Here is a 57,671-nt window from a genome sequence, read left to right as displayed (position 1 = left end):
ACACCTCGACCTACGCGCACCTGGCCTCGGCGGGTGCGAATCGGCAACGGCCGCTGTGGGCTTCGACGGGTGTGAAGAATCCGGACTACTCCGACACGCTGTATGTCACCGAGCTGGTGGCGGCGAATACCGTGAACACCCTGCCGGAGAAGACCCTCGAGGCCGTCGCCGATCACGGCGAGGTCCGCGGTGACACCGTCAGCGGTACCGCCGCGGCGGCGCAGGCGGTCTTCGACCAGCTCACTGCGGTCGGGATCGACCTGGACGACGTGTTCGACGTGCTCGAGCGCGAGGGCGTGGAGAAGTTCGAGAAGTCGTGGGAGGAGCTGCTCACCGCCACGGCAGGCGAACTCGCCAAGTCCGGGGAAAACTGACCCGATGGCTGGCACACAGACGAATACCTGGAAGAACCCGCTCCGCGACGAGCGGGATAAGCGAGTGCCCCGCATCGCGGGCCCGTGCAGCATGGTGATCTTCGGCGTCACCGGCGATCTGTCCCGGAAGAAGCTGATGCCGGCCATCTACGATCTGGCGAACCGGGGGCTGCTGCCCCCGGGCTTCGCATTGGTCGGCTTCGCCCGCCGAGACTACGCGGATGAGGATTTCGCGAAGGTCGTGCTCGAGGCGGTAAAGGCCCATGCGCGCACGCCCTTCCGTCAGGAGGTCTGGGATCACCTGGCCGAGGGCATCCGGTTCGTGCAGGGCTCCTTCGACGACGATGCCGCCTTCGCCAAACTCGCCGACACCCTGGCGAAGCTGGACAAGGACCGCGGCACCGGCGGCAATCACGCCTTCTACCTGTCGATTCCGCCGAATATGTTCCCGGTGGTGCTCGATCAGCTCTCCGAACACAAACTGGCGCAACCGTCGACGACCGATGCCGAGGGCCGCAAGCTGTGGCGCCGGGTGGTGATCGAGAAGCCGTTCGGACATGATCTGGACAGCGCGGTCGAACTCAATGCGCTGGTCAACCGGGTTTTCCCGGAAGAGACGGTGTTCCGCATCGATCACTATCTCGGCAAGGAGACGGTGCAGAACATCTTGGCGCTGCGCTTCGCCAACCAGCTCTACGATCCGATCTGGAACGCCAACTACGTCGACCACGTCCAGATCACCATGGCCGAGGACATCGGATTGGGCGGGCGCGCAGGCTATTACGACGGCATCGGCGCCGCCCGCGACGTCATCCAGAACCATCTGCTGCAGCTGCTCGCGCTGACCGCGATGGAGGAGCCGATCAGCTTCGAGCCCAAACAGCTGCAGGCCGAGAAGATCAAGGTGCTCTCGGCGACCAAACTCGTTGAACCCCTTGATGAAACCACCGCACGCGGCCAGTACGCGCAGGGCTGGCAGGGTGGCGAGCATGTGGTCGGGCTGCTCGACGAGGAGGGCTTCGACCCGCAGTCGCGCACCGAGACCTACGCGGCGATCACTCTCGAGGTCGACACCCGTCGCTGGGCGGGCGTCCCGTTCTACCTGCGCACCGGAAAACGCCTGGGCCGCAGGGTGACCGAGATCGCGGTGGTTTTCAAGCGGGCACCGCATCTGCCGTTCGACAATACGATGACCGAAGATCTCGGGCAGAACGCCCTGGTGATCCGGGTACAGCCCGATGAGGGCATTACCACGCGGTTCGGTTCGAAGGTGCCCGGGTCGAGCATGGAAGTGCGCGACGTCAATATGGATTTCAGCTACGGCGAGTCGTTCACCGAATCCTCTCCCGAGGCCTATGAACGGCTGATCCTCGACGTACTGCTCGGGGTGCCGTCGCTGTTCCCGGTGAACGCGGAGGTCGAATTGTCCTGGCGCATCCTGGATCCGGTGCTCGAACACTGGTCCACCGAAGGCAAACCCGAACAGTACGAGGCGGGTACCTGGGGTCCGGCCTCGGCCGACGAAATGCTCGCCCGCACGGGGCGCGAATGGCGGCGGCCATGATCGTGGATATGCCGCAGACCACGACCGGCGAGGTCACCAAGCGGCTGGTGCGGCTGCGCGAGAGCAATGGCGTGATCACCATGGGCCGGGTGCTGACCCTGGTCGTATGCACCCTGGACAGTTCCGAGGCCGAGGACGCCATCGATGCGGCCAATGACGCCAGTCGCGAACATCCCTGTCGGGTGGTCGTGCTGGCCCGTGGCGATCGGGAGGCCGAGACCAGGCTCGACGCCCAGATCCGCGTCGGCGGCGATGCGGGCGCGGCCGAGGTGATAGTGCTGCGGCTACAGGGCGATCTGATCAATCACGAGAGCAGCGTCGTCATCCCGTTCCTGCTGCCGGACACCCCGGTGGTCGCGTGGTGGCCGCGTGGAGCCCCGGAGTTCCCGTCCAAGGATTCGGTGGGGCGCTTGGCGACTCGCCGCATCACCGATGCCACCTTCGCCGCCGATCCGCAGGCGACGATCAAGAAGCGGCTCGGTAGCTACGCCTCCGGGGATACCGATCTGGCGTGGAGTCGCATCACCTACTGGCGGGCGCTGCTCGCGGCCGCCATGGACGAGCCGCCGTTCGAGCCGGTGGATTCGGTGACCATCTCCGGACTGCGTGACGAACCGGCGCTGGATATGCTCGCCGGATGGCTGGCCGCCCGGCTCGAATGCCCGGTGCGTCGGCGTTCCGGCGCGTTGCGGGTGGAGGTGCATCGCCCGACGGTGTCGATCGCGATCGAGCGGCCGCAGACCGGCCGGACCGCGACGCTCACCCGCACGGGCGATCCGGATCAGCGAATCGCCTTGGCGCGCCGGGAAACTCGTGATTGCCTCGCCGAAGAACTGCGACGGCTCGACGCCGACGAAATCTACGCCGAGGCGCTCGCCGGAATCGAGAGGGTGACCTATGAGTGAGGACTCGGCAGCCCCCACGGTCGCAGTGCACGCCGGTACCGATGCGCTCGTGGCAGCGGCGGCGGCGCGATTCGTCGAGGTCGTGGTGGCCGCGCAGACCGCCCGCGGCTCCGCGTCGGTCGTATTGACCGGCGGCGGGACCGGGATCGGACTGTTGGAGCTGGTTCGCAAGTCGCCAGGGGATATCGACTGGTCGCGGCTCGATGTGTTCTGGGGTGACGAGCGATTCGTGCCCGCGGGCGATTCGGAGCGCAACGATCTGCAGGCGCGGCAGGCGCTGCTCGATCACGTGCCGGTCGATCCGTCCCGGGTGCATCCGGTTGCCACGTCCGACGGCGAGTATCCGGATCCGGTCGAGGCCGCCGCGGAGTACTCGACGGCGGTGCACGCACACCTCGCCGAGCATGGGGCATTCGATCTGCATCTGCTCGGTATGGGCGGTGAGGGACATGTGAATTCGCTGTTCCCGCACACCGATGCGGTTCGGGAACAGCACGAACTCGTTGTCGCGGTACCGAATTCGCCGAAGCCGCCGCCGGTGCGGGTCACGCTGACGCTGCCCGCGGTGCGGCATTCGCGACATGTCGTATTGGTTGTCGGCGGTGCGGCCAAAGCCGACGCCGTGGCCGCGGCGCTCGCGGGCGCCGACCCGGTCGATATCCCCGCGGCGGGCGCTACCGGGTCGGAATCCACGACGTGGCTGCTGGATCGAGAGGCTGCTGCCGCACTGCCCTAGCGCCCAGCTGGTTCAGCAACTGCTGCACTGTTCCGCCGAGGACGAGTTCACGCACCTGCGGGGAGCGCGTGGATCGTTCGACGGTGGTGCGCGCGAGGAGCGGGTCGCCGTAGGGAGCGTCCGAGCCGAAGAGGGTGCGCTCGGGAATTTCGGCGATGGCCAGGCGGACCGCGAAAACGATACTGGCAGTGGACAGTTCGAGGTACATATTCGGGGTGTCGCGGACCAGTTCGATCGCGTCCATCCAGTGCGTGCCGCCGAGTTGGGATACCACGAGGGGCACGCGCGGGTAGCGTCGTGCCAGCTCGTTCAGGGTGCGCAGGTCGGCAGCGGTGGTGGGCGAGGCGCCGTGGACGACGACGGGGAGCCCACGGTGATCGTTGGCGGCACGGAGTACCGGCTCGATCAGGACGGCCTGGTCGGGCGGCAGGGTCAACTCACCGATGCCGCGCAGTCCGTGGCCGACCACATCGCGGTCGACAATGACATCGATATCGGGTGCGTCGAGCGGTACCGAGGCGAAGCCGATGAAGCGGTCCGGGTAGGCGGACAGTGCCGCGTCGAGTTCGCGCCGAGCCGTTTCGCGGCCGAGGCCGCCGCCGCCAGCCAGCGCTTGGTGCAGGCGGTCCATCTCCTGGCGCAGTTCGGTGAGGTCTCGGGCGCGTTCGGGATGCGGTCTGGTCATGAAGAGCACGGTTTTGTCCACGCCCGCCTCATCGAGTAGCGCGATGTGGTCGGCAAGCGGGTCGTGTACATGGCTGTGCGCGTCGATGATCAATGGTTCTCCTCAGGAATCGAGCTGCGGCGCTCAGTGTTGATCCCTGACACCATGAGAAGGTCAAGTCATGCTGATCGGTGAGCTGGCCAGCCGCACGGGTACCAGCGAACGGCTGTTGCGGTATTACGAGCGCGTCGGACTGCTCTCGGCCGAGCGCCGCCATAACGGGTATCGCGAGTACGACGCTGGGGCCGAGGAGCGTGTCGCGCGGATTCGCGCATTGCTCGCCGCGGGACTCTCGACCCGGGTGATCGGGCAGGTGCTGCCGTGCACCGGGGACGGGGGTGCGTTGCGCGCCTGTCCCGGGGTGCTGCCCGCGCTACAGGAGCGACTGGCGGAGTTGGATCGGCGTGCGACCGAACTGGATGCCGCTCGCGATCTGCTGCGACGCACGATCTCGGAGACCGAACAGTCGCGTTGACGGCCGCGCGTCGCCCTCCGCGCACTCATCTCGGTTGACCGGCGAACTGTTTATCGCCGATAAATCCTGGATCCAAGGCAAGGATTTCACGGAGAAGTTCCTCATGGCTGCCGCAGTTGTCAAAATATTTTCAGAAATTCGATTGAAATGCGGTACCTGAGGCGGCGTTCGTCGGAGATGATCACACGGTGAGCGAACAGCGAGTCGACCTTGATGAGCGGTTTCGTGCCGAGGTATCGGCGCTGACACCGCAGCCGCGCCGTCCCGTCGAACAGCCGCTCGAGACGGGTGCTGGGCTGACCGGAACCCAGTGCCTGGAGCTGTTCGAATCGCAGGCGACGAGCAGGCATCTCGACCTGGCGGCGCGCCGTTTGGGCAATGCGAAACGCGGCTACTACAGCATCGGATCCTCCGGACACGAGGGCAATGCGGCGGTGGCGGCGGCCCTGCGCCCCACCGATCCGGCATTGCTGCACTACCGCTCCGGGGCGTTCTTCGTGCACCGGGCCATGCAGGTACCAGGCCTCGACCCCATCCGAGATGTGCTGCTCGGTGTGGTCGCCGCGGCCGCCGAACCGATATCCGGTGGCAGGCATAAGGTCTTCGGCAGCAAACCGGCGTCGGTGATACCGCAGACCTCCACCATCGCCTCACATCTGCCGCGCGCCGTCGGACTCGCCTTCGCGATCGAACGCGCGGCCCGACTCGGCGTCGCCTGCGAATGGCCGTCGGATTCGGTGGTGCTCTGCAGTTTCGGTGATGCCTCGGCCAATCACTCCACGGCCACCGGTGCCATCAATGCCGCGATTCATACTGCGCACCAAGGGGTTCCGCTGCCACTGCTGTTCGTCTGCGAGGACAACGGCATCGGCATCAGCGTCCCGACGCCGCCGGATTGGATCGAACAGGCCTATGGCATCCGCGTCGGCCTGCGGTACTTCGATGCCGACGGCTGCGATCTCCTCGACGCCGCGCTGACCGCCGTGGAGGCGGCCGATTGGGTTCGCGAAAGCCGTAAACCCGCCTTCCTCCACCTGCGTACCGTTCGCTTGCTCGGTCATGCCGGATCCGATGTCGAATCCGCCTACCGCCGCCCGGCCGATATCACCGCCGACCTCGTGCGCGATCCGGTCACCGCGACCGCGCGCCTCCTGGTCTCCTCGGGAGTTGCCACCCCAGCCGAAATCCTGGAACGCTACGACGATATCGGCGCGCGGGTCACCGCCACGGCCGAATCGGTCTGGCGCGAACCGAAACTGACATCCGCGGCCGACATCATGGCACCGTTGGCGCAGCTACACCCGGACATGGTGCGCGCCGACGTCTTCCGTCAAGGTTCGCTCCGGTCCGATATTCCCAACGGTGCGCGGCTCAGCCAGCGCGACGAAAGACCATGCGGCAACGGGCAATCGGGCACCGCCACGCCGGTCGCCGAGGTCACCGCCGGCGAGACGCCGCCGGACCGCACGAATACTCGCGACACGGCAAGCGCCACCACGGTCACTCACGACACCACAGCCGCATACGACACCGGAAGCGACAACACGTCCGCCAACGGCACGATGGAACATACGACGGCCAAGGGTGATCCGGTGACCTTTGCGCAGGCGGTCAACCAGACGCTCGCGGATCTGTTGGCGCGAGACGCCGATGTGCTCGTGTTCGGCGAGGATGTCGGGCAGAAGGGCGGCGTGTACGGCGTCACCAAAGGGCTGCGGAAGCAGTTCGGAGCGCGGCGGGTATTCGATACGCTGCTCGATGAGCAGAGTGTGCTCGGAACGGCTTTGGGTGCAGGACTCGCCGGATTCGTACCGATTCCGGAGATTCAATACCTCGCCTATGTGCACAATGCCGCCGACCAGTTGCGCGGCGAAGCCGCGACCCTGTCGTACTTTTCGCAAGGGCGATACCGGAATCCGATGGTCGTCCGGATCGCCGGATATGCCTATCAGAAGGGGTTCGGCGGTCACTTCCACAATGACAATTCCATTGCGGCACTGCGCGATATCCCGGGCCTGATCATCGCCTCCCCCGCCCGCGCCGATGATGCCGCCGCCATGCTCCGCACCTGTGTCTCCGCCGCCCGTGTCGACGGCCGGGTCTGCGTCTACCTCGAACCCATCGCCCTCTACCACACCCGCGACCTGTACCGTCCAGGCGACAACGCCTGGCTCGCAACGACCTCCGAGACCGATCACATCGCCATCGGCAGCGCCCGCGTCTACGGCGACGGCCGCGACCTCACCATTGTCACCTTCGCCAACGGCGTCCCCATGAGTCTGCGCGCGGCGCAACGCCTCTCAACGCAAGGCATCGATGTCCGAGTTCTCGACCTGCGCTGGCTCAATCCCCTCCCCATCGACGACCTCCTCCAGCACGCCCGCGCCACCGGGCGCGTGCTCATCGCCGATGAAACCCGCCGCACCGGCGGCATCTCCGAATCCATCTGCGCTGCCCTGATCGACGCGGGCTTCGACGGCCCGATCACCCGCGTCACCAGCCAAGACAGCTTCATCCCGCTAGGCCCCGCCGCCACCACCGTCCTCTTGGACGAACCCCGAATCGAGTCGGCCGCCACCAAACTGCTGACCGCCCGCTGAACCGCCCTTGCCCGTCTTTGCGGGACGGCATGGGCCGTCCATATCGCGGACCCGACGAATCGGACACCGGCGGATCCGACACGCGGAAGCCCCACTTCCGGTGAATCGGATTCGGCGGCACCCAAGGGGAAATACAGTGGAGCCTACGGTGACCAGCAGCGGAAGGGCACGGCTATGACGATGATGTCCATGCTCGGCGAGGTACGACCTGAACATGATCGGGCGATCGACGGAGAGCTCGTGCTCCTGCACTTTCTCCGATCCTTCCGGATGCCCGTACTCGACGTATGGTCCGCCTGCACCGAACGCCGCCAACTCGACCGCTGGTTCGGTGCGGTATCCGGCGGCAATGGCAATCTGACCATCGAACCGACCGACGGCCCGGTCCCCGGCCCGATCGCGATCCGCGTCGACGACTGCCGCGCACCGCACGATCTGGTCATCCACATCGACGGCGGCATTCTCGAACTGCATATGACCCAGGTCGGCGTCATAACCAATGTCGAACTGATCCGCCGCCACGTCTGCCCGACCGACGCGTGTTCGGTCGGACCCCGCTGGCAATACCTGCTGGACCGCGTCACCGCCTACCTCGAGCGCCGCCCCCTGCCGTCCTGGGCCGACTACCCCGAACTGACCAACGAATACCGCTGACCCGACGGCTGCGCGCGTTCGGACGGGGCCGCCGTCGATGCCGGTGGCGGCTAGGCGACGACGTCCGCGGAATTCGGGACCAGATCGCGCAGGTGGCCGAGGATCAGCGTATCGACCTCGTCGGTGCGTTCCAGCTGGACCAGATGTCCCGCGTCCGCGACCTTGGTGACGGCGCGCAGATCGGTGACGTTGGCGCGCAGGTTGGCCAGCGGATCCCGGCCGCTGAAGCCCTCCATATCCGGATCTCGGTCGCCGTAGAGGAAATAGGTGGGGACGGTGATCTGGGCTTCGGCGAATTCGGCGGTCAGTTCCCAGTTCCGGTCGAGGGCGCGGTACCAGTTGAGGCCGCCGGTAAAGCCGGTGTGCTCGAAATCCTGTGCCAGAGTGTCGAATTCGGCGATCGAGAGCCAACGCCACGGCAGCGGTGGCGCTTCGGGGAGGACGTCGAGGTAGCCGGTCCCTTCGGCGGGGAAGCGCCAGGTGTCGAGGTAGTGATAGTCGGCGCTCAGGGAAAAGTAGACGCGCGCCAGGAATTCCCTTGTGCGGCCGCCGAGTTCGGCATCGGCGATACCGGGCCGCTGAAAATAGTCGAGGTGCAGGAAGTGGCGTTCGGCGGCCTTGGCCCACAGCTGCGATGGCGCACGCGGCGGGCGCGGGGCATACGGATTATTGAGCACGATGACGCCGCTGACCCGTTCTGGTGCGCGCAGCGCCAGCTCCCACACCAGGGCCGCCCCGAAGTCCAGGCCGACGAAAACCGCCTGTTCCGCTCCGATGTCATCGAGCAGGCCGAGCAGATCGCCGATTACGGCCCGGTTGGTGTAGTCGTCGATACCGGCGGGCACCTCCGTGCGCCCATACCCACGCAAATCGGGCGCGATGGCCCGGTAGCCCGCTGCTGAGACGGCCTCGAGCTGGCGATGCCACATGAACCAGGTATGCGGGAAGCCGTGGCAGAAGATCACCGGATGCCCCTCGCCCTGTTCGGCGACGTGCATGCGGATGCCGCCACCCGTCACGAACCGATGAATCAAGTCCACAACGACCTCCAAAACCTAGAACGCGTTCTTGTTTCACGGTAGTGTCCCAGGATCGTGGACGGAATACCTCAGGTTCTCCGCGACAAGGTCGCGGTGGTGACCGGCGCGAGCCGCGGCATCGGCAAAGGCATCGCGCTGGAATTGGGCGCGGCGGGTGCGACGGTATACGTCACCGGGCGCTCGGCCACCCCCGGACGTCTGCCGGGGACCGTGCACGCGACCACCGCGGAGATCGACACGCTCGGCGGCACGGGCATTCCGGTCGTCTGCGATCACCGCGATGACGATGCGGTCGAGCGCCTCTTCGAGCGGATCCGCACCGAGCACGGCCGACTGGACGTGCTGGTGAACAATGTCTACAACTCCCCCGCCGCCGCACGCTGGCTCGGCAAACCGTTCTGGGAGGTGCCGCCGAAGGCGTGGGACGAAACCTTCGACGTCGGCGTCCGATCGCATTACACGGCAAGCTTTTTCGCGGCTCCCCTGCTGATCGAATCGGCGGGACTGATCGCCAATATCTCGTCCCCGGGCGCGGAGCGGTACATGCACAATGCGGTGTACGGCGTCGCCAAAGCCGCGTTGGACCGCCTCACCTCGGATATGGCCGACGATCTCGCCGACACCGGCGTCACCGTGGTATCGCTGTGGCCCGGCATCGTCGATACCGAACTGCTGCAACTGGTTCCACCCAATGCGAACGGCCGTCGCATCGTCACCCTCCCCGGCGAGGGCACCTACGACCTGGACGCCGCCGAATCCCCGCGCTTTCCCGGCCGCGCCGTCGTCGCACTGGCCGCCGATCCGAATCGCTGCGATCGCTCCGGATCATCTTGGCGCATAGCGGATCTCGCCGACGAATACGGTTTCACCGACGTCGATGGGCGTATCCCGCGCAGCGACTGACACCGTTCACGCGACGCCGAGGAAGCGCTGTACCGAGCGCAATGGTGTCGGCTTCACCCGCCAGGTCAAATAGATATGCGACTGTGGGGCGTCCACAATGTCGACATAGACCACGCCCGGATGCGGCGCCCGGGTGCGCGCCAGCACGGGCACGATCCCGATTCCGCGTTCGGCCGCCACGAGTTCGATCCACTCGTCGAAATTCGTGCAGGTAATGACGGTCCGGTTCGGATCGGGCGGATCCCACGATTCGGCGTTGGTGGTGCCGGAGACGGTATTGGCCACCAACGGACAGTGCGCGAGCTCGGCCCAGCGGACCTCGCCCGCACGCGCCAGCGGCGAGTGCACCGAGACCGCCAATACCCGCTGCTCGGAACCGATTTCGCGGGATTCGAGGTGGTGCGGCAGCCAGATATCGTTGCGGTGGATGGCGATATCGATCGACCGGTCGTCCAGTGCTGCCATCGGATCCTCCACCCGACGCAGCGAAATCCGGCCCCCGAGGGCCTCGTATTTGGTGCGGGTCGCGGCGAACCAGGCATCGGGCAGCAGCCAGGAGAACCCGACCTCGATCGTGGCGCGCCTGCGCAGATCCGCCTGGACGGTGTCGATATCGCCGATGATCCGCCTGCTGTGCTCCAGCAGTTCCTCTCCCTCTTCGGTCAGCTGGAAGCGCCGGGAGGTCCGTTCGATCAACCGACATTCGACGAGACGCTCCAATTGCTGGATGGTTCGGGTCAGCGCGGGCTGGCTGAGGTGCAGCCGGGCGGCGGCGCGGGTGTAGTTCGTCTCCTCACAAAGTGCGAGGTACGCCCGTAGGTGCCGCAGCTCGATATCCATGCGTCGAGCGTATACATCGTGCACAGAAAGCATTTCACAGCCATGCCAACGGACCATACCGTCGGTGGTTGTGACCGGATCAGTTCTGCTCGACACCCCGCGCCGCACCCTCGGACCAGCGTTCGCCGCCGGTACGGGTCTCGCCGCAGCCGTCGGTGTCGGCCGCTTCGCCTACACACCCCTACTGCCCGCGATGGTGGATGCGCACCGCATCGATGCCCATGACGGCGCGCTCATCGCCGCCGCCAACTACGCGGGCTATCTCGCAGGCGCGGTACTGCTCGCGCGGCTACCGAACCTCAACAGTCGCACGTCTTTTCGCGTTGCGGCCGGAGCACTGGTGGTCAGTGAGGCGCTGGTCGTGCTGCCGGGTCCCACCCTGATTCCGGCGCTGCTGCGACTGATCGCGGGCGTGGCCAGCGCGGTGATATTCGTGGGCTGTGCGGGTGCGATCGCGCGGCTCGGCGGGCACGGGGCGGGTATCGCCTTCGGTGGGGTCGGTTTCGGTATCGCTCTCACCGGGTTGCTGGCGCTGCTCGCGCGGCCGGTGCTGTCCTGGCAGGGGCTGTGGCTCGGCGCCGCCGGACTGACCGCCGTACTGCTGCTCCCGACATTCCGACTGGATATCCATGGCATTCGGACTGCCGAGGTGGTCGGCACCGATCGCCCGAGCACGGCCTGGCGGGCGCTGCTCATCGCATATTCGCTCGAGGGCGTCGGCTATATCGTGATCGGCACATTCCTGGTCGCCGCCGTGGGCGCGCACAATGCGGCGCTCGGCTCGGCGATATGGGTGATCGTCGGGGTGGCCGCCGCACCGGCGGTGCTCTGGGGCTTGGTCGCACGCCGCTGGTCGCCGGCGACCGCCCTCGTTCTCGCACTGCTCGCGCAGTGCCCGGCGGCGGCGCTGCTCGCCGGGTCCACGACCACCTGGCCCGCGATCGTCGCGGCGGCGCTGTTCGGTGGCACGTTCATGGGCATCACCATGGTGGCGATCCGGCTCGGCACCGAACTGACCGGCCACCGGGCCGCGGCCACGCTCACCGCGGGCTACGGCGCGGGGCAGATGCTGGGTCCCCTGGTGGTCGCGCCGGTCATCGGCGACGGTTATGCGCTGGCGTTCGGGATCGCGACCGCCGTGCTGGTGGCAGCGACGGTCGCGGCCGTCATCGTGTGCTCGCGATTCGCGCGAAACGATATCGCGCGGCAACTCAGGCGAACTTGATCTCCAGGCCGATGCCGAGGATGGCGATGAGCCAGATCAGGCCGGTGAAGATGGTGATGCGGTCGAGGTTCTTCTCGACGACGGTGGAACCGGACAGGCTGGACTGCACACCGCCACCAAACAAGCTGGACAGACCTCCACCCTTGGCGCGGTGCAGCAGCACCAGCAGCACCAGCAGCACGCTGGTGATGATCAGGAGGATATCCAGGAACATCCGCATGCCGGACAGTCTATGGGTGTGCATCCGTACCTGCATAATCACCCCGGGTGGAGACGACCTACGGCGTCTGTACCGCGACGAGGTGGGTGGTGGTGTCCCGGCCGATCATGAACTCCGCGACGGCGCGTTCTCGCAGCTGATCTTGGGCGGTGAGCCGCACCTGATGCTGGTGCATATGCTCCGACCAGGAGCGCACCACGAAGGCCTCCACGTAGCGGTCGACCACGCCGACATCGCGATACAACCGCCATTCCATCGCACCGGTGCGCTGCATGGACCGTCCGACGAACACCATGGCGGCGAGGTATTCCTCGACCTTCTCCGGCGGAACGTCATAGGTGCGCAGCACCAGCACCGGACCGTCCTCGGGATCCGGTTCGACGACCAGTTGCGGTTCGGGCCAAAAGGCGCTGGGGCTCAGATCCAGTTCCTCCGCATTATGGCGGATCGGCAGCCAGACCGAACTCACCGCGGATCCGGCCAACAGCACGGCGGCGGCGAGCAACGCCGCTACCGGCCCCACCGCGCCCGCGACCAGACCCCACACCAGCGACCCGAGCGCTTGGCCACCCATGAACACCAGCATGTACACCGACAACCCGCGCGCCCGTACCCATGCGGGCAGCAGTAGCTGCATGGTCGAATTCATCGTCGACATCGCCAGCAGCCACGCGAATCCGGCTCCGACCAGCAGCACCATGACGACCGGCACACTGTGCAGCACCGCGGCACCCACCGAGGCCGTGCCGAACAGGAGCGCGGCCGCGGTCAACCGCTGGGTGGGTGTCAACAGTGCGCGGACGCGCGACAAACCGACCGCACCCGTCACCGCGCCGAGTCCGAGCGCACCGAGCAGCAGACCGTAGCCCGATGAGGACAGCCCGAGTTCGTCGCGGGCGATGACCGGCAGCAGCGCCCACACCGCGCTCGCCGGAGCGATGAACAGGATCGAACGCAGCAGCACCCGGCGGATCGCGGGCGCGGCCCGAATGAATCGGGTACCCGCCTGCAATGCCGCCAGCGGCCGCTCACTGGGCAGCTTCCGTTCCTTCGTCGGCCTGCGCCAGCTGAGCAGCACCGTGACGATGCCGACGAACGACACCGCGTTCAGCGCGAACACCAGGGTCGGCCCCGACAGCGAGACCAGCACACCCGCGATCGCTGGTCCGACGGCCCGCCCGATATTGATATTCATGCTGCCCAGCGCCGCTGCGGACGGAATTTGCTCGCGCGCAACGAGTTCCGGTTGAATCGCCTGCCACGCCGGCCCGGTCAGCGCCTGCCCGCAGCCGAGCAGGAACAGCAAAGTCAACAACACACCGGGGGTGGTATGCCCGGTCGCCGTCGATACCGCGAGCACCGCCGCCAGCACCGCCATGGCCGACTGCGCCCCGAGCAACAACCTGCGTCGATCCAACAGATCCGCGAGCACACCCGATGGAATCGACAACAGCATCACCGGCAAGGTGGTCGCCGTCTGCACAAAAGCCACCAGTGTCGCGGCATTCGGCGCATCGACCAGAATCCACTGCGCCCCAACCGTCTGCATCCAGGTCCCGAGATTCGACACCAACTGCGCGGTCCACAGCGCCCGATAGATCCGCGACCGCAACGGCGCCCAGGTAGATAGCGGAGCAGCGGCATCAACAGTGGTCACGCGGCCGAGCATAATAGCGGCGACACACCGCACTTCACCATCGCTGAACGCATCCATCCCGCCCACGCACTGCTGAGCAGGCCCGCGACCAATTCGATCATCAAGATCGAAAAGCACATAGCCCAGGACGAATTGAGCATCGCGACCATCTGTCGCCGGAGACGGACGGCTGCTGACAATGCGCCGCATGCCACGTGATGTGATTCGCGTCATCGACGCGTTGGTACCAGCGATGCAGTTGCGGATCGCCCCAGGCACGGCCCACCACTGTCCGAGGTAGGTCGCTGGTTGGCGAAGACCTCCCCGGGGGCGCGGACGATCAGATCCAGTTCGAACAGGTCCGGCGGGTCCCTGATTACCCCGCTTCCACAGACAGCCGCCGTACCATCGGCTACATGTCCGCTACAACGGTGCGCGTCGGAATCATCCTGGCCATCGCGGCGGGGCTGCTGGCCGGTTGCTCGAACGAGGACAAGACGGAACGCAATCCGGCGACCACGCCGATGGGCCACACCTTCGTCTCGATCGGAGTCGAAGGTCACCAGATACCGGGCGGTGGACCGATGACGCTCACTTTCGCCGAAGGCAAGATCACGGCCAGTTCGGGCTGCAATACCGCCACCGGGACGGTCGACCTGGCCGAGGGCATTCTGCATGTCGACACCCTCGCCAGCACCCTGATGGCCTGTCCGGATGAGCGCAGCCAGGCCGACAGCTGGCAGGAAAACGTGCTCACCTCGCTGCCGAAATGGCGACTCGACGATGCGACACTGACGCTGACCGGGAAGGATACAACCGTCACCTTGCTGGACAAGAAGGTCGTGCAGCCCGATCAGCCGCTCATCGGCACCACCTGGATCGTCAGCGCCCTGCTGACGCCCGGAGCGCAGATCCGGTCACAGACCCTGGACGAGGTGAAACCGACACTCACCATCGCACCCGACGGCGCGGTGTCCGGCAGCGCCGGCTGCAACCGCATGACCGGACACGCCACAGCCACGCCCGCCGGCAATGGGTCCGATGTCACCTTCCAGATCGGCACCACCAAGACGATGTGCGCCCCGGAGATCATGGAGGTCGAGCAGGCCGTACTGAAGGCCCTCGACGGCAGGACAACGGCCACCATCGACGCGGACATCCTGACCCTGCGCAATACCAACGGCTTCGGCCTGACACTGCGCGCGGCATAACCGTGGCCGAGCACCGAAACAATTCCCGCACACCGGGTTTCCGCCGTCCGGTCGGCCGCACCTGGCAGGTCGAAGTCGGCCCGTGGCCGGATCTCCCGTCGGCCCATATCGAGAAGCTGCCCGCGCCGCCGTCATCGGTGACGCTCATCCGCTACGTCGAGCTCTATACCGCTGCCGGACTCATGCGCCGCGACGAATCCGGCCACTGGGATGCGGATACCATCGTGGCGCTACTCGCCGAGCGAGACGAATTCCTGCACACCACCTTCTCTTTGGGCTATATCGACCCCGATGGCGCACTCCTGGCCGAATGCTCGGTCGGCATCTCCGATACCGTGGCCATGCTGTACGTCGTGCACGCCACCGAGCAGCCCGCCGAACTGGCCCACCTGCTCCGCGGCACCCTGTACCGACTGCACGTGCACTACCCGGACGTGCGGACCGCCGAAGTCACGATGGACCCGCGCGACGAACCGTTCGAGCTGGCACTCACCGCCACCGGTTTCACGGTGCGCAACCACACCGCCTGATCCCGATGCCGATGCCCGGCACGCGATGACGTCGACTACTTGCGCGTCAGGATCACCCGGTCCGCGATCCGCTCGGCCTCCCCGGGCGGCGCGAAGTAGATCTCCATGGTCGCCCGATCGGCCGACTCCAGCCTGATCGTCGTCCGCATCGGAATCGTCTTGCCGACGAACTGCGGACCCAGCACACCCGGATCGGTAAACTCCCCCGCCATCACGATATCGGCATCGCCACCGCTGGCCTTGGCGCCCTTGTAGGTCATCATCATCGGCGTCACGCTATCCACCGTCGACCATTCGTAGCGGTCGTCGGTCGGCGAATAACCGAGTGTGCCGAGCCGGTAGTACGGCTTGCCGCCGAAGCTCCCCTCGGCCTCCTCCTGCATGAAGTTATTGCCCGTCTTGCCGATCCAGTGCCAGCGCGAGGTGATATCGCTCTTGATCGGATTGTCCGCGGTGCCGCCCGCGATGAATGTCGACTTCGCGCCGTTCCACTCACCCACCAGCTGATTCAGCTTCCGATGCCCGCCGTCCTGCTGAGTGGGGGTCGCCTCGGCACTCGAGGAGACCTGCGCGGAGGAGGAATCGCCGGAGCACCCGGCTCCGAACGCGGTGAACGCCAGTAGCGCAACCGTGACCAGTGCGCGCGCCTTAGTTGATCTCACGGGAAAATCCTTGTCGGCCTTGCTGATCAGAGACCCGACCAGCATCGCATCCCGGCGCCGACACGGCTCACCCCGAGCGGGAAGTCCCGACCGACGACAAAATGCAGATCAGCCCGGCATCACGCGATCGGGCGCGATACCGGGCTGATTCGAGCGTTCGCCCGTCAGGGCAGCGGACCACCCGCGGCAATAGCGGACAGCGTGGCGAATTCGTCGCCCTTGAGCGACGCACCGCCGACCAGCGCGCCGTCGATATCGGTCTGTGCGACCAACTCGCCGACGTTCTTGGCATTCACCGATCCGCCGTAGAGCACCCGCACACCCGCGGCAACCTCGGGCGAAGCCAATTCGACCAGCTCCGCGCGAATCGCGCCGCAGACCTCCTGCGCATCGGCAGGGGTGGCGACCTTACCGGTGCCGATGGCCCAGACCGGCTCGTAGGCGATGACGATCTTCGAAATCTCTTCGGCCGTCAGACCTTTGAGCGAGCCGCGCAGCTGCTCGAGGTTGTATTCCACGTGCGTCTTCGCCTCGCGGACATTGAGCCCCTCGCCGATGCACACGATGGGGGTGATGCCGTACTTCAGCGCCTGCTTGGCCTTGGCCAGCACGGTGGCATCGTCCTCGGAGTGGTACTGCCGTCGTTCTGAATGGCCGACCACCGCGAAGGTGCAACCCAGTTTGGCCAGCATGGCACCGCTGATCTCACCGGTGTAGGCGCCCTCGTCGTGGGTCGACACATCCTGCGCACCATAGGTGATCAGCAGCTTGTCACCCTCGACGAGGGTCTGCACGCTGCGGATATCGGTGAACGGCGGGATGACCGCGACATCGACCTTCGCGAAGTACTTCTCCGGCAGCGCGAATGCGATCTTCTGCACCAGGGCGATGGCCTCGAGGTGATTGAGGTTCATCTTCCAGTTGCCCGCGATGAGCGGTTTGCGTGCCATGGTTCAGTCCTCCAATACCGCGATACCGGGCAGTTCCTTGCCCTCGAGGTATTCCAGCGACGCACCGCCACCGGTCGAGATGTGCGAGAAGCCGTCCTCGGGCAGGCCGAGCGCGCGCACGGCCGCGGCCGAATCGCCACCGCCGACAACGGTGAACGCACCCTTACCGGTCGCGATCACGATCGCCTCGGCGACACCACGGGTGCCCGCGGCGAAGTTCTCGAACTCGAACACACCCATCGGGCCGTTCCAGAACACCGTCTTGGCCTCGGTGAGCAGTGCCGCGAATCGGTTCACCGATTCGGGACCGATGTCCAGCCCCAGCCAGCCGTCCGGAATCTCATTGGCGGGCACCACCTTCGAGTCCGCGTCGGCCGCGAACTTGTTCGCGACGACGATATCGCGCGGCAGGTGAATGACGTCCCCGTAGCGCTCCAGCAGCCCCTTGCAGGTCTCGATCATCTCCTCCTGAAGCAGCGAGCCGCCCACCGAGAGGCCCTGCGCGGCAAGGAAGGTGAAGCACATGCCGCCGCCGATCACCAGGGTGTCGACCTTGGGGGCCAGTGCCTCGATGACGGCCAGCTTGTCGGAGACCTTGGAACCACCGAGCACGACCGCGTACGGGCGTTCCGAGTTCTCGGTCAGCTTCGCCAGCACGTCGACCTCGGCCGCGACCAGCGTGCCCGCGTAATGCGGCAGCAGCTTGGCCACGTCATAGACCGAGGCCTGCTTGCGGTGCACAACACCGAAGCCATCGGAGACGAACGCACCGTCCTCGCCGACCAGCTCGACCAGCGCCGCGGCCAGCTTGGCCCGCTCCGCATCGTCCTTGCTGGTCTCGCGCGCGTCGAAACGCACATTCTCGAGCAGCAGCACGTCGCCGTCGGTGAGGCCCTCCGAGCGCGAGAGCGCGTCGTAGCCGACGACGTCACCGGCCAGCTGGACATTGCGGTCCAGCAGCTCGGCCAGCTTCGCGGCGACCGGGGCGAGGGAGAACTTCGGATCCGGCTCACCCTTCGGGCGGCCCAGATGCGCCGTGACGACCACCTTGGCACCGGCCTCGACCAACGCCCGCAGCGTGGGCACCGAGGCGATGATGCGACCGGGGTCGGTGATCTGGCCGTTGTCGTCGAGGGGGACGTTCAGGTCGGAGCGCACCAGCACGCCCCGACCCTCGACACCCTCGTTCAGCAGATCCTGGAGTGTCTTGACTGCCATGTGCGTCAGAGCGACTTGCCGACGAGGCCGATGAGGTCGGCGAGGCGGTTGGAGTAGCCCCACTCGTTGTCGTACCAGCCGACGACCTTCACCTGGTCATCGATGGTCTTGATCAGCGGTGCGTCGTAGATGCACGAGTGCGGGTCGGTGACGATGTCGCTGGAGACGATCGGGTCCACGTTGTACTTCAGAATGCCCTTCAGCGCACCTTCGGCGGCAGCCTTGTAGGCGGCGTTGATGTCGTCGATCGAGGCCGACTTGCTCAGGGTCACGGTGAGGTCGGTGACCGAGCCCGTCGGAACCGGGACGCGCAGCGCGTAGCCGTCGAGCTTGCCGTTGAGCTCCGGGAGCACCAGGCCGATGGCCTTCGCGGCGCCGGTGCCGGTGGGCACGATGTTCAGCGCGGCGGCGCGGGCCCGGCGCAGGTCGCTGTGCGGACCGTCCTGCAGGTTCTGGTCCTGGGTGTAGGCATGGATGGTGGTCATCAGACCACGCTCGATGCCGAAGCTGTCGTTGAGCACCTTCGCCAGCGGGCCGAGGCAGTTGGTGGTGCAGGAGGCGTTGGAGATGATGTTCTGGCTGCCGTCGTACTTGTCGTCGTTGACGCCCATGACGACGGTCAGGTCCTCGCCCTTGGCGGGCGCGGAGATGATGACCTTCTTGGCGCCCGCGGCGATGTGCCCCTTCGCCTTGGTCGCGTCGGTGAAGATGCCGGTGGATTCGACGACCACGTCGACGCCGAGGTCACCCCACGGCAGGGCAGAAGGGCCCTCCTTGATGGCCAGCGCCTTGATCCGCTGGTCGCCGACCACGATGGTGTCGTCGCCGTCCAGTGATACGTCCTGCGGCAAGCGGCCCAGGATCGAGTCGTACTTGAGCAGAGTGGCCAGCGTCGCGTTGTCGGTGAGGTCGTTGACCGCGACGATCTCGATGTCGGTGGTGCCGAGCGCCTTCTGCGCCTCCACCGCCCGGAAGAAGTTACGTCCGATACGACCGAAGCCGTTGATGCCTACCCGGACAGTCACGTTATCGCTCCTCAGCTTTCAAGCGGATTCATTCCGATGCCACAACCACAGTAGTGCCCGACCGTAACCTCTCCGACACGCACCTGGCATTCCTGAGTACGCGGGACCTGCGCAGACGTCGGCGCGCGTGGTTTCGGGGCACAAATCCGCGGTCCGTGCTCTTGTTTCGGCTCACCATGGAATCCGGCGCTCACCCCGGCCACGCGCGCCCTAGCGGGTCCGACACGCGCCACCGCGCCGGACTTCGGAAACGTTCAGCCGGGTGGACAGCCCAGCCTGGAAAAAAGCCGAATCGCCGCCCCGTGGGGCGGCGATTCGGCTCACGCTTCGTCGAGCAGTTCGGCGGTGACGGCCGATTCGGTATCCGGTACCCCCAGTTCCTTGGCTCGGCGGTCGGCCATCGACAGCAATCGCCGAATCCGGCCTGCCACAGCGTCTTTCGTCATCGGCGGATCGGCGAGCTGGCCCAGCTCCTCCAGCGACGCCTGGCGGTGCTGCACTCGCAGCTTGCCCGCCGCGGCCAAATGGTCGGGCACCTCATCGCCCAGGATCTCCAGTGCGCGTTCGACTCTCGCCGCCGCGGCGACCGCGGCGCGGGCCGAGCGGCGCAGATTCGCATCGTCGAAATTGGCGAGGCGGTTCGCGGTGGCCCGCACCTCGCGGCGCAGCCTGCGCTCCTCCCAGACGATCCGGGTGTCCTGCGCACCCATGCGGGTCAGCAGCGCGCCGATCGCCTCGCCGTCGCGCACTACGACCCGATCGGTGCCGCGCACCTCACGCGCCTTGGCGGTGATGCCGAGCCGCCGCGCCGCACCGACCAGCGCGAGCGCCGCCTCCGGACCGGGGCAGCTGACCTCGAGTGCCGATGAGCGACCCGGTTCGGTGAGCGAGCCGTGTGCGAGAAACGCTCCGCGCCAAGCCGCTTCGGCATCGCCGATACTGCCGCCGACGACCTGCGCCGGCAGCCCGCGCACCGGACGGCCGCGCACATCGAGCAGACCGGTCTGTCTCGCCAGCGCCTCACCCTCCTTGGACACCCGCACCACATACCGCGAGGTCTTGCGCAGGCCGCCCGCGCCGAGCACGTGCACATCGGAGCCGTAGCCGTATAACTCGAAGATCTCCCGGCGCAGTCTGCGCGCGATGGAGCCCATATCCACCTCGGCCTCGACGATCACCCGCCCGCCGACGATGTGCAGGCCGCCCGCAAACCGCAGCAGCGCAGACAGTTCCGCCTTGCGAGAACTCACCTGCGAGACCGTGAGCCTGCTCAGCTCGTCCTTCACTTCGGCTGTCATCGCCACGAGACGCGCTCCTTTCCACCCAACCCGGAACGCACATCCTGACCCATGTGCCGTCCCTCGACTCGAAGCCCTGCCATATGTGGCCGAGGTTGCCGGATCAGCTGATCCAGTGCGGCGGCAAGCTTTCCGGGGTGATGCCGGTCGGTGCCCGCTTCGGCGACATCGGAAAAGGTTACTCGTGCCCGCAATTGTTCGGCAGCCCTGGCCACATGTTCTCTTTCGCGACCCTCCGGCACCGACCCGGAATCGACCAGTACCTCGTCGACCACGAATTCCGGTGCGTGCTGGGACAATACATGCAGATGGCGCTCCGCGGAGAAACCCGCCGTTTCTCCGGGCTCAGCGGCGAGATTCAACACCAGCACCTTGCGCGCCCTGGTATAGACCAGCGCGTCACGCAATTCGGGCACGAGCACATGCGGAATCACACTGGTGAACCAGGAACCCGGGCCGAGCACAACGACATCGGCGTGTTCGATGGCCGAGGTCGCCTCCGGGCTGGCGGGCGGATCGGACGGAATCAGCCGCACGCGCCGCACCTTACCCGGTGTGGTCGCGATGGCAACCTGGCCGCGAATGCAGCGGCTCACGCGCGGATCCGCTTCCAGCCCAGAGACATCCGCCTCGATATCCAATGCGATGGGCGACATGGGCAGCACGCGACCGGTGATTCGCAACAGCTTGGCGACCTCGTCGAGCGCGGCGACCGGATCGCCGAGCACCTCGGTCAGACCCGCGAGGATCAGATTGCCGACCGAATGTCCGGCCAGCGCACCGGTGCCGCCGAAGCGATGCTGCACGGTGCGGGTCCAGACGTCGTCGCCGTCCGCGGCCAGCGCCGCCAGGGCCATGCGCAGATCGCCGGGCGGTGGCACACCGAGTTCGGACCGTAGCCTGCCCGAGGAACCCCCGTCGTCGGCGACGGTGACCACGGCACAGATCTTCCTGCTGAGCCGTCGCACCGCGGTGAGCGTCGCGTACAGACCGTGCCCGCCACCGAGCGCAACAATGGCGGGATCCGATTCCCACCCCGTCATTCGCGCCCCAGATCCCGATGCACGACCCGCACGACGTCGGCGGGACCGGATTCGGCGGTCTGTGACCCGATGAGTTCGCCGAGCGCCTCGGCTATCGCCACGCTGCGGTGTTTGCCTCCGGTGCAGCCCACTGCCACCGTCATGTATCGCTTCCCCTCTTGGCGGTAACCATTCGTCGTCAGGTCGACCAGGTGGTGGCAAGTGCTCAGGTAATCGGCCGCGCCGGGACGCGACAATACATACTCGCTGACCACGGTCTCCTGTCCCGAATGTTCGCGAAGTTCCGGTATCCAATGCGGATTGGGTAGAAAACGCACATCCAACACCATGTCCGCATCAAGTGGAACCCCGTACTTGAATCCGAACGACTGCACCGTCAACTGCAGCGCGGTGGGCGCGCCGCCGCCATAGGCCTCCTCCAACTTGCGGTGCAACTGGTGGATCGACAGCTCGGTGGTGTCGATGACCAGGTCGGCCGCCGTTTTCACGGCGGAGAGGCGAATCCGTTCGGCTGCGATGCCCGCCGAGAGCGTACCGTCGGCGCTCTCGCTCTGCAGCGGATGACGGCGGCGAGCGAAGCCGAAACGCCGGATCAGCACGTCATCGGAGGCTTCCAGGAACAGGATCCTGGTGCGCACCCCCGAGGATCGCAGCTGCTCGGTGACGGCCGAGAGATCGCCGGTGAAGAATCGGCTCCGCACATCCATGACCAGGGCGAGCCTACGGATCGGCGGATCGGCGGAGGCGCCCAGCTCGACCATCCGCCCGATCAGCTCCGGCGGCAGGTTATCGGCGACATACCAGCCGAGATCCTCGAGCACGCGGGCCGCGGTGCCGCGGCCCGCGCCGGATAGGCCGGTCACGATCACCACTTCGACCTGCGGCTGGGGCGGATTGCCGTCGCCACGTTCGACAGGTGCGCCGAGAGAGCCCGCGGGGCCGGTCCGCCCAGCGGTCGACCGCGGGCTGCCCGCACTGTTGTTCGATTCGACGCGTGTCATGTCCTACCGGATCTGTGTCAGGGTGCCTGTCGATCATCCCGCACCGGTTCCGGTATCGGGCGCAGACACACAACGTAGGTGTCTTTATTCCTCCCGCAACGCGGCCAAAACGGCCTTCGCGGTGGCCACACCGATGCCGGGCACCTCGGTGATCTGCTCGACCGTGGCCTCCTTCAGTTTGGCCACCGACCCGAAGTGGGTGACAAGCGCGGTCCGGCGGGACTCGCCGAGACCGCGCACCGAGTCCAGTGCGGACGCGGTCATCCTTCGGGAGCGTTTGCTGCGATGGAAGGTGATGGCGAAGCGGTGCGCCTCGTCGCGCACCCGCTGCAATAGATATAGCGACTCGCTATTGCGCGGCATGATCACCGGATCGCTCTCTCCCGGCACCCACACCTCCTCGAGTCGTTTGGCCAGGCCGATCACCGCGACATCGGTGATGCCGAGTTCGTCGAGGACCTCCGCGGCGGCCGCGACCTGGGGTGCACCGCCGTCCACAACATAGAGGTTCGGCGGGTAGGCGAACTTTCGTGGGCGGCCGGTGCGCGGGTCGATGCCCGGGCGGGAGGTGAGTTCGAGGTCCTCGGCGCCGGAGGCGATCTCTTCGGCCGCGACGTCCTCGGCCGCGAGCTCGTCGCGTTCGCGGCGCAATCGGTAGAACCGCCGCCTGGTCACCTCCGCGATGCTGCCGACATCGTCGGAGCGACCTTCGCCCGCGGCCTCCTTGATCGCGTAGTGGCGATACTCGGACTTGCGCGGCAGGCCGTCCTCGAACACCACCAGCGAGGCCACTACATCGGTGCCCTGCACGTGGCTGATATCCACACATTCGATTCGTAGCGGTGCGCTGTCCAGATCGAGGGCATCTTGAATGTCTTGCAGCGCAGCGGATCTCGATGTCAGATCGCCCGCGCGCTTGAGCTTGTGCTGGGCCAGCGCCTCCATCGCGTTGCGCTGCACGGTTTCGGCGAGTGCCTTCTTGTCACCGCGCTGCGGTACCCGCAGCCGCACCGCCGACCCGCGCAGTGTGCTCAGCCACTCCTGAACCTGTTCGGCGTCGGCGGGCAGTTCCGGCACCAACACCTCGCGTGGCACCACCGTGGCCGGCTGTTCGTCGCCGCCCTGTTCGGCCTGCGCCACCTGCTCGCCGTAGAACTGGGTCAGGAACTGCTCGACCAGCGCGGCGACCTCGCCACCGGCCGCGTGGCCGTCGATCGCGTCGCCGGATTTGTCCACCACCCAGCCGCGCTGGCCGCGTACCCGACCGTCGCGGACGTGGAAGACCTGCACCGCCACCTCCAACTCGTCGGTGGCGAAGGCGATCACATCGGCGTCGGTGCCGGTCCCGAGCACAACGGCCTGCTTCTCCAGTGCCCGCCGCAGCGCCTGGACATCGTCGCGCAACCGGGCGGCGGTCTCGAAATCCAGCTCCTCGGCGGCGTCGTGCATCCGGCGCTCGAGGTCGCGCACCATGCGATCGGTGCGGCCGGCCAGGAAGTCGCAGAAGTCCTCGACGATCCGCCGATGCTCATCGGCATCGACCCGCCCGATACACGGGGCCGAGCATTTGTCGATATAGCCGAGCAGACACGGCCGTCCGATCTGGTTGTGCCGCTTGAAGACTCCATTGGAGCAGGTGCGGGCGGGGAATACCCGCAGCAGCAGATCCAGGGTCTCCCGAATGGCCCAGGCGTGCGCGTAGGGCCCGAAGTAGCGCACCCCCTTCTTGCGGGCACCGCGATAGACGAACAGCCGCGGGTACTCCTCGTTCAAGGTGACCGCGAGCACCGGGTACGACTTGTCGTCGCGATAGCGCACATTGAATCGCGGATCGAACTCCTTGATCCAGTTGTATTCCAGCTGAAGGGCTTCCACCTCGGTGGAGACCACGGTCCACTCGACACTCGCCGCCGTCGTGACCATCTGCCGGGTACGCGGATGCAGCGACGCCACATCGGCGAAGTACGAATTCAGCCTGCTCCGCAGGCTCTTCGCCTTGCCGACATAGATCACACGCCCGTGTGCGTCCCGGAATTTGTAGACACCGGGTTCAACGGGAATCGTGCCCGGCTTCGGCCGGTAGGTCGCGGGATCTGCCACGAATCCAAGCCTATCGACCGCCCCCGACACATCCACACCGCCGGTCGTCGTGGCTCGGCTCAGGCGAAGCGGCGCGCACTGGCGATAATGGCGTCGCACAGCGCCTGCTGCGGCGGTGACGCATGGGCGTGACGGCGCATCAGGACGAATTCGAGTTCGCCGAGATCCGGCAGACGGTGCGCGGGCAGCACGACGAGGCCGTCCGGGAGCAGCGTTTCGGCGTGCACGATGACGCCGAGACCGGCGAGGACGGCGGCGCGCAGGCCGAGTTGGCTGTCGCTGGTGCAGGTCACCCGCCAGGTGCGGGCGTCGCGTTCGAGGACCTGCAGCGCGACGCGGCGGGTCAGGCTGGGCGGCGGATAGGTGACCAGCGGCACCGGATCGTCGAATTCCATTGCGGCCGAACGGCCCGCCCACACCAGACGGTCGCGCCAGAGCAGTTCGCCGTGGCGTTCACCCGGCAGGCGCTTACCGACGACGAGGTCGAGTTCGCCGGTCGCCATCCGGGTTTTGAGGTTTTCGCTCAGGCCGACGGTGAGCTCCAGATCGATGCCGGGATGGGTGCGCTGGAATTCGAACAGAACGTCGGGCAGCTCGCGGGCCATCACGTCATCGGAGGCGCCGAGGCGGATCAGGCCGGTGAGGGTCGAGTCGGAGAAGTAGCGCTCGGCCTGGCCCTGGGCGTCGAGGATGTGGCGGGCGAAGCCGACCATGGCCGCGCCGTCGGCGGTCAGCGCGAGGTTGCGGGTATCGCGGCGGAGTAGTTCGCGCCCAGCCGCCTTCTCCAAGCGGGCGATATGACCGCTGACGGTGGACTGACGCAGGCCCAGGATGCGACCGGCCGCGGTGAAACCACCCGCGCGTTCGACGGCGAGGAAGGTCCGCAGCAGTTCGGGTTCGAACACACCGCCAATTATCGCCGATCACGTTTACAGATATCGAACCCAACGCCTATCGCGATCAGTCGCCGGCGTCATACCGTCGACAGGTGAGGTTCTTCGCCAAACTACGGATCGACGCGTTCATGCTCGGCATTCTGGTCAGCGTGGCGGTGGCGGTACTGCTGCCCGCGCGCGGTGCCGCGGCCGATGCGCTGGACTGGATCACCAAGATGGCGATCGGGCTGCTCTTCTTCCTCTACGGCGCTCGGCTCGCACCCCGCGAGGCGTTGGCCGGGTTGCGGCATTGGCGGCTGCATTCGTCGGTTTTGGCCGTGACCTATCTGATCTTTCCGCTGATCGGTCTGGCACTGCGCTTCCTGCCGCCGTCGGTACTGACCGATGACCTCTACACCGGCGTGCTGTTCCTCTGCCTGGTGCCCTCGACCGTGCAGTCATCGATCGCCTTCACCTCTATTGCCCGCGGCAATGTCGCCGGTGCGGTGGTCAGTGCGTCGCTGTCGAATCTGATCGGCGTCTTCGCGACGCCGCTGCTGGTGCTGCTGCTGATGGACACCACCGGCAATGCCACCGTCTCCCCCGCCGCGATTCTCGCAATCGTGGTTCAGCTGCTGCTGCCGTTTCTGGTGGGTCAGCTGCTGCGGTCCAGGATGGCCCGGCTGCTGCGGCATACCGCGCTGACCAGGGCGGTCGATCGCGGTTCGGTGTATCTCGTCGTCTATGCCGCCTTCAGCGCGGGGATGGTCGAACACGTCTGGAGCGGTATTTCGCCGCGGGCGCTGCTGGCGACGGTCGCGGTGTGTGCCGGCATCCTCACCGCGGTGCTGACGATGACCACTTTCGGCAGCCGCTTCCTCGGCTTCTCCCGTCCGGACCAGATCGTCGTCGTGTTCTGCGGCTCGAAGAAGAGCCTGGCCACTGGTCTGCCCATGGCCTCGGTCCTGTTCGCGGGACATCCGGTCGGCCTGATCGTATTGCCGCTCATGGTCTTCCACCAGATCCAGCTATTGACCTGCACGGTTCTCGCGCAGCGCTATGCGCGATCCGCGGCCGAGAACGCATCGTCCGATATTGCGACAGCCGAGGTGTCCGCACAACCGGTCTAATTCGATGTCTTCAGCACTCGGCGGCGGTGACCCGAATATCGAACCAGGCCTTGGCTTCCGGCTGCCACAGCTGATGGACGATCGCCACCGACGCGCCCAGCGTGAAGACAACGACGACCAGCCCCGCCAACTCCGGGACGGCCTCTACATGCACCCGCAGCACCGCGACGGCCTGCAGAACCGCCAGCCCGATCGCGACCCGACGCACCAGCGGCCCACGACCGAAACAACACACGGTGATGGCGAGCAGCCAGCTGCAACCGAATTGCAGTGCCGCGGATCCGGCCGCCGCATCCGTGGCGATCAGGCCCATGACGATCGGATAGGCGAGGCCGAAGCCCGCGAGTCCCGACGCCGCCTCTCTGGCCTCCCGAACCGCTTCGGGCAGGCCCATCGGTCGCGTGGTTCGCACGGCCGATGATTCGAAATACGCCTCAGCATCCATGGCCACTCCCGTCGAGCCCGCACACCCGCGGTGTGTTCGGCCTCACAGCAAGCTAATTCAGCGTGGGCGCATCGACATTCAGGACCCGGAGAGTGTGTCGTAGGTCACAGAGCAACTGCTAGGTCAGTTCGTACCGCCGCAAGACGTCGAGCAGCCCTTCGGCACGATCCGCCGTCGGCACGGGATCGACCAGCGCGAAAGCGCAGCCCGCGGCCACGGCACCACCATCGGCCTCCGCGCTGTCGCCGACCATCAGCGCCGACTCAGGGCGCACGCCGAGCTGATCCAACGCGGCCAGGAAGATTCGCGGATCCGGCTTCACCGCGCCGACCTCGAACGACAGCGTATGCGCCGCGATGAGCCGATCCCAGCCGTTGGCGGCGAACGCCGGGCGGATATCGAAGGCGATATTGCTCACCACGGCGATCGGGATATCTTGTGCCGCCAGGGTTTCGAGAACGGCACCGGTGTCTGGATACGGTGTCCAGGACACCGGGTCGAGCACCCAATCGTAGAAGCGCTCGATCAGCGTCGGCGTCGGTATCCCGGCTTGCCGCAGCACCTCGAAGTAGGCCGTGCGATGCATCGCCGGATCCAGATCCCGCCGCTCCCACGCGATCCGGCCCGCGGCGTCGAACCGTGCGCAAGCACCGACCGGCCTGGTCATCCGTTCCAGGATCGTGACTTGGTCTAGTGGCTCGCCATCGAGTCCGACCATGCCGTCCCAGGTCTCGTCGGGCTCCAGCCGGAACAGTGTGCCGGAGAAGTCGAACAGCACCGCCTCGATCGCCACTCGATCCAGCGTACCGAGCGTGCTCATCGCGGGACTTCGCTCGAGCGACAAGCTGCGGAGAATGCTTGTCCGCGAGGCATTTTCGACACCTGCGCAGCGGACTTACCACGGCTGGGAGCCGACAGCGCCGGAATTCCCGCGAGGGTCGGCGATCGGCGATACAGTGCCGTCCATGAGTCGCACGCGAGGAACCTGGGTCAGCGCCGCGGCGGCGCTCACGCTCATCGTCGGCGTTGTCAGCGGATGTTCGTCCGAGGACAAACCGGCGAATGCGGCGTGTACGGCAACGCCGAACGGCACCCCGGTGGTCGCGACCTCGGCGGGTGCGGCGCCCGGCGCGACCAAGGATCTGAGCACCAATCCCGAGATCGCGACCGGCTACCGGTCCGGGATGACGGCGGTGCGCACCAAGACCTATGCGGTCTCGACGGCCAATCCGCTGGCCACCAAGGCCGCCTGCGAGGTGCTGGGCAATGGCGGTACGGCCGCGGATGCGCTCATCTCGGCGCAGACCGTGCTCGGGTTGGTGGAACCGCAGGCCTCCGGCCTCGGCGGCGGCGCGTTCCTGCTCTATTACGATGCGGCGAGCAAGAGCGTGGAGGCTTACGACGGCCGCGAGGTCGCACCCGCCGCCGCGACCGAGAACTACCTGCGCTGGGTCAGCGATACCGATCGCACCGAGCCCAAGCCGAATGCGCGGGCGAGCGGGCGGTCGATCGGCGTGCCCGGCGTCCTGCGCATGCTGGAAATGGCGCATCACGACCACGGCAAGACCACATGGCGAGACCTGTTCACCCCGGCCATCGGCCTCGCCGATCAGGGCTTCCCGATCAGTCCGCGCCTGGCGGGCCAGATCGCCGAATCGGCCAAGGATCTGGCCGTTGACGAGGCCGCGAAGGCGTACTTCCTCAATCCGGACAGCACACCCAAGCGGGCCGACACAGTCCTGGCCAATCCGGCGATGTCCAAGACCCTCAATGCCATCGCCAGCGACGGTGCGAACGCCTTCTACACCGGCGCGATCGCCCATGACATCGTCGACGCGGCCGACTCCGCCGCGGGCGGGCGCACTCCCAGCCTGATGACCGTCGACGACCTCGCCGGATATCAGGCCAAGAAGCGGACCGCCCTGTGCACCAGCTATCGCACGCACGAGATCTGCGGTATGCCGAGTCCGTCCTCGGGCGGCATTACCGTCGCCGCCACCCTCGGCATCCTGGAGAACTACGACCTCGACGCACTGCGCCCGGACAATATCGACCGCAACGGCGGCAAGCCGAAGGCCGATGCGGTGCACCTCATCTCCGAGGCCGAGCGGCTGGCCTACGCCGACCGCAACAAGTACGTCGCTGATACGGATTTCATTCCGCTGCCGGGCAATTCGCCGCAGACCCTGCTCAATAAGGACTACCTGAAGCAGCGTGCCGGACGCATCGACCCCAACCACAGCATGGGCACCGCCCAACCCGGCGATTTCGGCCCGGTTCCGCTCGGTGTCGGCCCACAGCCGCCCGAGCACGGCACCAGCCATATTTCGATCGTCGACAAGTACGGCAATGCCGCCTCGATGACCACCACGGTCGAATCGGCCTTCGGATCATTCCATCTCGTCGATGGATTCGTGCTGAACAACCAGCTCACCGACTTCTCCGCCGACCCGCTCGGCACCGATGGCGCGCCCGTCGCCAACCGTGTGCAGCCGGGTAAGCGGCCGCGCAGCTCGATGAGCCCGACCCTGGTCTTCGACCACAATGCCGACGGCTCCCGTGGCGATCTGACCCAGGTCGTCGGATCCCCCGGCGGCTCGGTGATCATCCAGTTCGTCGTGAAAGCCCTGATCGGCGTGCTGGATTGGGGCCTGGACCCGCAGCAGGCCGTCTCCGGAGTCGCCTTCGGCGCTGGCAACAGTCCGGCGACCGGCGTCGGCGGCGAACATCCCGCCATCAACGCCACGGATAACGGCGATCACGATCCGCTGGTGCTACGCCTGCGCGAACTGGGCCATCAGGTCTCGGTCGCCCCCCAATCCAGCGGCCTCAGCGCACTGCAGCGCGACGGGTCCGACGGCTGGATCGGCGGCGCCGATCCGAGGCGCGAAGGCGCGGTCCTCGGCGACACCCGCTGACGTGCGGCTGCGCTATCCGGTACCGCACCATCGGATAGAGCAGCGCTCACTCCTGTGCGGCAGTGTATTTCGCGCCCAGTTCCCGCAGTTTGTCGAGGGCTTGCGCCGCGCGTTCCTTATCGTTGGAGCGGATCGCCATCAGTGGGACGTAGTCGTCGTCGACGAGTTCGAGACGGGCCCAGGACTTTCGGTCCGGGAACGAGACGCCGCGGATGTACTCCCAGGGGAATTCGGTGTCGCCCAGGATATTGCGCACCGAGACTCCGCGTTTGCCGACGCGCACTCGCGGCCGGGTCAACAGCAGTACCGCCGCGGCGCCGAGTACGCCGATGCCGATCATTGCGAGCTGGTCCGCGAACCGGAAGTTCACGCCCGTCGAACCGTGGCGCAGCCAGATGCCACCTGCCGTGAAACCGGCCACGAGCAGCACTGCCACGATCCACGCGGTCCGTACCGCGCGATGGGGCCGCACCTCGAGTTCCCAATCGCCTTGCCCCGATGCGGCAGCCGAACCCGCCCCGTCGCCGGGGCGCCTACGCCAAATGCGCACGACCGGCATGGTCTACGGCCGCAGCGCGCGCAGCGTCAACGCGGCGTCGAGCGCTGCCGCGGCGGCCTGTTCGCCCTTGTTCTCGGCGGAACCGGGCAATCCGGCCCGGTCCAGCGCTTCCTGCTCGTTATTGGTGGTGAGCACACCATTCGCGACCGGCGTGCCCGCATCCAGCGACACCCGGGTCAGACCGGCGGTCACCGCGTCACAGACGTATTCGAAATGCGGTGTGCCACCGCGGATCACCACGCCGAGCGCGACCACCGCATCATGTGAGCGAGCCAATTCCTGGGCCACCACCGGCAATTCCATCGCGCCCGCGCACCGCACCACGGTGATGTGCTCGACGCCCGCGTCCTTGGCCACCTTCTCCGCGTTCGCGACCAGGGTGTCGCAGATCTGGGTGTGCCAGCGCGAGGCGACGATGCCGAGCTTGAGGTCCTTGGCATCCGACAGCTCGAAGCTGGGTACGCCGGTGCCGCTCATCGAATACCGCCTTTCCAGGCTGTGTCGGGGTGCGAATACTCGGAATAGGTGATCACTGCGCCGTCTCGCCCAGGTCGAGCTCGTCCAGCCCGATCAGGTCGTGGCCCATCCGGTCCCGCTTGGTGCGCAGGTACCGCAGGTTCTCGGCATTGGCGCGCAACGGCATCGGCACCCGCTCGGTGATCTTGAGCCCGTAGCCGTCGAGTCCGACCCGCTTGGCCGGATTATTGGTGAGCAGGCGCATGGACCGGATGCCCAGATCCACCAGAATCTGCGCGCCGGTGCCGTAGTCGCGAGCGTCGGCGGGCAGGCCGAGTTCCAGATTCGCGTCGACGGTGTCGTGGCCGGAATCCTGCAGCTGATAGGCCTGCAACTTGTGCATCAGCCCGATGCCGCGACCCTCGTGCCCACGCATGTAGAGCACCACGCCGCGATCCTCCTGGGCCACCATCTCCAGCGCGGCGTCCAGCTGCGGACCGCAGTCGCAGCGCAGCGAGCCGAAGACATCGCCGGTGAGGCATTCCGAGTGCACCCGGACCAGCACATCGTCGCCGTCTTCGATATCACCGCGTACCAGGGCGACATGTTCGACATCGTCGTAGATGCTCTGATAGCCGACGGCCTTGAATTCGCCGTGCGCCGTGGGGATCCTGGCCTCGGCGACCCGGATGACCTGCTTCTCGTGCTTGCGCCGCCAGGCGATCATCTCGGCGATGGAGATCAGGGCCAGGTTGTGCTCGTCGGCGAAGACGCGCAGCTCCTCGGTGCGGGCCATATGGCCCTCATCCTTCTGGCTGACGATCTCGCAGATGACACCCGCGGGCTGCAGTCCGGCCATCCGAGCCAGATCGACCGCGGCCTCGGTATGGCCGGGACGGCGCAGCACGCCACCGTCCTTGGCGCGCAATGGCACAACGTGACCGGGACGGGTCAGATCGTCGGCCTTGGCATTCGGGTCGGCGAGCAGTCGCATGGTGGTAGCGCGGTCGGCACCGGAAATACCGGTGGTGACGCCCTCCCTGGCATCGACCGAGACGGTGTAGGCGGTACCGTGCTTGTCCTGGTTCTGCGCGTACATCGGCGGCAGGCCGAGACGATCGCAGTCATCACCCGTGAGCGGCACGCAGATATAACCGGAGGTGTAGCGAATCATGAAGGCGACCAGTTCGGGGGTCGCCTTTTCCGCCGCGAAGATGAGGTCGCCCTCGTTCTCGCGGTCCTCGTCGTCGACGACGACAACCGCCTTACCGGCGGCGATATCGGCGACTGCGCGCTCGATGCTGTCGAACCTGGTCACGTCTGCTGTGCTCCATCTCGAAATAGGTGCCTCACTACACTACTGTGCTCGACCTGCCGCGCCTGCGGCGCGGCGTGTTCGCGCGTAAGACTCGCTCCGCGGTAGCCGCCAAGGCGGAGCGGCAAGTCCAGCACAGCGTCTACCCGACGTCAGGCGCGCTGCTGCAGGCGCTCTACGTACTTGGCGATGACGTCGACTTCCAGGTTCACCTTGGTACCGACGGCGGCGGTGCCGAGGTTCGTCATGGACAGGGTGGTCGGGATCAGGGAGACCTCGAACCAGTCGCGATTGCCGTCGGCGGCGGGCGCATCGGCGATGCCGAGACCCGACACGGTCAGCGAGATGCCGTCGACGGTGATCGAGCCCTTCTCCACTACATATCGGGCGATCGCGTCCGGCAGCGAGATCCGCACGACCTCCCAGTTCTCCGAGGGCGTGCGTGCCAGCACGGTGCCGGTGCCGTCGACATGGCCCTGCACCAGGTGGCCGCCGAGCCTGCTGTTCAACGCGGCCGCGCGTTCGAGATTGACCCGCGAACCCGCACCGAGTCCGCCGATGCTGGAGCGGTTCAACGTCTCCTGCATGACGTCGACGGTGAACGAATCGCCGTCGACCACGTCGACCACGGTCAGGCAGACGCCGTTGACGGCGATCGAATCACCGTGGCCGGCATCGGAGGTCACCAGCTTGCCCCGGATCGTCAAACGAGCGGCGTCGGCCAGCTCGGCGGTGGCGACGATCTCGCCGAGTTCCTCGACGATGCCTGTGAACATGCCTTGACTCCCTGTCGCGTCGTTTCTACGGTTGCCGAACAGCCGGGGTCCGGCGACTATTCCCGTCGTACCGGTCCCTGCCCAGGGTAACGACGCTGGGTCGTAGAAGACAGCGCGGTTCCGTCCAGCGGCCGGTCGAAACCGCGGCTCGGCAACTCGGGCCGGAAGCAGACCGCAGGGCACCCCGAGACGCATCGAACCAGCATCAGTTATTTTTCGAAGCGAAATAATATACGGCCGTGCGGGAATATTTTCGTTTACCCGCCGACGATAATTGTTCATTCCTATTTCTGGAACTACGCAGCGCGATTTCATCCGTCGCGCATAGTGTCGAACCAGACGTTGTACCCACTGGCGACACAGTTACACCGAAACCTTGCGCGGGCGAGAAAACGGTCGCAATATTGTTACGCAGCTGATTCCTTTCGTTCAACTTCGACCCGAGCAGTTCAGTGCGGAACGGTTCGCCCCGGGCCCGCCATGTGGTCCGGCGAGTTCGACCAGGAAATCCACCACTCGAGGAAGCCAGGAAACAGCACCGTGGGTCAAAACAAGTTCGATACCAATGGGGGTGCTGCGTGACCACGCTTGTCGATTCGACGCTGGAAGTTCGCTGTGTGCAGTACCGGCGAGAATTTCATATGCCCGCATCGATCGACCCGACGTCGCGGCGCATCTTACTTCATATCGGCACCCATTACGGTGCCATCACGATGCCCGCCGATCTCGGTGAACGGGTGCAACGGCAGCTGGCACAGGCGCAGATCGCCGCACCGGTGGTGCACCACCCGAGGGCGCGACGCTGGACCTTCATTACCGGCCCGGCCCGGCCCGAAACCCTCAGTGCGGCCGTCTCCGCGGAGTTGTTCCGGCTCTACGCGACCGTCGCCTGCACCGGCAGCCAGGTTGTGCTTCCCTCACCGGATGATGAGCGCACCGGCTATCGCACCTGGATCCAGCCGCCGGAGGACGCGACGACCCTGCCACCGCTCAGCGCGGTGATCGAGGCGACGCGAGCGCTCGGCAGCCGGAAAGCGCCCGCCCGCTAGGAGATTCGGCCCGCCGGGGTTTTCAGACCGCGCGCAGTGCCGCGGCCCGCTGCCGCAGCTTCTCGACGGTCGCCGCCGGGTCGTCGGTGTTGTAGACCGCCGATCCCGCGACGAAGCAATCGATACCGGCCTCCGCGGCCGCCTCGATCGTATCGGCATTGATACCGCCATCGATCTCCACGATCAAACGCAGTTCACCGGCGTCCACCAACCGACGCACGATCCGCGCCTTCTCCAGCACGTGCGGAATGAACGATTGTCCGCCGAAGCCGGGTTCCACGCTCATTACCAGCAGCGTGTCGAAATCGCGCAGGATTTCCAGATACGGCTCGATCGGCGTATTCGGCTTGACCGAAAGTCCCGCCTTGGCACCGGCCGCGCGAATATCGCGCGCCACCGCAATCGGATCGTCAGTCGCCTCGGCGTGGAAAGTGACATTATGCGCACCCGCCTCCGCATACGGCGGCGCCCAGCGGCCCGGATCTTCGATCATCAGGTGGCAGTCGATCGGAATATCGGTGGCCTTCAACAGACTTTCGACCACCGGAAGTCCGAGGGTGAGATTCGGCACGAAGTGTGCGTCCATCACATCGACGTGCAACCAGTCGGCGCCGTGCACGGCTTTCGCCTCGTCGGCGAGGTGCGCGAAGTCGGCGGACAGGATAGATGGGGCGATCATCGGCGTGGTCGGGCGCTTAAACGTCGAAGTGGACACATCGCGGAGCTTACCGGTACCTAGGGTTGCTCCGGCCGAGAGTGGGTAGCCTGCATAGGGTGATCAACATTTCGGCGGAACAGGGGCTCTACAGCACCCCGGTGGAGATTCGGGTGGCGGCGTCGGTGACGCAGCTGCCGATCGTGCGTGGGCTCGCCGAAACGCTGGTGCTGCTCAGCGATTTCACCCTGGACGAGGTGGCCGACATCCGGCTGGCCGTCGACGAGGTGTGCTCGACGCTGATCGCGGTCGCGGCGGCGGAGACGAGCCTGCACTGCAGGTTCACCGTCGGTGACACCGAACTGCTGGTTCGGGTCAACGGGGTCGCCGCCACCGAGGGACTACCGGATCAGCGCAGCTTCGGCTGGCATGTGCTGCGTACCCTCACCGATGACGTACAGGCAACACAGGATCCGTACGACGTGGCCGTTTCCGGATATCCGACGACGGTGGAGTTCCGTCGGGTCCGGGGGAAAGCGTAGTGGCGGACGAGAACACCGTGTCCGATGCCGAGCAGGACGATGATGTCGAACCCGTGCTGACCGAAGAAGCCGCAGAGGAAGTCGAAACCCTGCAGGCATCGGGCGCGGGCTACGACGATGTCGGTGCGCTGTTCGAGCAGCTCGCCGCCGCCAAACCGGGCACGGCACGGCACGGCGCGCTGCGCGCCGAGCTGATCAGCCGCTGCATTCCGCTCGCCGATCACATCGCCCGCAAATTCAGCGGTCGCGGTGAGCCGTTCGATGACCTCACCCAGGTGGCGCGGGTCGGGTTGGTGCACGCGGTCGACCGGTTCGATATTTCCCGCGGCTCGAACTTCCTATCCTTCGCGGTGCCGACCATCATGGGCGAGGTGCGTCGCTACTTCCGCGACAACACCTGGGCCATGCGGGTGCCGAGACGGGTGAAGGAGACGCATCTACGTATCGGCGCCGCCATCGACTCGCTTTCGCAAACCCTGGGCCGCTCCCCGACCGCGAAGGAGATCGCCGCCGAACTCGATGTGGATCCCGACGAGGTGACCCAGGCCGTCATCGCGGGCAATGCCTATCAGCCGAGTTCGATCGACGCCGCCTCACTCGGCCGCGATACCGAGGCATCACTGCTCGACACCCTCGGCGAGGAAGAATCCCAATTCGACCGGGTGGAGGAATATGTCGCGATCCGTCCGCTGCTCGACGGACTTCCGGAGCGCGAACGCCGCATCCTCACCATGCGCTTCTTCGAATCGATGACCCAGACCCAGATCGCCCAGCGCATGGGCATCTCGCAGATGCACGTCTCGCGCATTCTGGCGAAAACCCTTGCCCGCCTGCGCGAGCAGTCGGCCCGCGACTGAAACGCTGGAGTCGCGGCTTCGGCACCGTCGGAACGGGTGACCAGCGAACTAGCGTGCCCGCTGTTTTCGTAGTTTCGCCGGTGCCGACAGCCACCATGCGGCGTCGAGCATCTCGCGCAGTTGATCGGGCTCGATCCGGTCGAGATCAATGAGGATGTAGGGATATCCGTCGTAGTGCGGGGTGGTGTAGAAGGTGGGATCGCCCGAGGCGAGCAGCGCCTCCTTCTCCGCCATCTCGCACACCAGCGCAAGCCCGCCCTCGGACTCCGAGCGCAGCCGCGCGAACCCCTTGCCACCCACCTTCAATGCGGGGCTGCGCCACCATGTCGATTCCGCCACCTCGGGAAGTTCGGTCGCCAGGGCCACCACCTGCTGCCACGTCATCGCCATGGGGTCAGTCTGCGGCGTCGCCCCGCCGAAGTCTTGGACAAATGTCGCTTCGGACGCGGCGGCACCGCCCCGCCTTCAGCGGTGCCGGAAACGGTGCTATTCGACCGGTTTGCGCAATGCCGCCAGGAACATGGCGTCGGTGCCGTGGCGGTGCGGCCACAATTGCGCGCTCGGGCCGTCGCCGATATCGGTGACGCCGGGGAGCAGGTCGCGGGTGTCGAGTTGGATGGCGCCGGTGCGACGGGCGGCATCGGCGACGACCGCGACGGTCTCCGGGAGGTGGGGCGAGCAGGTCGAGTAGAGGACTACGCCGCCGGGGCGCAGCAGATCCCATGCGGCGGCGAGGAGTTCGCGCTGCAGCACGACCAGTTCGGCGACATCCGCGGGGGTGCGTCGCCAGCGGGCTTCCGGGCGGCGACGCAGCGCGCCGAGACCGGTGCAGGGGGCGTCGACCAGGATGCGGTCGTAGCCGGGCGTGAGTCCGCTGGCGCGGCCGTCGGCGACGTGCACGTCGACGGGTAAGTCGTGGACCGCCTTGCGGACGAGTTCGGCGCGATGTTCGGCCGGCTCCACCGCGTCGACCCGATGTCCATCGATCGCGGCGATGGCCCCGAGCAGGGCCGCTTTACCACCGGGTCCGGCGCAGAGGTCGAGCCAGCGACCATTGTCCGGACCGTCCAGTTCCGCGCGGGTCAGGGCGAGCGCGACCAGCTGACTGCCCTCGTCCTGCACGGCCGCCATGCCTTCGCGGACGGGTTCCAGCTTGCCGGGATCACCGCCGCCATCGAGGTAGACCGCGTACGGCGACCATTTGCCCTCTTCGCCACCGGTCACCAGGGCCAATTCCTCGGCGGTGATATCGCCGGGCCGGGCGACCAGATGCACAATGGGACGCGCGTCATCGGCTGCGAGCACGTCCCGCAGTTCCCCGGCCCGGGCGCCGAGCGCGTCCGCGAACGCCTGCGCGATCCATACCGGATGGGCGAACTCGAAAGCCAACCGCCCCACCGGATCTGGCGGCGCGAGTTCGTCCACCCACGCGTCGACGGACTTCTCCCCCGCCCGCCGCAGCACGGCATTCACGAAACCCGCCTTACCTGCCCCGAATTCCGTGCGCGCCAATGCCACCGAGGTGTCCACCGCCGCATGCGCCCCGATCCGCGTGCGCAGCAACTGGTACACGCCCAGTCGCAGCACATCCAGCAGCGGCCCATCGATCTCCTCGACCGACCGCCCCGCCCCCGCCGCGATCACGGCATCGAGCAATCCGAGCGAGCGGCAGGCACCGTAGGCCAATTCGGTCGCCAATGCCGCATCCCGCCCCGAGATCCGCCGCTCCCGAAGCAGCCCCGGCAGTACCAGATTCGCGTACGCCTCCCGCTCCCGGACCGCCCGCAGCACATCCCGGGCGACCAGCCGCACCGGATCCGCGACAACAGCGGAATCCTTGTGCCGTCCATGGTCTTTCGACGAGTCCCGCCGAGCCGAGCCACCCGCAGCGGCCCCGCCGCGCCCGCCCGAAGTGGGACTCCCCGCACGATTCGACCGGCGGTCATCGCCGGCGGCACGCTTGCCCGAACGACTCTCATGCCGTCCCGCCGTATCGGAATTCGCCGCATCAGGGCGGTTTCCCCGCCGCTGTTCGCCGGACGTCGCACCGCCCTTCCCCTGCGAACGGACGCTCCGGCTTGCCGAACTTCCGCCGCCCCCGGCCGCCCCCTTGTCCTCGCGGCCTTTGTGCCAGCCCGACGGTGCGGCTGAACGACTCTCACTCCGCGCCCCGCTCGCGGCCCCGGTGTCCTTCGCACCGCGATCCCGCCAGCCCGATGCCTCCTCGGAACGTCCGGTCCCCGAGCGGTTTTCGCGTCGGTCGCCCTCGGAATGCCGCGTCCGTGGAGTGTCGTCCCGGTCCGAGAACCGCATCGCCGCATCGCCGCCGCGCCCGGCCGGATTCCCTTGCCCGGCATTCGCGCGACTACCGCCACGATCGGCGCGCGCGGCATCGCCCTGCCACCCGCCGCGGACCGCCCCCTTGCCCTGCGCCGACCCCTTGCGCTGTGAAGAGCTGCCCCCCGAGGACTTACGTTGTTCGGTCATGTTCGGCCGCTCTGCTCGGGTCCGCGGCGCATTGCCGCGGAACTGGTCGGATTCGGAGTGCGAATTCTTCTGCTGTGCACCACTTTTCGCTGATGTCGCGCGGGCGAGCCAGCCCGAGTCGACGGATTTCCCACCGGATTTGCGACTGCGCGAATCGGCGGCCGCGCTGCGACCGTGGCGGCGGCGCTCGGGCGTCGTCACTCGACCACCGCGCCGGGCTGCAGGCGGGCGCCGCGGGCCCAGTCGAGGGCGGCCATCATGCGCTTACCTTGCGGCTGTACCTGATCGAGGCGAACCGCGGTGGTGGCGGTGCCGACGAACACCCCGGACTTGCGGACCTCGATGGCCCGTTCCGGCAATACTTCCTCGACCATCGCGACGGGACCGAGTTTGAGGCGGGTGCCGTTGACCTCGGTCCAGGCACCGGGTGCCGGGGTGACCGCGCGGATGCGGCGGTTGATCGCCAGCGCGGGCTGGTCCCAGCGGATGTGCCCGGCCTCGACCGGCACCTTGGGCGCGTAGGAAACGCCGTCGTGGGACTGCTCGACCGCGTGCAGTGTCCCGTCTTCCACGCCGTCGAGCGTCTTCTCCAGCAGCACTGCCCCGGTGTCGGCGAGCCGGTCGAGCAATGCGCCCGCGGTATCGGTCACCGCGATCTTCTCGGTGACCACCCCGAACACCGGCCCGGTGTCCAGGCCCGCCTCGATCTGGAAGGTGGACGCGCCGGTGATCTCGTCACCCGCGTCGATCGCCGCCTGTACCGGCGCGGCGCCGCGCCAGGCCGGCAGCAGCGAGAAGTGCAGGTTGATCCAGCCGAACCGGGGGATGTCGAGCACCGGCTGCGGCAGCAGCGCACCGTAGGCGACCACCGGACAGCAGTCGGGCGCCAATGCGGTGAACTGCTCGATGAATTCGGGTTCGGCGGGACGCCGTGGCGTCAGAACCGGAATGCCGTGCTCATCGGCGAGCCGCCCGACCGGCGAGCGCTGCACCTTGCGCCCACGTCCGGCGACCGCGTCGGGCCGGGTCAGCACGGCGACCACCTCGTGCCGCGCCGAATCGATGAAGCGTTGCAGCGATGGCACCGCAGGTTCTGGTGTGCCCGCGAAGACGATGCGCATCAGCGACCCCGTCCGAACGGTCCGGCCTGGCTCGACCCCAACGCACGCGAACTGCGCACAGTGATACCCGCACTGAACCAATCGGATTCGCGAATGGTGCGCATCGCCTCCTTGCGCTGTGCGGGATCGAGCCGATCGATGAACAGCGCACCGTCCAAATGATCGGTTTCGTGTTGAACGCAGCGGGCAAGCAGCCCCTCGGCCGCGAATTCGACCGGTTTACCGTCCACATCGACACCCGCGGCCCGCACCCGCAGCGCGCGCCGGGTGTCGTAACGCACACCGGGAATCGACAGGCAGCCCTCGGGCCCGACCTGCTCCTCCGCGCCGATCACCTCGTAGGTCGGATTGATCAGATGCCCCATGGCGTCCTCGGTGTCGTAGACGAAAACCCGTAAGCCGACGCCGATCTGCGGCGCCGCCATCCCGACTCCGCCGTCATCGTGCATGGTGTCGGTCAGATCGGTGACCAACTGCCGCAGCTCACGATCGAATTCGGTGACCTCCGCCGCACGCGAACGCAGAATGGGATCGCCGAACAGGCGAACGGGCTGAATGGTCACGGTGGCGACTCCCGAAAACGAGGAACACGGTCGATTCATTCTAGAGAGCGACGCCGTTCACACGGATCTCCCCGACCGCAGGCGGAAAAGCTGGTAGAAACTCCAGTGCGGTCCGGGCGGGGTGTCGATCCCCCCGCCCGGCCGCCCGGGAAAAGACCTGGTCGACGACCTCTCGTCACCCCGTCTCTGCAGCTCACCTGCCGATTCACGACAGCAACACCCCGATCAGCGTCATGGCCCCTCTTCCGAGGTATCTCGTTGCGTCATAGACGGACTCGTGTCCGTACCAGGCCGACGATCGAGGTACGAGTCCCTTGTCATCGTCGAGACGAACCGGGAGCTCAGACCCCTCAGAGAAGGGTGGTCTCGTCTTTCGCGCAGGGATGGCCGTTGTTCGGGGGGACAATGGGAAGATGCACCCGCACGGGACGGTGCCCGGCTCGGGAAAGGGTCTGAGCAGAGCCGAACTGCTCGCCGCGATATCGCTGGCGATCGACCTCGGTCTGGGTCAGCCGATGGAGCACATGCTTCGGTCGTCCTTGATCGCGACACGGATCGCCGAGCGAATGAGGCTCGACCTGCAACAGCGCGCGACCGTGTACTACGCCAATCTGGTCGGGTGGATCGGTTGTCACGCCGACTCCCACGAACTCTCCGCGCTGTTCGGCGACGACATCGCCTTCCGGGCCGACACCTACACGGTGGACACGACCGGCCTGCCGTTTCTGCGGCTGATGATGAGTCATGTCGGACGCGGATTGCCGGGCTGGGAGCGCGGCATCCGTGCCACTGCCTTTCTGGTCACGGCTCGCAGCCAGGTCGCCACACTGATCCAGTCGCATTGCAGTTCTGCCGGGGTTCTCTCCGATCGGATGGGCTTGGACGAGCAGGTCGGAAAGGCGCTGGCCTATGCCTTCGAACGCTGGGACGGCCGGGGGTTGCCCAACGGTTCTCGCGGAGACGATATCCCGGTCGAGATCCACATCGCGCACGTCGCAGACGTGGTCGAGGTGCACCTGCGGACGGGTGGGCTCGAGCACGCGAAGGAGGTTCTCCGTTCTCGGCGCGGCAGTCAGTTCAGCCCAGCCGTGGCGGCGGTGTTCGATCGCGACGCGGCGGCGATCGTAGACGGGTTGCTCGACATCGACGTCTGGACCACAGCGTTGGCCCATGCACCGGATCGTGACCGAACCCTGACAGCCGAGGAGAGCGACGAGTTACTCGAGGCCATGGCAGATTTCGCCGATCTCAAATCTCCGTTCACTCTGGGGCATTCGCGTGGCGTCGCGAATCTGGTGGCCGGGGCAGCCCGACACCTGGGCATGCCGTCGTCGGACATCACGCATCTCTACCGTGCCGGCCTAGTGCACAGCCTTGGCAAAATGGGAGTGTCCAACCGGATCTTGGAGAAGAAGGGGCCGCTCACGACGGCCGAATGGGAACGGGTACGGATGTATCCGGATCTGACCGGCCGGATACTGAGTCGAGTCAACGGCTTGGAGTCGGTGGTGCCCATCGCGATGAAGCACCGGGAACGGATCGACGGGTCCGGCTTTCCCCGAGGGATCGCCGGCGCGGAGTTGACCGCGCAGGACCGGCTGCTTGCCACGGCGGAGGCTTATCAGCGACTGCTCGAGCCGCGTCCCTACCGGCCGCCGCTCGATCCTCGCGGCGCTGCCGATCAGTTACGAAAAGAGGCGCGCGCCGGACGCTTCGACGCCGAGTCGGCTGCGGCCGTGCTCGCCGTGGCCGGTCCGCGGATCTCGCGGCGGACGCCTTGGCCGGCCGGGCTGACCGACCGCGAGGTCGAGATCCTGCGACTCGTCGCGCAGGGCCGATCGAACAGAGAAATCGCCGCCGAACTGTTCATCGCCGAGAAAACGGCACGCAACCACATCGAACGTGTCTACGCCAAGCTCGGCGTCAACAACCGCACGCAGGCCAGTCTCGCCGCGATCGACCGGGGTCTGGCGGGGTTCCCGGTCCATGCGGCCGTCGGAAATTGAGGCATCCGCGGGTTGGCCGAGCCGACAGCGAGACCGACTGCGCCGGGCCTTCATCGCCGTGATGCGCTGGGCCGGGACCGCCGGTCCAAGACCCAGACCGTGGCCAGCATGAGGCCAACGGCGAACGAGGCGAGCGCGATGAGACTGGCGCCGGTGCCTCCGTGGAAGGTGTCGCCGTAGGCGGACATGGCCGGCAGCGTGGTGGTGTACCGCTCTAGATCCAGGTCGCGACCCAGCGCTTCGAATGCGTGGCGGTTGGATAGGCCGAGACTCATCAGGCGTCCCGGAAAGGCCATCTCGTCAACGGGGACTATGGCGCCACCGAACAGCACCTGAGGGAAGCAGAGCATCGGCAGGGCGAGGGCGGCCTGCGCGGCATTGGAGACCGCGGCCGAGGCGAGCAATCCGAGGGCCAGTGCCGAGGTCGCCTCGATCACAATCGTCACGAACAGGAAGGCGGACACGTCCCATCCAACGGCGGGGAGCCGACCGAGCGCCCGCAGCACACCGAGGAGTACCGCGCTCACTCCAGCCAGCACCGGAAGCAGCGCTGTCACCTTGGATGCCACGTAGGCGCCCACGCTGAGCCCGGCCAGGCGCTCCCGCCGGAAGACGGCCATCTCCCCGACGATCTGGAGCAGGCCGTAGGTAAGGCCGAAGAAGAAGCCTGCGAATGCGATCCAGAACACGATCTGGACCGGGCCGAGGTCGGCTCCGTTACGCGGATCGAACGCGTCTCGCTTGAACAGCGTCGCCATCATCGCAGTGACCAGCACCGGTGAGCCGAGCAGGACCGCAAGGGTCAGCCGGTTGCGAAGGAGAACATCGACATTGCGTCGGGTAAGTAGCCACCATTGCCGGACCATGTCTGTGCGCTTGACGTCTGAACGGGTGGCGGGGATGGGCAGTGGGGCCGAGCCGGGCCGGGTTTTCGACTGCCCACCGCGGTCCGCGAATCGCTCCGCCCAGATCTGCGGGGTGTGCTCACGAGCCAACCGGTCGTACACCTCGGCGAGATCCTCGACGCCGAAGTAGCGCCGAGCCTCGGTCGGGCTGCCGGTGAAGGCCAAATGGCCGTCGCGCGCCAGGAATACCACCCGGTCACACCGGTCGATGCCGTTCGGCTCATGCGTCGTGAGGACGACTGTGACCCCGCGCTGGCTGAGTCGGCGCAGCAGGCGCATCACGTCGGCCGCGGTCGACGGATCGAGCCCGGAGGTGGGTTCGTCGAGGAAGAAAAGGTGTGGCCGAGTCAGTAGCTCCACGGCGATACTGGCCCGCTTGCGCTGGCCGCCGGACAGCGCACGGACCGGCACCTCGGCCCGATCAGCCAGGTCGAGGTCATGCATGGTCTCTTCGACTACCCGGTCCGCCTCGGCCGCCGATGTGCCTGCGGGCAGCCGCAGCCGCGCCGCGTAGCGCAGCGTGCGGCGCAGGGGCATTTCGAGGTGGATGATGTCCTCTTGGGGCACGTAGCCGATACGGGAATCGGCGCTGACTCGGGCCCCGCGAACGACGCCGTCATGCCGAACCTCCCCGGCAGACGGTGGTCGCAGTCCCGCGAGGATCTCCAGCAATGTGCTCTTTCCTGCTCCACTGCCGCCGGCTATGGCGACCAACTCGCCTGGTTCGACCGACAACGACAGCTCCTGGAGAATCCGCCGCGCCCCGACATGCCGGCTTACGTTGACTGCCTCGACTCGCCCGCCGTCCGGCACTCCGGGTGCGTGATCTGAAGTGCGCGTACCGAACCGCTCGACGGTCGGTGGTTCGAATGTCAATTCGGTCATGACCGGTAACCTCCGTGATTCCTGAACTCGCTTCGTGATGCCCTGATCATCGGTCCGCCGCCTCCGTGGTCGCATGAGGCGTTTGCCTCAAATCGCGCCCACCAAGCGATCGCCGGACCGGCAGCGGGGCCACGCGGTGGCCCGGGCGGCAGGCATGCGCGAGGCGACCATGTCGCGCAGGGTGGGCGAGCTGGTGGGTGCACCACGGAAGTCCGTCGAGGAGACTCGTGCTCCGGCGGTGAGGATGTACCAGGACCGGATCCGGGAGTTCTTCGGGAAAACGAATGGATGTGGAAGGTACCGACGTGTTTGTCGAGTTTCATCCAGATGCTGACGGGCGCCGAGGTGTCAAGGTTATTTCTGGCGTGTTTCCATGCCCTGCTCTCCGTCGACCGCATCGCCGAACCGACGTAGCGTCGAAGGGGTGATTGTTCCAGAGCACCTGCCGACGACCGTGGGGGAACTGCGCGCTGGCGGCCATCTGCCGCGCAGCGTGAAGACCGAGATGCGCGAGAACCTGCTGTCCCGCTTGGGTTCCGGCGACGATCCCTGGCCGGGCATCGTCGGCTTCGATCGGACCGTTCTGCCACAGTTGGAACGCGCGCTGCTGGCCGGTCATGACGTCGTACTGCTCGGTGAGCGCGGCCAGGGCAAGACCCGGCTGCTGCGCACCATGGTCGGCCTCCTCGACGAGTGGACACCTGTTATGGCCGGCACCGAATTGGGCGAGCACCCGCTCGAACCGATCAGCCCGGCGGGCCGCCGACTGGCCGAGGAGTTGGGCGACGACCTGCCGGTCACCTGGCGGCATCGCTCGCAGCGTTATGCGGAGAAGCTGGCCACGCCGGATACCTCGGTCGGTGACTTGATCGGTGACGTCGACCCGGTCAAAGTCGCCGAGGGCCGCAGCCTCGGTGACCCCGAGACCATCCATTTCGGACTCGTGCCGCGCGCCCACCGCGGCATCGTCGCGATCAACGAACTGCCCGATCTCGCCGAACGCATCCAGGTCGCGCTGCTGAATGTGATGGAGGAACGCGATATCCAGGTCCGCGGCTACACCCTGCGCCTGCCGCTCGACGTACTTCTCGTCGCCACGGCCAACCCCGAGGACTACACCAACCGCGGCCGGATCATCACACCGCTGAAGGACCGGTTCGGCGCGGAGATCCGCACCCATTACCCGCTCAGCGTCACGGCCGAGGTGGCGCTGGTACGGCAGGAGGCCGAACTGGTGGCCGAGGTGGGCGATCCGCTGATCGAGGTGCTCGCCCGATTCGTCCGGCACCTGCGTGAATCGTCCGCGATCGACCAGCGCTCCGGTGTGTCCGCCCGATTCGCGGTCGCCGCCGCCGAAACGGTGGCCGCCGCGGCACTGCGCCGCTCGGCACTCACCGGCGAGCGCCCCGCCGTCGCGCGGCCCGTCGACCTCGAATCCGTGCCCTCGGTCCTGCGGGGCAAGCTGGAGTTCGAGTCCGGTGAGGAAGGCCGTGAGCAAGAGCATCTGACCCACCTGTTGCGGCGCTCATTCGCCGAGACGGCGAGTGCACTGCTCGGTGGACTGAACCTGCGGCCGTTGGCGGAGGCGGTCGGCGACGGTCATCTGGTCACCACCGGCGAGCGCGTGCCGGGCCAGGATGTTCTGTCGGCGCTGCCGGAACTGCCCGTCCTGCACGAGGTGGCGCATCGGCTCGGCGTCGGTGCCACCGAACCGCCGACCCGGATCGCATCGGCAGTCGAATTCGCCCTGGAAGCGCTCTATTTGGCCCGGCAGGTAGCCAAGGACTCCGACGATGGCATAGCGGTGTACGGCTCATGACCGCCGAAGTATCTCGTCCGGGTATGCCGTCATGACGATTCCCGACCGCTATGCCTACGGTCCCTATCACGACGGTCCCGATCCACTGGCGCCTCCGCTCGATCTGCGGGAGGCGCTGGACCAGATCGGGCGCGATGTGATGGAGGGCAGCTCGCCCCGCACCGCACTGGAGGAACTGCTGCGGCGCGGTATGCGCGAAATGCGCGGGCTCGATGAGCTCACCCGGCGGGTGTGGCAGCGCCGCGCGGAGATCGCTCGCCGACACCGGCTCGACGGCACCCTGCAACAGGTCCGTGAACTGCTGGAGCAGGCCCTGGAAGCCGAGCGCCGCGAACTGTTTCCGGATCCCTCCGACGACGCCAGATTCGCCGAAGCACAGCTGGACGCATTGCCGCCGAGCACCGCGGCCGCCGTCAACGAGCTGGCCGAGTACCGGTGGCGCTCCGAAACCGGCAGGGACAACTACCAGAAGATCCGCGACCTGCTCGGTCAGGAACTGCTCGAATCCCGGTTCCAGGGCATGAAACAGGCCTTGCAGAACACCACCCCCGAGGATGTCGAACGCGTCGGACGAATGCTGTCCGACCTGAACGACCTGCTCGCGGCGCATGCGCGAGGCGAGAACACCGAACAGCAGTTCGCCGAATTCATGGCCGAACACGGCGAATTCTTCCCGGAGAATCCGCGCGATACCGACGAACTGATCGACGCGCTCGCCGCCAGGTCCGCCGCCGCACAACGCATGGTGAACTCGATGTCCGCCGAGCAGCAGGCCGAACTGGCCGAGCTGATCGGACAGGCATTCGGCGATCCGCGCATTGCCCAGCAGGTCGCCGCCCTCGACGCCGCCCTGCGGGCGCTGCGGCCGGGCGAGGACTGGGACTCCGCCCAGCGGTTCCGCGGCAACGACCCGTTGGGCCTCGGTGCGGGCGCGCAAGCCCTGCAGGATCTCGCCGAACTGGACGCGCTCGCCGAGCAGCTCAGCCAGTCCTATCCGGGAGCCAGCCTCGAGGATATCGATCTGGACGCCCTGGCCCGCCAACTCGGCGACGACGCGGGCGTGGACGCCGCTCGGCTGGCCGAATTGGAACGCGAGCTGCGCAGGCAGGGCGTATTCGAACGGGCGCAGGACGGCTCGCTTCGATTGACGCCCAAGGCTTTACGCCGGCTCGGCGAGACCGCGCTGCGGGCCGTCATAGGGCAGTTGCGGTCGCGGCGCGGCGAGCGGGATACCCGGTTGGCCGGTGCGGCCGGCGAGCCGACGGGCGCCACCCGGGCATGGCAGTTCGGCGATACCGAACCGTGGGACGTGCCGAAGACCGTGCGCAATGCGGTGCTGCGGTCGATGTCGGTGGGCCGTCGCAGCGTCGCACTGGACGTGTCCGATGTCGAGATCATGGAAACCGAGCAGCGGTCGCGGGCCGCCGTGGCGCTCTGCGTCGACACATCGTGGTCGATGGTGCAGGAGGGCAGGTGGTTGCCGATGAAGCGCACCGCCCTCGCGGTACATCAGTTGATCAGCACCCGTTTCCGCTCCGACGCGCTGAGCCTGATCACCTTCGGCCGACACGCCACGACCGTCGATATCGGCGAACTGACTGCGCTGGAAGGTGTTTGGGAGCAGGGCACCAACCTGCACCATGCGCTCCTGCTCGCCGGACGGCACCTGCGCAGGCATCCGGATGCCGTACCCGTGGTGCTCGTGGTGACCGATGGCGAGCCAACAGCGCACCTGGAACCGGACGGTACGGCGTACTTCAACTGGCCGCCGGAGCGGCGCACCCTCGCCGTGACGATGGCCCAGGTCGACGCCCTGGCCAAGCTGGGCGCGTCGGTCACCGTATTCATGCTCGGCGACGACCCCAGCCTGGCCGCATTCGTCGACCTGGTGGCCCGCCGCAGCGGCGGTCGCGTGGTGGCACCGGATCTCGACGGTCTCGGCGCCGCCGTGGTCAGTGACTATCTGCGCGGCAGGCGCGGCTGACTTCGACGCGCTAGTCGGTCACCACGACCACCTTTCCCGTGGCATGGCCTTCCTCCTGGTACCGCACGGCCGCCGGGATGTCGGCGAAGGGATAGGTCCGGTCGATGATCGGAGTGACCTTCCCGTCCTCGATGAACTCGGTAAGCGCCATGAGGTTGTCGTTGTTCCGAACGCATCGGGTCACCTCCGCCATCGCGATTCGCTGCGAGACGAACGGCGCCGCCGCCAACGCCGCGAACATCCGGCCAGCGGGTTGTAGCCACCGACCCGCTGGCCCGCCGACGGCGACGTAGGTGCCCTTGGGTGTCAACACGCGGCGGCAGGCCGACACCGGGCGACTTCCCGCGATATCCACCAACAGCTCATAGCGCTGCCCGTTCCGGGTGAAATCCGCTGCGGTGTAGTCGATTACCGCATCCGCGCCGAGTCCGCGGACCAGGTCCACATTCCTCGTGCCACAGACACCGGTGACCACCGCGCCGAACGCGCGCGCGAGCTGTACCGCGAACGTGCCGACACCACCCGACGCGCCATTGACCAGCACCCGCTGCCCGGGTTGGATCCGTCCCTCATCACGCAGCGCCACCAGCGCGGTATTGGCCGCCAGCGGTACCGCGGCCGCCTGCTCGAACGACAGGTTCCTCGGTTTCGGGGCCAGTTCGCTTTCCCGGACACACACGAACTCGGCGAAGCCACCCCCTCTGATCATCGCGAACACCTCATCGCCGGGCCGGAATCCCGTCACCGCCTTGCCGACAGCTTCGACCACCCCCGCCACATCGGCGCCCAGGATGGCGATGGACGGCTTGCGCAACCCGACACCGCCACCCATCAGCCGCGCGATATACGGCTCACCGCGCATGAAATGCCAGTCATAGGGCTGAACCGAGGTGGCACGCACCCGGATCAGAACCTCGTCGTCGGCCGGTACCGGCTGGTCGATGTCCATGAGAGTCAGCCGCTCCGGCGGACCGAATGAGCGAAGGACATAGGCCTTCATCGTGTTCTCCTCAGATCTCGGCACCGAGCCGCCTGCCGCGCTCATGAGCCTTACGTCGTAAGGTACCCTTACAACGTAAGGCAGTCAATGGCCGCAACGAGTTACCTTCACTGCGATCGAAGTCGCTACGGATCAGGCAGTCTCACGCAGACGGTCGAGACCGTCGAGGATCAGATCGAGCGCGAACTCGAATTCGAACTGGTCATCACACCAACCCAAGGTCGAGTCCGGATCGTCGTGGGCGACCTCCCGCAGCATCCCGACCAGATTCGGGAGCGCCTCGGACATTGCATCGAGCGCGGCCATCGCTTCGGCATCGACCGGTCCGTCGCCGGGATCGAACAGCTCCTGGGTGAAACCCAGTGCCCGACTGCCCAACACATGCAATGCGTGATGGGTCTGGTCGTAAGAGAAGCCGCCTTCGCGCATCAGCCCCAGCAGGCCGTCGTAGTAGCGCAGGACCGCCTGGCTCGTATTGGTCCGCGACTGGATTACACCGGGTGCCCACCTGTGCCGGAGCAGCACCTCGCGGGCCGCGAGAATCCGTTGCCGCACGGCCTGCTGCCACGCGGCCCCCGCAGCGGGTACATCGATGCGGGCGACAACCTCGTTGATCTCCGCCACGATGACATCGACGACGCCATCCAGCACATCTTCTTTGTTGGCGACGTGGTGATAGAGCGACATCGCCTCGACGCCGAGCAAGTCCGCCAACCGGCGCATCGTCAGCGATTCGATACCACCCTCATCGGCCAGGCCGATCGCCGTGGAAAGTACTCGCATCCGGCTCAATGGGATTCGAGGCTCGACTTCGGCGGCCACCTACACAAACCCCTTCCTCCGGACTCCTGCGCATACAGCGTAAGTCCAGCCTGCCATGGGCAGCGGAACCGGGCGGAGTGTCCAAACCCCGCCCGGTCGCGACCCTCGGCGATCAGGAATGTCCGGCGATGATGACCTCGGGAATGCCGGTGCCGAGCGGCACCGCGCGGCATGTCGGCGCGGGCGCGTGCACGGGATCCAGCGTCTGCAGCAGCAGTTCCTGGACGAACGGGTCGTAGACCATGTGGAAGTGACCGGTCTGGTCGACCGCGCACCTATCCTGCAGTGCGATGTTCTCGACGCTCGGACCGTGCAGCGCGATATTGCTGAACGGCTGGATCATCTCGTCGACCCGGCTGCCGATGGTCACGTAATGCGGGCCGGGCACGGTGTCACCGTCCGCATTGAGGTCGACCATTACCGGCGACCCCTGCGCCTGCTGCACCGCCGCGAGCGAGGTGACCATCGAGAAGGCCTGCAGCGCACCCGGAATCGCCTCCACCACCGGCACCAGCCCGTACATCACGCCGCCGTAGCTCGGGGACGCCAGACCGACCCACTGACCGGTCTTCGGCGCTCCGCCGAGCTTGTTCACGTAGTAGCGAGTCACATTGGCGCCCTGGGAAAATCCGACGATATCGACCTGCGTGGCACCGGTGGCGGCCAGCACCTGGTCGACGAACGCACCGACCTGGTAGGCGCTCACCACGATGTCCTCGGTGCCGTAGCTGTCCTTACCGGGCGCACCGCCGTAGTTGAGGGCGAAGACGCAGAAGCCGAGCGCCGAAATCTGTGGCCCGATGGCCGACCAGTCGGAGTAGGCCGTGGAATCGGTGCCGTGCGCCAGGATGACCGGGCGAGGATGTTCCGCGGTCGGCTTACAGTCGAAGTTGTTGACACCGAACGGGACCGCGTTCTTGTGCGTCTTCTGATAGGTCGCGGCAGCCAGATGGTCCGGCTGGGCCGGACCGGGTTGGGTGGGGATATCCGGCGGACGGTATCCCACGATCTGCGCAGTCACCGGCGCGGCATCGACCGGTTCGGCGCCGGCGATCGGCGCCGTGCCGGAGCCGAAAACCACTGCTCCGGCGAGGATACCGGCAGAGACCACACGCCGGAACTGTGAACTACCCCAACCCCACGAACCAATCGGCTGTTCCATATCACAATGATGTACCCGATCGACTCGAAAAGTGCACGCCCGGGCGATGTTTCACACTGCCCTTACTTTTCGGGGGCGTCATCCTCGGCGAGAATGCGGTATAGCGATTTGCGTGCCTCGGTCAGCACCTCCGCAGCCCGGGTCGCCTGCTGCGGCGTACCCGCCGCCGCGACCTGAGCGGCCGCACCCATCAGCTGTCCGATGAGCGCACGCAGATCCATAGCCTGAGTGCCGACGTCTTCCTTGACATCCGCCCAGGGATCGCCGAGCTCGTCGCGATTCTCGGCGACATAGGTCTCGCCCGCGTCGGTGAGCTTCGCGGTCTTGCGACCGGCGACCTTCTCGATGAGCACCAAACCCTCATCCTCGAGCTGTGCGAGCGCGGGGTAGATGGATCCCGGACTCGGGCGCCAGACATCGTCGCTGCGCTCCCTGATCTGCTGGATCAGTTCGTAGCCGTGCATCGGACGTTCGGTGAGCAGCAACAGCACCGCCGCACGCACGTCACCGCGCCTGCCCCGGCCGCCGCGACCGCGTCCACGTCCGAAACCCGGACCGAAGCCGGGGCCGAAACCAGGGCCGAAGCCCGGCCCGAACTCGGGTCCGAAACCGTGCCGCCCGCCGCGGCGATGCTGCCGACGACCCGCGTCACCCTCGTCGCGGCCCGGCTTCCGCCAGCGGCCACGACCTCTGAATTCTCCGTATTCGATGTTTTCCATGTCAGCCTCCTTGGGCTCCTGTATGTATCTCACATTATCGACGATATATCGGCAATGCATCGCGCGCAAGAGTGATGGGCGACACGAACCGACCAGTCACCATGGTGCACACGGGCCGCACAAGGGTCGATGTGCGGCCCGTGCAGCGATGTCGGCCAGTTCGGCGACGTGATGGAAACCGTTATGGCGCGAGCGAATCGATCCAGCGCTCCAACCGGCGACCTTCGGTCACCATGAGCTCGGGATCGCGGAAGGTATTGGCGAGCAACGAGATCCCCTGATAGGCCGCGAACAGCGCAATGGCGAGTTCGCCCGCATCCGTGCGCCCCATAGCCGTGAACTGCTGCTCGATCCAGTCGAGCAAGGTGCGAATATTCGCCGCCGACGCCCGCTCCAGCCCGTCGCCACGTTTGCCCAGCTCCGAGGCCAAGGCGCCCGTGGGGCAGCCGAATTGCACGGCCATGTCGCGCTGGTCGACCCAACCGCGCACCAGCGCCCGCAACCGCTCCTGCGGTGCGTCGAAGTGTTCGAGGGCGGCGATCAGCTCCTGCAAGGTCTGCTCGTGCGCACCGAGTGCGGCCGCGACCAGCTGATCCTTCGTCTTGAAGTAGTAGTACACATTGCCGACCGGCACCTCGGCGACCCGCGCGATATCGGCGATCGTCGTCTTCTCGACGCCCTGCTCATGGAACACCTGGGCGGCCGCGGCGGCGAGACGTTCCCGCTTGCCCGCCTTGGGCGTCATACGCCGACCTTCGACTGAGTTAGTCATACAACTAACTATAGACAAGCCGACGACTCATCGGCTACGTTCATTTAAGTCAGCCAACTAACTCAGGAGTGAACGTGATCGTAGTGACCGGAGCGACCGGCAATATCGGACGCACCCTCGTGCAGCAGCTCGTCGCCGCAGGCGAGCAAGTGACGGCCGTATCCCGCGGCAATCAGGACATCGTTCTGCCGGACGGCGTCCAACATCGGCGAGCCGACCTCGCCGATCCCGAGAGCCTCTCCCCCGCGGTCGAAAACGCCGACGCCCTCTTCCTGCTGCTGACCGGACCCCAGCTGGTGACCGGACCCGATCCGGCGCGATTCGTCGAGGTCGCCGTGGCGGGCGGAATCAAGAAGCTGGTACTGCTGTCGTCCCAGGCGACCGGTACCCGGCCCGCACTCGCCTCACACGCGCGACTGCATGCGTTCGAATCGGCCCTGCGGCAATCCGACCTGAACTGGACGATTCTGCGGCCCACCGGATTCTTCTCCAATACCTATGCGTGGATCGAGTCGATCCGGACCGAAGGGGTGATCGCCGCACCGTTCGCGGATGTGGCGTTGCCCGCGATCGACCCCGCCGATATCGCCGAGGTCGCGGCGCATGTGCTTCGCACAGAAGGACACGCGGGCCTTACCTACGAGCTGACCGGGCCCGCAGCGATCAGTCCACGTGAGCAAGCGGGCATCGTTGCGGCCGCCCTGGATACTTCGTTGCGGTTCGTCGAGTTGACTCGCGAGCAGGCGAGGGCGGGAATGCTGCGGTTCATGCCCGCCGACATTGCCGATGGCACGCTGGACATCATCGGCGCGCCGACACCCGGCGAGCAGCAAGTCGGTTCGGATGTGGAGCGGGTCATCGGGCGACCGGCGACCTCGTATGCCGACTGGGTCCAGCGCAATCGCGCGCTCTTCGCCTGATCGGCATCGGCGGCGGTCGACACGGCCCGGCGGGGCGATCGGGGACCACACCACGTGGTGCTGTCCCCGATCGCCGATCGGGTCAGTTCGGAAGGCTGACGATTCGAATCTGCTACTCACCCTTACGATCTCGGACGTCGACACCGAGCGCCAGCAGCTTTCGTCCAGTTCCTCCACCATGAGCGGCTCCTTATCGGCCACCGCGCGCCGCCTGGCCCGCATCAGCGCATCGATGGCCTCGCCGGTTTCGGGTCGCCCGTCGGTCCAACGCGGGAATTCCGAGCCGTAGGGATCGTTCTCGTCCACCCACGGAAATCCGTGCTACCGAAAGGCGGTCTCGATGTCGCGGGCACTCAGATCGGCGGCGCGGAATCGGGCCAGCCGCAGGCGGTTTCGGTCGGTGAGGACCAAGACTGCGTCCTCGCGGAATACCGCCGCGACACCGGCGCGGATGGCGTACTGCTCACGTCCGTTCTGGGCGAGTTCGACATGGTCGTCGGAGACGGTGAGCGCCGAACACTCGTTGCGCGCGGTGTCGAACAGGGCGAGTTTGGCGATCAGGCCGATGACCGTGGTGGCGGGAACGAGCCAGACGCGCGGCACCGTCATGGCGATGCGCAGCGGGCCGGGAATCTCGTGCACGGTATCCACCAGCCACTGCCCCACCGACGGTATGGCGAAACCGATGCCGCAGCCGAGTGCGAGGCCGCCGATGCCGAACAGCCAGAGCCAGACGGTGGAGAAACGCAGGGCGGTGGGTGCGGATGTGGTGGCCCTTGCCAAGCGAAGGCCGGGCAGAGGCCCGACGACGGCTCCCACACGCGGTTCAACCGCGACGCACAAGCCCCAACCCTGTGCGCGGCATGCGCTGGATATGCGCGAGCACCAACACTGGTGCGCGGCGGACGGCGCGACCAGCTTAGGGTGCGCCATGCTGCGAGCAACCGATCGCCGATGCCAGCAGTATCGCCCCAGCCGAACCGGCAAACCACGCGCGTCGAGCAGATAGTCCACTGGTCACACCCGAATCCACCACGCAGACCACGAATCCCGGTTGACGCCGATCGCAACACTCCTTCTGGCGGAGGAGGTCGGCGGGCGGTACCGCAACAGCTCTCGCAACGGTTCAGCCGCGGCACACAGGGTGCGCCCTATGCGCGGCAACCATTGGACGCCGCGAGCGCGAACACTGGTCCGCCGCAGCGGACGGGCACGGGCCATCCCAAGACCGATCAGCTGCGGCCCCACAACGGCTCCCGCACACGGTTCAACTGCGACGCACAGGGTGCGCCCTATGCGCGGCAACCATTGGATATGCGTGAGCACGGCGGATATGGGGAATGGCGTGTGGGAACGTGGCGTGCCACGGGCGCGGGGTCAGCTGGTGAAGAAGTCGAAGAGGGGGGTGGTGGCGGCATGTAGTTCGCAGGTGTTGCCGAAGGTCTTCTGCCACTGGAAGTTTCGGCCGTGCCAGGTACCGGCGGCAGTCGCGGTGACCGGGGTGTAGATCTTCGGGCAGCGGACGCCGGGAGAGCCCGCGAGTTTGTCGAAGGCGCCACCGGCGACGGTCAGCGCTGCGCACGCCTCGCTGGCCGCGGGGTGGCTGCCGGCCGCCGGATCGCACGTCAGCGTGACCTGCTCCGCACCAGAACTCTGCGCATCACCCTTGCTGACGCTCAGCGATAGCTCGGACTGCTCCGGATCCGCGCCTGCCGGTGCCGCCGACAACACGGTAGCGGCGACCGCGAGGCAGATGGTGGCGATGGTACGAACCGAGTTGGTCATCATCGGCCCACTCAACCACAGCACGCACGACTCCACGGTCGGTCGGCACAAGTCGGCACGTCGGCGATGATTCGCACGGCGGATGGTGGGCCGAGTATCAGCCGATATCGACCGGGTCGATTTGGACGCGGAGGGGGGCGTCGGAGCGATGGGTGCTGCGGATGGCTTGGGCGGCGGTCAAGGCGCGGGCGAGAGCAGCGCCGGAGGTGCGGTCGACGCGCAGGAGCATGCGCTCGACTTCGGCAGAAGAATCGCCGCTGTCGAACGGTTTGCGGGCGCCGGGTGGGAGTGGCACCGGGCCGAGGCGGTCGACATTGTCCGCAAGCTTTGCGGCGGAGAGCAATTCGGCGATGGCGTCGGAAGTGCCGTCGATGGCTGCCATGCGGACGGCGGGTGGGAAGCCGACCTCGGCGCGGCCCGCTACCTCGGCGCGAGCATGGCCGACCGGATCCCAGCGCAGGAATGCCTGCACCGTGGGCAGCGAGGGTTCGGCCATCACAATGACCTGGCCGTGGTTGCGGACCAGGGTCGCCGCCGACATCCACCGGCGCAGCGTGTCCTCGGCGGCGCGCAGGTCCGCGCGGCTGAGCAATGCCCAGCCGTCGAGGAGCAGCGCGACACCGTAGCCGCCGGGCAGTACCGGTTCGGCGCCGACGGTCGCGACGATCACTTGCGGGCCGGGTGCCACCGTATCGAGGATCGCGCCGCCGCTGGATCCGCGAATCGGCACGCCGGGAAAGGCGCGACCGAGTTCCTCAGCGGTGCGCGCCGCGCCGATCACCACCGCGCGCAGCGCCCTGGAAGCGCAGGCGGGACAACGGAATGCGGCCTCGGTGATACCGCACCACCGGCATGCCGGACTGTGCGCGGTCTCACCGCGATGCCCGGCTCGCCCATCCGGCAGCGCAAGCGGGCCGTTGCAGTGCCGACATCGAGCGGGCGTACGGCATTTCGCGCAGGCGAGCGCCGGAATGTACCCGCGCCGCGGCACCTGCACCAGCACCGCCGCCCCCTCCTCGAGGGCCGATCGTGCGGCGGCATAGCCCACCGCGGGAATGCGAACCGCCCGCGCGACGGGATCGCGTTCCATCGCGATATCGGAGTCACCCGGTGCACTGATCCGCGGCGAAAGCTTGCGCACCACGGCACGATCGGCGATCAGATCGTGCGCCCACCCCGAATCGACCACGGCCTGGATCTCCGCCGTTCGCGCAAATCCCCCCGCAACGAATGCCGCCCCGGTCTCATGCGCCCGCAACATCGCGACCTCCCGCGCATGCGGATACGGCGCGCGCGGCTCGGCATAGGTGTCGTCGCCGTCATCCCAGATCGCGATCAACCCCAGATCATGAGCGGGCGCGAATACCGCACTCCGCGTCCCGACGATCACCCGCGCGGTCCCCCGCAATGCCGCCAGCCACCGCCGATACCGCGCCGCCGGCCCCAACCCCGCCGCCAATCCGACCGCCGAATCCCCCACCAGCCGAACACATTCCGCCAACACCCGATCCAGATCCCGCTGATCCGGCACCATCAGAATCGCACTGCGCCCGCGCCCCGCTACCACCGCCGCCAACTCCGCCAACCGCCGTGCCCAATCCTCCCCCGGCACCGCCTGCCACCCCGCCCGCACGCCCTTCCCCTGCCCGAGCGCACTGACAAACGCCCGCCCGTGGACATACCGCTCCCACGCATCCAGATTCACCGCGACAGCTCCGGACCGTCCCCCCAACTCGCCGCGATCACCAGCACCCTTCACAACCGGTTCCGCACGGCCCCCCATATTGATGCCAGCCGCTGCGCTGGACGAATGACGCGCGCTGGACGCCTTCCCCCCACCCGCGCCCGGCGCATACGGCGAATCGGTCACCGCCACTTCCGCATTCACCGGCGTGGCGGACTCGCTCACCTCCGCCGACGCACCTACAGCATCAGCCGCCGGCGGCGCATCGAACGATTCCGCGACCACAGCTGCGACATCTACCTCTGCAGTGGAGTGAGCCGCTTCCGTCCCCGCTGCCGTGGAAGCTGGGCCGGCCACCACCGGGACATCCGACGAATCAGCAAGCGCCGCTCCCGCATTCACCGACGCAGCGGACTCGCTCACATCCGCCGACGCGCCTCCTGCATCAGCCGCCGACCGCCCCTCGACTGAATCAGCGACCGCCGCTGCAGCATCTACCCCCACGCCGGAATCGGTCCCCTGTGCT

54 protein-coding genes (1 of these 54 only partly in view) are annotated in these 57,671 nt (G+C 66.9%); 20 read left to right on the top strand and 34 right to left on the bottom strand.

Annotated features, from left to right (window positions below; genetic code table 11):
• The 4 genes in view from tal to pgl are tightly spaced (at most 4 nt apart) and all read left to right on the top strand, a layout consistent with a single transcriptional unit that may run on beyond the window.
• Positions 1-374 carry the final stretch of a transaldolase gene (gene tal, locus ACQP2D_RS15550; protein WP_433684395.1) on the top strand. It extends 757 nt beyond the left edge of the window, so the window shows 374 of its 1,131 coding nt (coding positions 758-1,131); its start codon lies beyond the left edge, outside the window; its stop codon occupies positions 372-374.
• Between the two features lie 4 nt (positions 375-378).
• The gene (gene zwf / locus ACQP2D_RS15545) at positions 379-1,938 is read left to right on the top strand and encodes a glucose-6-phosphate dehydrogenase (protein WP_433684394.1); all 1,560 of its coding nucleotides are present in this window, start codon (positions 379-381) and stop codon (positions 1,936-1,938) included.
• Positions 1,935-2,843: a glucose-6-phosphate dehydrogenase assembly protein OpcA gene (gene opcA / locus ACQP2D_RS15540; RefSeq protein ID WP_433685666.1), complete on the top strand. Its 909-nt coding sequence runs from the start codon at positions 1,935-1,937 to the stop codon at positions 2,841-2,843. The genes zwf and opcA overlap by 4 nt, the downstream gene beginning before the upstream one ends.
• Positions 2,836-3,579, top strand: a complete 744-nt coding sequence (gene pgl / locus ACQP2D_RS15535; RefSeq protein WP_433684393.1) for a 6-phosphogluconolactonase — start codon at positions 2,836-2,838, stop codon at positions 3,577-3,579. The genes opcA and pgl overlap by 8 nt, the downstream gene beginning before the upstream one ends.
• Here pgl and ACQP2D_RS15530 read toward each other — a convergent pair.
• Entirely contained in the window at positions 3,518-4,357 is an 840-nt protein-coding gene (locus ACQP2D_RS15530; protein ID WP_433684392.1) for an amidohydrolase family protein, read from the bottom strand. The genes pgl and ACQP2D_RS15530 overlap by 62 nt on opposite strands.
• A 67-nt stretch (positions 4,358-4,424) precedes the next feature.
• Between ACQP2D_RS15530 and ACQP2D_RS15525 the strand changes: the two genes are divergently transcribed.
• From ACQP2D_RS15525 to ACQP2D_RS15515, 3 genes are all read left to right on the top strand, one after another.
• The gene (locus ACQP2D_RS15525) at positions 4,425-4,778 is read left to right on the top strand and encodes a MerR family transcriptional regulator (RefSeq protein ID WP_433684391.1); all 354 of its coding nucleotides are present in this window, start codon (positions 4,425-4,427) and stop codon (positions 4,776-4,778) included.
• 188 nt (positions 4,779-4,966) lie between these two features.
• On the top strand, positions 4,967-7,378 hold the full coding sequence (locus ACQP2D_RS15520; RefSeq protein ID WP_433684390.1) for a thiamine pyrophosphate-dependent enzyme: 2,412 nt from the start codon (positions 4,967-4,969) through the stop codon (positions 7,376-7,378).
• 270 nt (positions 7,379-7,648) lie between these two features.
• Positions 7,649-8,032: a hypothetical protein gene (locus ACQP2D_RS15515; RefSeq protein WP_433684389.1), complete on the top strand. Its 384-nt coding sequence runs from the start codon at positions 7,649-7,651 to the stop codon at positions 8,030-8,032.
• A 50-nt stretch (positions 8,033-8,082) separates the two neighbouring features.
• Here ACQP2D_RS15515 and ACQP2D_RS15510 read toward each other — a convergent pair whose 3' ends face one another.
• Positions 8,083-9,072, bottom strand: coding sequence for an alpha/beta fold hydrolase (locus tag ACQP2D_RS15510; protein ID WP_433684388.1), 990 nt, complete (start codon positions 9,070-9,072; stop codon positions 8,083-8,085).
• A 54-nt stretch (positions 9,073-9,126) separates the two neighbouring features.
• On the opposite strand from ACQP2D_RS15510, the gene ACQP2D_RS15505 reads away from it, so the two are divergent.
• Entirely contained in the window at positions 9,127-9,975 is an 849-nt protein-coding gene (locus ACQP2D_RS15505; RefSeq protein WP_433684387.1) for an SDR family NAD(P)-dependent oxidoreductase, read from the top strand.
• 6 nt (positions 9,976-9,981) lie between these two features.
• Here ACQP2D_RS15505 and ACQP2D_RS15500 read toward each other — a convergent pair whose 3' ends face one another.
• On the bottom strand, positions 9,982-10,815 hold the full coding sequence (locus ACQP2D_RS15500) for a LysR family transcriptional regulator (protein ID WP_433684386.1): 834 nt from the start codon (positions 10,813-10,815) through the stop codon (positions 9,982-9,984).
• Positions 10,816-10,885: 70 nt separating this feature from the next.
• Between ACQP2D_RS15500 and ACQP2D_RS15495 the strand changes: the two genes are divergently transcribed.
• Positions 10,886-12,040: a YbfB/YjiJ family MFS transporter gene (locus ACQP2D_RS15495; protein WP_433684385.1), complete on the top strand. Its 1,155-nt coding sequence runs from the start codon at positions 10,886-10,888 to the stop codon at positions 12,038-12,040.
• On the opposite strand, the gene secG is transcribed toward ACQP2D_RS15495, so the two are convergent.
• On the bottom strand, positions 12,027-12,260 hold the full coding sequence (gene secG / locus ACQP2D_RS15490; RefSeq protein ID WP_062991810.1) for a preprotein translocase subunit SecG: 234 nt from the start codon (positions 12,258-12,260) through the stop codon (positions 12,027-12,029). The genes ACQP2D_RS15495 and secG overlap by 14 nt on opposite strands.
• A gap of 58 nt (positions 12,261-12,318) precedes the next feature.
• Complete coding sequence (locus ACQP2D_RS15485) at positions 12,319-13,929, bottom strand: MFS transporter (protein ID WP_433685665.1); 1,611 nt, start codon at positions 13,927-13,929, stop codon at positions 12,319-12,321.
• Between the two features lie 383 nt (positions 13,930-14,312).
• Here ACQP2D_RS15485 and ACQP2D_RS15480 point away from each other — a divergent pair, with 383 nt between their 5' ends.
• Together ACQP2D_RS15480 and ACQP2D_RS15475 are read left to right on the top strand one after the other, a co-directional pair.
• A complete protein-coding gene (locus ACQP2D_RS15480; RefSeq protein ID WP_433684384.1) occupies positions 14,313-15,107 on the top strand; it encodes an META domain-containing protein in 795 nt (264 codons plus the stop codon).
• Between the two features lie 2 nt (positions 15,108-15,109).
• Positions 15,110-15,637 carry a hypothetical protein gene (locus tag ACQP2D_RS15475; protein WP_433684383.1) on the top strand — a complete coding sequence of 176 codons (528 nt, stop codon included), beginning with the start codon at positions 15,110-15,112 and terminating at the stop codon, positions 15,635-15,637.
• A 35-nt stretch (positions 15,638-15,672) separates the two neighbouring features.
• On the opposite strand, the gene ACQP2D_RS15470 is transcribed toward ACQP2D_RS15475, so the two are convergent.
• The 9 genes from ACQP2D_RS15470 to ACQP2D_RS15430 all read right to left on the bottom strand — a co-directional run bounded on the left by ACQP2D_RS15470 (position 15,673) and on the right by ACQP2D_RS15430 (position 25,839).
• Positions 15,673-16,299, bottom strand: coding sequence for a DUF1579 family protein (locus ACQP2D_RS15470; RefSeq protein WP_433684382.1), 627 nt, complete (start codon positions 16,297-16,299; stop codon positions 15,673-15,675).
• A gap of 164 nt (positions 16,300-16,463) precedes the next feature.
• Positions 16,464-17,249 (bottom strand): triose-phosphate isomerase, encoded by a 786-nt coding sequence (gene tpiA / locus ACQP2D_RS15465; RefSeq protein ID WP_433684381.1) that lies wholly within the window; start codon positions 17,247-17,249, stop codon positions 16,464-16,466.
• A gap of 3 nt (positions 17,250-17,252) precedes the next feature.
• A complete protein-coding gene (locus ACQP2D_RS15460) occupies positions 17,253-18,467 on the bottom strand; it encodes a phosphoglycerate kinase (RefSeq protein ID WP_433684380.1) in 1,215 nt (404 codons plus the stop codon).
• Positions 18,468-18,472: 5 nt separating this feature from the next.
• Entirely contained in the window at positions 18,473-19,492 is a 1,020-nt protein-coding gene (gap, locus tag ACQP2D_RS15455) for a type I glyceraldehyde-3-phosphate dehydrogenase (protein WP_433526538.1), read from the bottom strand.
• A 320-nt stretch (positions 19,493-19,812) separates the two neighbouring features.
• Positions 19,813-20,796 carry a DNA-binding protein WhiA gene (gene whiA / locus ACQP2D_RS15450; RefSeq protein WP_040692075.1) on the bottom strand — a complete coding sequence of 328 codons (984 nt, stop codon included), beginning with the start codon at positions 20,794-20,796 and terminating at the stop codon, positions 19,813-19,815.
• The gene (locus ACQP2D_RS15445) at positions 20,787-21,833 is read right to left on the bottom strand and encodes a gluconeogenesis factor YvcK family protein (protein ID WP_433684379.1); all 1,047 of its coding nucleotides are present in this window, start codon (positions 21,831-21,833) and stop codon (positions 20,787-20,789) included. Before ACQP2D_RS15445 ends, whiA begins: the two co-directional genes overlap by 10 nt.
• Positions 21,830-22,834, bottom strand: coding sequence for an RNase adapter RapZ (gene rapZ / locus ACQP2D_RS15440; RefSeq protein ID WP_433684378.1), 1,005 nt, complete (start codon positions 22,832-22,834; stop codon positions 21,830-21,832). Before rapZ ends, ACQP2D_RS15445 begins: the two co-directional genes overlap by 4 nt.
• Positions 22,835-22,918: 84 nt before the next feature.
• Positions 22,919-24,934 carry an excinuclease ABC subunit UvrC gene (uvrC, locus tag ACQP2D_RS15435; protein WP_433684377.1) on the bottom strand — a complete coding sequence of 672 codons (2,016 nt, stop codon included), beginning with the start codon at positions 24,932-24,934 and terminating at the stop codon, positions 22,919-22,921.
• Positions 24,935-24,993: 59 nt separating this feature from the next.
• Positions 24,994-25,839 carry a LysR family transcriptional regulator gene (locus tag ACQP2D_RS15430; RefSeq protein ID WP_433684376.1) on the bottom strand — a complete coding sequence of 282 codons (846 nt, stop codon included), beginning with the start codon at positions 25,837-25,839 and terminating at the stop codon, positions 24,994-24,996.
• Positions 25,840-25,922: 83 nt separating this feature from the next.
• Between ACQP2D_RS15430 and ACQP2D_RS15425 the strand changes: the two genes are divergently transcribed.
• Positions 25,923-26,939, top strand: a complete 1,017-nt coding sequence (locus ACQP2D_RS15425) for a bile acid:sodium symporter family protein (RefSeq protein WP_433684375.1) — start codon at positions 25,923-25,925, stop codon at positions 26,937-26,939.
• A gap of 10 nt (positions 26,940-26,949) precedes the next feature.
• Here the strand turns inward: ACQP2D_RS15425 and ACQP2D_RS15420 are convergent, their stop codons facing one another.
• Both ACQP2D_RS15420 and ACQP2D_RS15415 read right to left on the bottom strand, forming a co-directional pair.
• Positions 26,950-27,384, bottom strand: a complete 435-nt coding sequence (locus ACQP2D_RS15420) for a hypothetical protein (RefSeq protein ID WP_433684374.1) — start codon at positions 27,382-27,384, stop codon at positions 26,950-26,952.
• 118 nt (positions 27,385-27,502) lie between these two features.
• Positions 27,503-28,204, bottom strand: a complete 702-nt coding sequence (locus tag ACQP2D_RS15415) for an HAD family hydrolase (RefSeq protein ID WP_433684373.1) — start codon at positions 28,202-28,204, stop codon at positions 27,503-27,505.
• A 145-nt stretch (positions 28,205-28,349) separates the two neighbouring features.
• Here ACQP2D_RS15415 and ACQP2D_RS15410 point away from each other — a divergent pair, with 145 nt between their 5' ends.
• Positions 28,350-30,302 (top strand): gamma-glutamyltransferase family protein, encoded by a 1,953-nt coding sequence (locus ACQP2D_RS15410; protein WP_433684372.1) that lies wholly within the window; start codon positions 28,350-28,352, stop codon positions 30,300-30,302.
• 46 nt (positions 30,303-30,348) lie between these two features.
• Here ACQP2D_RS15410 and ACQP2D_RS15405 read toward each other — a convergent pair whose 3' ends face one another.
• The 4 genes from ACQP2D_RS15405 to ACQP2D_RS15390 form a co-directional block, all read right to left on the bottom strand.
• The gene (locus ACQP2D_RS15405; RefSeq protein WP_433684371.1) at positions 30,349-30,861 is read right to left on the bottom strand and encodes a PH domain-containing protein; all 513 of its coding nucleotides are present in this window, start codon (positions 30,859-30,861) and stop codon (positions 30,349-30,351) included.
• Between the two features lie 3 nt (positions 30,862-30,864).
• On the bottom strand, positions 30,865-31,338 hold the full coding sequence (ribH, locus tag ACQP2D_RS15400) for a 6,7-dimethyl-8-ribityllumazine synthase (protein WP_354960190.1): 474 nt from the start codon (positions 31,336-31,338) through the stop codon (positions 30,865-30,867).
• A gap of 52 nt (positions 31,339-31,390) precedes the next feature.
• Positions 31,391-32,635, bottom strand: a complete 1,245-nt coding sequence (locus tag ACQP2D_RS15395; protein ID WP_433684370.1) for a bifunctional 3,4-dihydroxy-2-butanone-4-phosphate synthase/GTP cyclohydrolase II — start codon at positions 32,633-32,635, stop codon at positions 31,391-31,393.
• A gap of 149 nt (positions 32,636-32,784) precedes the next feature.
• A complete protein-coding gene (locus ACQP2D_RS15390) occupies positions 32,785-33,408 on the bottom strand; it encodes a riboflavin synthase (protein ID WP_433684369.1) in 624 nt (207 codons plus the stop codon).
• Positions 33,409-33,986: 578 nt separating this feature from the next.
• Here ACQP2D_RS15390 and ACQP2D_RS15385 point away from each other — a divergent pair.
• Positions 33,987-34,457: a hypothetical protein gene (locus tag ACQP2D_RS15385; RefSeq protein WP_433684368.1), complete on the top strand. Its 471-nt coding sequence runs from the start codon at positions 33,987-33,989 to the stop codon at positions 34,455-34,457.
• Between the two features lie 22 nt (positions 34,458-34,479).
• Here the strand turns inward: ACQP2D_RS15385 and rpe are convergent, their stop codons facing one another.
• Positions 34,480-35,136 (bottom strand): ribulose-phosphate 3-epimerase, encoded by a 657-nt coding sequence (gene rpe / locus ACQP2D_RS15380; protein ID WP_433685664.1) that lies wholly within the window; start codon positions 35,134-35,136, stop codon positions 34,480-34,482.
• Positions 35,137-35,231: 95 nt separating this feature from the next.
• Between rpe and ACQP2D_RS15375 the strand changes: the two genes are divergently transcribed.
• Entirely contained in the window at positions 35,232-35,654 is a 423-nt protein-coding gene (locus ACQP2D_RS15375; protein ID WP_433684367.1) for an ATP-binding protein, read from the top strand.
• Entirely contained in the window at positions 35,654-36,511 is an 858-nt protein-coding gene (locus ACQP2D_RS15370; protein WP_433684366.1) for an RNA polymerase sigma factor SigF, read from the top strand. Before ACQP2D_RS15375 ends, ACQP2D_RS15370 begins: the two co-directional genes overlap by 1 nt.
• A gap of 48 nt (positions 36,512-36,559) precedes the next feature.
• Here ACQP2D_RS15370 and ACQP2D_RS15365 read toward each other — a convergent pair whose 3' ends face one another.
• The 4 genes from ACQP2D_RS15365 to def form a co-directional block, all read right to left on the bottom strand.
• Positions 36,560-36,901 carry an MmcQ/YjbR family DNA-binding protein gene (locus ACQP2D_RS15365; RefSeq protein ID WP_433684365.1) on the bottom strand — a complete coding sequence of 114 codons (342 nt, stop codon included), beginning with the start codon at positions 36,899-36,901 and terminating at the stop codon, positions 36,560-36,562.
• Between the two features lie 96 nt (positions 36,902-36,997).
• Positions 36,998-38,317, bottom strand: a complete 1,320-nt coding sequence (locus tag ACQP2D_RS15360; protein WP_433685663.1) for an RsmB/NOP family class I SAM-dependent RNA methyltransferase — start codon at positions 38,315-38,317, stop codon at positions 36,998-37,000.
• A gap of 878 nt (positions 38,318-39,195) precedes the next feature.
• Positions 39,196-40,119, bottom strand: coding sequence for a methionyl-tRNA formyltransferase (fmt, locus tag ACQP2D_RS15355; protein ID WP_433684364.1), 924 nt, complete (start codon positions 40,117-40,119; stop codon positions 39,196-39,198).
• Complete coding sequence (gene def / locus ACQP2D_RS15350; RefSeq protein ID WP_433684363.1) at positions 40,119-40,682, bottom strand: peptide deformylase; 564 nt, start codon at positions 40,680-40,682, stop codon at positions 40,119-40,121. Before def ends, fmt begins: the two co-directional genes overlap by 1 nt.
• Before the next feature lie 413 nt (positions 40,683-41,095).
• Here def and ACQP2D_RS15345 point away from each other — a divergent pair, with 413 nt between their 5' ends.
• Complete coding sequence (locus ACQP2D_RS15345) at positions 41,096-42,688, top strand: HD domain-containing phosphohydrolase (RefSeq protein WP_433684362.1); 1,593 nt, start codon at positions 41,096-41,098, stop codon at positions 42,686-42,688.
• Between the two features lie 50 nt (positions 42,689-42,738).
• Here ACQP2D_RS15345 and ACQP2D_RS15340 read toward each other — a convergent pair whose 3' ends face one another.
• Complete coding sequence (locus tag ACQP2D_RS15340; protein ID WP_433684361.1) at positions 42,739-44,553, bottom strand: ATP-binding cassette domain-containing protein; 1,815 nt, start codon at positions 44,551-44,553, stop codon at positions 42,739-42,741.
• Between the two features lie 298 nt (positions 44,554-44,851).
• Between ACQP2D_RS15340 and ACQP2D_RS15335 the strand changes: the two genes are divergently transcribed.
• Entirely contained in the window at positions 44,852-46,297 is a 1,446-nt protein-coding gene (locus ACQP2D_RS15335; RefSeq protein WP_433684360.1) for an ATP-binding protein, read from the top strand.
• Between the two features lie 31 nt (positions 46,298-46,328).
• Positions 46,329-48,281 carry a hypothetical protein gene (locus tag ACQP2D_RS15330; RefSeq protein ID WP_433684359.1) on the top strand — a complete coding sequence of 651 codons (1,953 nt, stop codon included), beginning with the start codon at positions 46,329-46,331 and terminating at the stop codon, positions 48,279-48,281.
• Between the two features lie 10 nt (positions 48,282-48,291).
• Here ACQP2D_RS15330 and ACQP2D_RS15325 read toward each other — a convergent pair whose 3' ends face one another.
• The 5 genes from ACQP2D_RS15325 to ACQP2D_RS15305 form a co-directional block, all read right to left on the bottom strand.
• Positions 48,292-49,281, bottom strand: coding sequence for an NAD(P)-dependent alcohol dehydrogenase (locus ACQP2D_RS15325; RefSeq protein WP_433684358.1), 990 nt, complete (start codon positions 49,279-49,281; stop codon positions 48,292-48,294).
• A 132-nt stretch (positions 49,282-49,413) separates the two neighbouring features.
• On the bottom strand, positions 49,414-50,064 hold the full coding sequence (locus ACQP2D_RS15320; RefSeq protein WP_433684357.1) for a TetR/AcrR family transcriptional regulator C-terminal domain-containing protein: 651 nt from the start codon (positions 50,062-50,064) through the stop codon (positions 49,414-49,416).
• 151 nt (positions 50,065-50,215) lie between these two features.
• Positions 50,216-51,265 carry an esterase/lipase family protein gene (locus ACQP2D_RS15315; protein WP_433684356.1) on the bottom strand — a complete coding sequence of 350 codons (1,050 nt, stop codon included), beginning with the start codon at positions 51,263-51,265 and terminating at the stop codon, positions 50,216-50,218.
• A 62-nt stretch (positions 51,266-51,327) separates the two neighbouring features.
• Positions 51,328-51,984: a PadR family transcriptional regulator gene (locus ACQP2D_RS15310; RefSeq protein WP_433684355.1), complete on the bottom strand. Its 657-nt coding sequence runs from the start codon at positions 51,982-51,984 to the stop codon at positions 51,328-51,330.
• A 181-nt stretch (positions 51,985-52,165) separates the two neighbouring features.
• Positions 52,166-52,756 carry a TetR/AcrR family transcriptional regulator gene (locus tag ACQP2D_RS15305; RefSeq protein WP_433684354.1) on the bottom strand — a complete coding sequence of 197 codons (591 nt, stop codon included), beginning with the start codon at positions 52,754-52,756 and terminating at the stop codon, positions 52,166-52,168.
• A gap of 74 nt (positions 52,757-52,830) precedes the next feature.
• On the opposite strand from ACQP2D_RS15305, the gene ACQP2D_RS15300 reads away from it, so the two are divergent.
• A complete protein-coding gene (locus ACQP2D_RS15300; protein WP_433684353.1) occupies positions 52,831-53,676 on the top strand; it encodes an NAD(P)H-binding protein in 846 nt (281 codons plus the stop codon).
• Between the two features lie 321 nt (positions 53,677-53,997).
• Here ACQP2D_RS15300 and ACQP2D_RS15295 read toward each other — a convergent pair whose 3' ends face one another.
• The 3 genes from ACQP2D_RS15295 to ACQP2D_RS15285 all read right to left on the bottom strand — a co-directional run bounded on the left by ACQP2D_RS15295 (position 53,998) and on the right by ACQP2D_RS15285 (position 57,370).
• On the bottom strand, positions 53,998-54,459 hold the full coding sequence (locus ACQP2D_RS15295; protein ID WP_433684352.1) for a YqeB family protein: 462 nt from the start codon (positions 54,457-54,459) through the stop codon (positions 53,998-54,000).
• Between the two features lie 594 nt (positions 54,460-55,053).
• On the bottom strand, positions 55,054-55,485 hold the full coding sequence (locus ACQP2D_RS15290; RefSeq protein WP_433684351.1) for an SSI family serine proteinase inhibitor: 432 nt from the start codon (positions 55,483-55,485) through the stop codon (positions 55,054-55,056).
• Between the two features lie 73 nt (positions 55,486-55,558).
• Positions 55,559-57,370 carry a primosomal protein N' gene (locus ACQP2D_RS15285; RefSeq protein WP_433685662.1) on the bottom strand — a complete coding sequence of 604 codons (1,812 nt, stop codon included), beginning with the start codon at positions 57,368-57,370 and terminating at the stop codon, positions 55,559-55,561.
• Positions 57,371-57,671: the final 301 nt, after the last annotated feature.

Source organism: Nocardia sp. CA-119907 (genome assembly GCF_050955995.1).
GTDB lineage: Bacteria > Actinomycetota > Actinomycetes > Mycobacteriales > Mycobacteriaceae > Nocardia.
Note: the sequence above shows the minus strand (reverse complement) of the source record. Positions and strands in the feature narration are given on the sequence as shown.

What these genes read in the sequence shown, in the direction of transcription:
- zwf (WP_433684394.1), top strand. Translation starts at nt 379, where the DNA reads ATGGCTGGCACACAGACGAATACCTGGAAGAACCCGCTCCGCGACGAG.
- opcA (WP_433685666.1), top strand. Translation starts at nt 1,935, where the DNA reads ATGATCGTGGATATGCCGCAGACCACGACCGGCGAGGTCACCAAGCGG.
- pgl (WP_433684393.1), top strand. Translation starts at nt 2,836, where the DNA reads ATGAGTGAGGACTCGGCAGCCCCCACGGTCGCAGTGCACGCCGGTACC.
- ACQP2D_RS15525 (WP_433684391.1), top strand. Translation starts at nt 4,425, where the DNA reads ATGCTGATCGGTGAGCTGGCCAGCCGCACGGGTACCAGCGAACGGCTG.
- ACQP2D_RS15515 (WP_433684389.1), top strand. Translation starts at nt 7,649, where the DNA reads ATGCCCGTACTCGACGTATGGTCCGCCTGCACCGAACGCCGCCAACTC.
- ACQP2D_RS15500 (WP_433684386.1), bottom strand. Translation starts at nt 10,815, where the DNA reads ATGGATATCGAGCTGCGGCACCTACGGGCGTACCTCGCACTTTGTGAG.
- secG (WP_062991810.1), bottom strand. Translation starts at nt 12,260, where the DNA reads ATGCGGATGTTCCTGGATATCCTCCTGATCATCACCAGCGTGCTGCTG.
- ACQP2D_RS15485 (WP_433685665.1), bottom strand. Translation starts at nt 13,929, where the DNA reads ATGCTCGGCCGCGTGACCACTGTTGATGCCGCTGCTCCGCTATCTACC.
- ACQP2D_RS15480 (WP_433684384.1), top strand. Translation starts at nt 14,313, where the DNA reads ATGTCCGCTACAACGGTGCGCGTCGGAATCATCCTGGCCATCGCGGCG.
- tpiA (WP_433684381.1), bottom strand. Translation starts at nt 17,249, where the DNA reads ATGGCACGCAAACCGCTCATCGCGGGCAACTGGAAGATGAACCTCAAT.
- ACQP2D_RS15460 (WP_433684380.1), bottom strand. Translation starts at nt 18,467, where the DNA reads ATGGCAGTCAAGACACTCCAGGATCTGCTGAACGAGGGTGTCGAGGGT.
- ACQP2D_RS15445 (WP_433684379.1), bottom strand. Translation starts at nt 21,833, where the DNA reads ATGACGGGGTGGGAATCGGATCCCGCCATTGTTGCGCTCGGTGGCGGG.
- rapZ (WP_433684378.1), bottom strand. Translation starts at nt 22,834, where the DNA reads ATGACACGCGTCGAATCGAACAACAGTGCGGGCAGCCCGCGGTCGACC.
- ACQP2D_RS15420 (WP_433684374.1), bottom strand. Translation starts at nt 27,384, where the DNA reads ATGGATGCTGAGGCGTATTTCGAATCATCGGCCGTGCGAACCACGCGA.
- ACQP2D_RS15415 (WP_433684373.1), bottom strand. Translation starts at nt 28,204, where the DNA reads ATGAGCACGCTCGGTACGCTGGATCGAGTGGCGATCGAGGCGGTGCTG.
- ACQP2D_RS15410 (WP_433684372.1), top strand. Translation starts at nt 28,350, where the DNA reads ATGAGTCGCACGCGAGGAACCTGGGTCAGCGCCGCGGCGGCGCTCACG.
- ACQP2D_RS15405 (WP_433684371.1), bottom strand. Translation starts at nt 30,861, where the DNA reads ATGCCGGTCGTGCGCATTTGGCGTAGGCGCCCCGGCGACGGGGCGGGT.
- ribH (WP_354960190.1), bottom strand. Translation starts at nt 31,338, where the DNA reads ATGAGCGGCACCGGCGTACCCAGCTTCGAGCTGTCGGATGCCAAGGAC.
- ACQP2D_RS15390 (WP_433684369.1), bottom strand. Translation starts at nt 33,408, where the DNA reads ATGTTCACAGGCATCGTCGAGGAACTCGGCGAGATCGTCGCCACCGCC.
- rpe (WP_433685664.1), bottom strand. Translation starts at nt 35,136, where the DNA reads ATGATCGCCCCATCTATCCTGTCCGCCGACTTCGCGCACCTCGCCGAC.
- ACQP2D_RS15365 (WP_433684365.1), bottom strand. Translation starts at nt 36,901, where the DNA reads ATGGCGATGACGTGGCAGCAGGTGGTGGCCCTGGCGACCGAACTTCCC.
- fmt (WP_433684364.1), bottom strand. Translation starts at nt 40,119, where the DNA reads ATGCGCATCGTCTTCGCGGGCACACCAGAACCTGCGGTGCCATCGCTG.
- ACQP2D_RS15345 (WP_433684362.1), top strand. Translation starts at nt 41,096, where the DNA reads ATGCACCCGCACGGGACGGTGCCCGGCTCGGGAAAGGGTCTGAGCAGA.
- ACQP2D_RS15340 (WP_433684361.1), bottom strand. Translation starts at nt 44,553, where the DNA reads ATGCGACCACGGAGGCGGCGGACCGATGATCAGGGCATCACGAAGCGA.
- ACQP2D_RS15335 (WP_433684360.1), top strand. Translation starts at nt 44,852, where the DNA reads ATGCCCTGCTCTCCGTCGACCGCATCGCCGAACCGACGTAGCGTCGAA.
- ACQP2D_RS15330 (WP_433684359.1), top strand. Translation starts at nt 46,329, where the DNA reads ATGACGATTCCCGACCGCTATGCCTACGGTCCCTATCACGACGGTCCC.
- ACQP2D_RS15325 (WP_433684358.1), bottom strand. Translation starts at nt 49,281, where the DNA reads ATGAAGGCCTATGTCCTTCGCTCATTCGGTCCGCCGGAGCGGCTGACT.
- ACQP2D_RS15320 (WP_433684357.1), bottom strand. Translation starts at nt 50,064, where the DNA reads ATGCGAGTACTTTCCACGGCGATCGGCCTGGCCGATGAGGGTGGTATC.
- ACQP2D_RS15315 (WP_433684356.1), bottom strand. Translation starts at nt 51,265, where the DNA reads ATGGAACAGCCGATTGGTTCGTGGGGTTGGGGTAGTTCACAGTTCCGG.
- ACQP2D_RS15310 (WP_433684355.1), bottom strand. Translation starts at nt 51,984, where the DNA reads ATGGAAAACATCGAATACGGAGAATTCAGAGGTCGTGGCCGCTGGCGG.
- ACQP2D_RS15305 (WP_433684354.1), bottom strand. Translation starts at nt 52,756, where the DNA reads ATGACTAACTCAGTCGAAGGTCGGCGTATGACGCCCAAGGCGGGCAAG.